The sequence below is a fragment of the Marinilabilia rubra genome (assembly GCF_003121985.1).
GTDB lineage: Bacteria > Bacteroidota > Bacteroidia > Bacteroidales > Marinilabiliaceae > Marinilabilia > Marinilabilia rubra.
Map to the genome: position 1 here is coordinate 1 of NZ_QEWP01000006.1, position 57671 is coordinate 57671.

Genomic DNA, 57671 nt, shown 5'->3' on the forward strand with positions numbered 1-57671 from the left:
CTTAGTTTTTTAAATATGCCGCAAAAAGAATCAAAATTTCTTAACTTCGAAAGTTTCCAGCTTCTAACTTCTAACTTCCAGCCTCCAGCTTCCGGCTTCCGCGCGGCTGGGCTACTTTTATCTAAAAGTCTAACGATCTATTGTACTAAGGTGCAGATTTTCAATATTATACGATATATCTTATGTCTATCCCGAAGCATCGGGACTAACGATCTATTGTAAAAAGGTACAATTATTCAAATGTGACCATAAAATCAAGCTCAAAATCATCATAAATCATCTTATCCCCAAGGTTATCAAAGAATGACCCTGATCCGTAACGTACATCATACTTTGCCCTGTCCACAACCAGCTTCCCTTCAAACGTTTTGTCATCAGCAGTAGCGTCAAACGAAACAGGATTGGTATTTCCTTTAATCATCATTTTTCCGGTAAACTTATACTTATCGGCACCTGTTTTTTCTCCGTTTTCAATGACCAGTGTAGCTGTTGGATATTTGTCAACACCGAAGAAATCGTCAGATTTCAAGTGTCCTACTAGTTTGGCTTTTGTCTCGGCATCATCAATATCCTGGTTGCTGATGGAAGTCATATCCACCACAAACTTACCTGAAACAAAATCTTCACCCGATTTCTCGAGATATCCGGATAGCAATTTTATATGTCCGGTGTGAGATCCGGTTACTTTCTTACCGGTCCAGGTAATTTTACTATCTGTCACACTCATTTCACTTTTCTGAGCGAAAAGCGAAGGACTGGTTGCCAACAAGCCCAATGCAATAATTAATGTTGTCAATTTCTTCATGGTCAAATTCTTTTTATTGATTTTAAATAACAAACAACCTGACCCGGAAAAAGGTTTAAAGTCTGTCTCTTATAACGAAAAAACAGAGATGCATCTTTGACACATCTCTGTTTTAAATATAAAAGGGTAACTGATTGACTTATTATTTCCGGATGAACCCTCCTGCTTAAATCACCTTAAGCTCTTTCCCAATTGTCACAAAAGCATCAATGGCCTTATCCAAATGTTCTCTCTCATGAGCTGCGGAAAGCTGAATACGGATCCGGGCCTGTCCTTTAGGCACTACAGGATAATAAAATCCGGTAACATAGATTCCTTCCTCCAGCAATTTGGCAGCAAATTCCTGCGAAAGCTTGGCATCGTACAACATTAGAGCAACGATGGCTGAATTGGAAGGCTTAATATCAAACCCGGCCTCTGATATTTTAGTTTTAAAGTATTCGGCATTATCCATCAATTTGTCACGAAGGGCCGTAGATTCAGTCATCATATCAAACACCTCGCTTGCAGCACCAACAATGGCTGGTGCCAATGAGTTACTGAAAAGATAGGGACGAGACCGTTGACGAAGCATCTCAATGACTTCTTTTTTTCCGGTGGTATATCCCCCAAGAGCGCCTCCAAGAGCTTTTCCTAATGTGCCGGTAATAATGTCTACACGATCCATCACATCGTGGTATTCGTGGGTTCCACGACCGGTTTTACCAATAAATCCGGCTGAGTGACAATCATCAATCATCACCATGGCATTATACTTATCCGCCAGATCACAAATCTTATTAAGCGGAGCAATATCGCCATCCATCGAGAAAACACCATCCGTAACTACGATACGGAATCGTTGTGCCTGTGCCTCTTGCAATTGCTTTTCAAGATCTTCCATATCAGCATGTTTGTACCTGTACCGGGCAGCTTTGCAAAGCCTCACACCGTCAATAATACTGGCATGGTTCAATGCATCTGATATAATGGCATCTTCACTGGTAAATAATGGCTCAAAAACACCTCCATTGGCATCAAAGCAGGCAGCATAAAGGATGGTGTCCTCCATACCAAAGAATTTGGCAATTTTTTCTTCCAGATTCTTGTGAATATCCTGGGTCCCGCAAATAAATCGAACCGAAGATAAACCATAGCCATGAGAATCCATTGCTTTATGGGCCGCTTCAATAACTCTTGGATGTGAGGATAATCCCAAATAATTATTGGCACAAAAGTTCAGCACTTTATCTCCCGTGGTAAGCTCAATTTCTGCTCCCTGGGGTGTGGTAATAATTCGCTCCTGTTTGTAAAGGCCTGATTCTTTAATATTATCAAGTTCTTTTTGAAGGTGGTCTTTATATTTACCGTACATAGCGATATTGTTTTACATTTTTAGCAAAGTTAAAGATGCAGACAGCTAAAAAAAATGACAAAAGATAGATAGTCTATCCAAATCTTATAAAACATCTATTATGCCGCAATACTCCGTTAAACTATTATAAATGCCGGATTGAAATAAAAAAACGGACAATCTCAGGAGTAATTATCTCCGGGATTGCCCGTTCTAGTATTTGGGAATAATGAACAATCCTAATTCATCATAGCTTTGACTTGTTTATTTATGGTATCCCAGGTCTCATCATCCATCTTGGGTCCAATGACTTCAATTACTTTTCCGGCCAAAAGTGATCCAATCTGACCACACTTCTCGATGGACAATCCATGAATCATTCCAAACAGAAACCCTGAAGCATACAAATCTCCTGCACCTGTAGTATCAAGGCTTTCTACTTCAATAGCCGAAACCTGAACAACTTCATCATGACGTTTTATCATGGAGCCTTTTTTCCCAAGCTTGAGAATTGTCAGATCACAATAATCAGAGATCTTATGCAAAGCCTTCTCATCTTCAAGTCCGGTAAATGCTTTAGCTTCCTCTTCATTGGCAAAAAGAATATCGACATAATTCTCAACCATTTCATGCAGAAAATCCAGATTATCCTCAACCACATTAAAACTGGCCAAATCAAGAGAGACGGTAAGCCCCTTACTTTTTGCCAACTGAAGGGCGTGACGAATCAACTCTCGATTTTGCACCAAATATCCTTCAATATGCAAAATACTATATCCGTTGAAGATGTCCTCATGAACCTCGTGATGTGCAAGTTCAACTGCAGCTCCAAGAAAAGTAGCAAAAGTACGTTCAGAATCCGGACTGATCAGCGCAAAAGCACGCCCCGACTCACTTGGACTCTCCAGCAAAAGTGGTTTAATGTTTCTGTTTTCAAGGTCAGACCTGAAAAATTCGCCCCATTCATCTTTTCCAACCTTTCCGAAAAAAGCGGTTTCTATCCCCAAATTTGCCAATCCATGGATCGTATTGGCAGCGGACCCTCCGGATGCCTGGTTGCGAGGAAAGTCCCTGGTAGCCAACAATACATTGCCTACTTCTTTCACGTCGACCAGCTGCATAGAGCCTTTGGGGTAATTCAAATCAGAAAGAATGGTATCATCCTGCAAACGCGTTAAAATATCTACCAACGCATTCCCCATCCCAATAACCTTACTCATAATCTCTTCTGTTTTTTTTCGACTGCAAAGATGGCCATTTTTTTAGAAAGTTGCAGGAGAAAAGAAATTTTTCCGCCCTCAGCTATTGCATAATTCAAGTAAAGAATATAGTTTTGCATCCGCAATAGGGGAAACAATGGTTCTCCCAATCTTAAAATCTTCCTCAGTAGCTTCCCGATGGTTCGGGATTAGAGCGGTTCCGACGCTTCGGAATTAATCCGTAAGTCAGAGGTGCTCGTGATACTGAAACAAGATATTTCAAATTAGTTATTCCTCAGTAGCTCAGTTGGTTAGAGCGGCGGACTGTTAATCCGTAGGTCGTAGGTTCAAGTCCTACCTGGGGAGCCATTTAAAAAGCCATCTCATTGTGAGGTGGCTTTTTTGTGCCTTGAACCTGGCTTCAACTCTGTTCATCTCTTCGTCCCTCAGTGTTCTCTGTGGTTTAAAATAAACCCGGCAGGTCCGGTATTTTCTACAAAAACCTCTGAAGACAAGGAGAAGCGCAGAGGGGAGCATCTTTTTCATAAGAGGACAAAGGTGATGTCAAGGGTAGGTTCGGCAGAAGTGAAATAAAAAACAGAACGCAGAAAACTCAGGTTTGAGTACCCAGGGCCGAACCCCAAAAAGATTATTCCATTCTTTCGTAAACTTCAGTTATATCATACCCCTCAAAGTTCATTTTCCGGGTAAGCTTCCCTGCTTCTATGGAGTTGGTTTCCAGAGCATCCCTCCCTTCCATTTCCGATTTAGAATGATAAAGAATTTTAAGATTTAAAACCTCACCGTCCAGCTCATACTTCAAAACACCTGTAACTATCTCTCCATTTTCATATTCATAAAAGCTTGCAAGGTTTTGTTTATTGTAAACCCTTACAGCCTCTTTTACTTTAATATCATCTTTAGTCCCGTCAGGTTTCATGTATTCATATGAGATAAGTTTCCAGGTGCCTTCCAGATCGGGAGTTTTAGCCATTTGATGTTTCATCAGTTCTTTAGCCAGGGCAGACTTATTCTGGCTTGCTTCAAAATCGGGGTTTACCGCCAAAGCTTTCTCAAAACTTTTGTAAGCATTTCCATAGTCGCCTGCTGCCATAAAGTAATCTCCTTTTGAATCGTATGGATTAAACTTTTCAGATTCCAGTTCTATGTATTTATTGAACGCTTTTTCTGCGGCCTCAAAATTTTTAAGCCCCAGATTGGCATACCCAATCATATTATACACCGGTCCTTTCCGGTCGGATAATTCCAATAACTTTTCATAATCCTCCAGCGCTTTTTCATATTCCCCCTTTGAATAGTGAAAAAAACCAGAAAGGTCATAAGAAAAGGGGGCATTTGGATATAACTCCACTAGCTCCTTACCATATTTTGCAACATCCGGTTCTTTTTTTTCATCGATAATATCTTCAAGCAATGACTTCAATAGTTTTTCACCTTCGTTCAAATCGGCATCGGATTCAATGGCATTTTTGGCATAAAACATAAAATCAATTTTATCCCCTTCCTGCATCCCCAGTTTAGACAGTTGGTAATAGCCCATAAAGAATTCAGGATCTAACATTACTGCTTTTTCAAGAAGTTCTTTGGATTTTTTGAGATTAAAGTCATACATAGCCTCAACGGCCTCGTAATAAAGTTCAGTAGCCTCGTCGGAGGAAGTGGTGATTGGCATTTTCTCTTGCTGTGCCAATAAGGTGAAAGGTATCATCACCAAAAGGGCAAGCAACAACGGAAGTGAAATTTTTAATTTAAACATGGCCCTAATATTTTGATTATCAAAGGCAATTTACCCCACAAACGGAGAGATGGTCAACCTTTTTCATCAAAATCAGGAAAAAATCATAGACAAAAACAATTTCAATAAGAAGTGGAATCAAAGAAAAATGAAAACTGAATCCCAAAACTGAAATGATTCAATTCTAATTGCTTCTCAGTAGTTAAGCGATTGTGTTCAGAATACACCCAGGGCTTGGATGTTAGCTTGAACGCATACCCTGCATAGGCTCCTAAAGTCAGGTAAGTTGAACTCCAATAATCCGGGGAGTTTACCTTATAGAAAAATCTCACACCGGCATGTCCTGTGGTTTGGTTGATTCTAAGATCCAGATCTCTGTCCCGCAGATATTGCTCTATGGGAATCTTACGCTCTTTAAAACTGTTGATAAGACGGAAGCGGTTCCATTTTAAAGCCACCTCGGGGATAATGTGAAACCGTTTAGCATTACGGATATTATACCCGAAATGAAGTCCGTATTGATTTTTTGTTACTTCAACATTTAGTGAATCATACTCTTCACCCCCATTCCCGCTAAACCCCATACTAAATCCGGCATAGATGTTATTAAAATAAAACCCCAGTTCAAAATTGGCTATCCCCGGGTTTATCCCAAGTTCATCAACATTGAAATCGCCCAGAATAGTTTCAAATTCATCAAAATCAAAGGCCAGAAACCCGACATCAAACATAAGCTCCATGGCCCATAAGCTTCGCGAGTTGTTCCGCCCTTGAAATTGCTCGAAATAATAGGAATATCCCCGAAGTTCCACTATTTCGTCTAATCTCCGGTTAATGGAATCGGCTTCCAACTGTAACCCGGAGTTTAAACCAGAAATTACTTCACCCCCACCTTTAGGGCTACCTGAGAATTGATTATTATTTGCAAGTAATGGACGTGGAATCAACCAAAATAAAAGTCCTAATAAGACACAAGTCAGGGATAAGTTTCTCATCATAAAAAGGGTTTCCGTATTTTACTACCATCCATTATTCCCAAAAGTCAGAGCCAATCTCAATAAGGTTTCCTTCCGGATCAGCCACCATTGAGGATCGCATTTTCCAGGGTTCATCACGGGGAGGATATACCTCTCTGGCACCCGCTCTCACCAAACGATTATAGGTCTCATCAACATTTTCGGGAGCTCCCACATTGATGGCAAGCTCAAAGGTACCGTTAAGTCCCTCTGGATAAGATGGCTCCTGCCCCAGCAATCCGGCCAATTCCCTCCTTTCGTACATGGCAAAGCGAATACCGTCATGCTTAAACTCTGCGTAGGGACCATTTCCGTCCCACTCAATAGGAATCCCTACGACCTGGTTGTAGAAATTTACCATTTTTGAAAGGTCCTGAACAAACAGGCCAATCATATCAAATTTTACTTTCATCGTAAAACAATTTAATTGCCATCTGAATGCTTTATCCCGATATTTTTCGGATGATAAGGGTAGCAACAAACACTTCCAGAAGGCTTAACGGGACTGCATAATAGAGTAAACTTAAAGGTAAAACTCCGAGATTTCCCACTACCAGCCACATCAGGACAAAGCAGGCAAACCATGCAAGAAAAGTGGCTGAAAGCAACGAGAACTTCCGGGATATAACAAAAATGAAAATAGCCATAAACATGGACCAAACTCCCCAGATCACCCCATTTAAAGGCTCTGCTGGATATGTCAATCCCATTACCTGATAATGATTTTCCCAAATGCGCTTAAACAACCATTCGTTTCTGACAAACTCCGAAAAAACAATCCACCCTGATGCCAACAATATGGAAATAAATACGTTAATGACACGTTTCATAAGCCTACTTTTGGTGAAAAATAATTTCCGGGGAAAACTACCCTGCAAGCGCATTTACTTTAGGCTGAACAAACCAAACTCCAATGGGATAAAACCAAAGAAGAAAGAATTCCCCTGCATAATCGGAAAAGGTAACTTCACGTTGAAGTTCAACCGTCCTGATGGTTTTTGACACAAAATAAAGACAGTAAAACATACAGAACATGGCAAAGAAATGTAACGGAACAATTATGGAGAGAAATAGCCAGATTGAGCCCAGCTCAGGTTCTCCCCCACTCATTGCCAATGTCCCTGAGAAATAAATTATTGAAACCACAAGCAAAGGCAAATATATTATCGGAAAAAAGAAAAAATATTGAAACCGCTTTACTTTCATAGTTACTCCGGAGGGCATCTTTTTCTGCAGACCTATAGCCATGGACCACAGCCAGCCCATAAAACTTCCGAGATAAAGAATAACTACCACAGGCATTACAAACAACATAATCCATGGAATTTCAGTCACCAAAAGAACCGGAACTACAGCCATTTGTAAAAAGAAAGGAATGGCAAAGGTGATTAGAAAGATTTGCCAGTGTCTGGCATTCAGGAATTTTTCTCTCATAGCTAATGAATAGGTTTAATAAATACTTAAACAAGAGGGTCGAATACTAAAATAATGGAAATAATCTTATAATCCGCATCAAGGAAAGTAATTGGTTTAATTAAAAAGGAGCCAACCTAATAAAAAAAGCCCACAGACCAAGGCCATCAAAAGCATCCAAAAACGTCGCCAACGCAGATGTTTTTGTTTTGCCAGAAAAGAAGACTTTAACGCCTCTGTTTTTAATTCATTTTGAGTTGCCTCCAGCTGGTTAATTTGAAAAATCTGCTGCTTAAACTCAACCGTTGCATTCAAAATAAACCCGATAAGTACAAATGCCCCGAACACAACAAAGTCTTCCACATCAAGGGGCCGAACAGTTTCATACTTTTGTAAAAACCACCCGGTCATTCCGCTTATAATCAAAAGCGGAGCTGTAAGCCCTTTTGCAAATGCAATGGGATATAAAGAAGTTCGAAGAAAGTTGGTCTTCAAGGCAAGAATATTCTGAAGATCTTTTTGGCCATAATCAATAAGGGGTATTTTCCGAATAAGTCTTAACTCAATTGCCATACCGATGGCAGAAATCACCAGCATAACAAGGCCTAACACCCAATTAATTTCCGATGTGAAAGACTGTAAACCAATCCAATAAATAACAACTACTGACTTCAAAAAAACATCAAAAAAGACATTTCTCTTAAATACCCGGGTTACATCATTAGATTCTTTCATCAGATACCGGTTTATCTGATCCCCTGATAGTTTTCTTCCTGTAAAATCAGCTCCGGATTTCCAGGAATCTTTATATTTTTCTAAGTCGAAAGTTTTCATTTGCTATGAACCCGTTGTAAAAACATTTAAGTAAAAGTAACATAACCCCCTGCTGGAATTCAGTCTACTGATAAATGCGTATAATCTCAGCCAGCCTTGCTTTTATCCGAACCATTTTCACACTCACATTCTTCTCTGTAATGCCAAGAATTTCGGCAATCTCATAATAGGTTTTCTCCTCCAGCCAAAGCATCACAATGGCTTTGTCAACCTTTTTTAAGTGTGCAATGGCTTTGTATAAGATTTTTATTTCCTCGGGATGGTCGTCAGGCATATCTGCAGGTTCTTTTTGAGACGTAAAGAAATCCCCAGAAGAAAAAATTCGCGGCTTACGGCTCATGGAGATAGCCGTATTAAGAGCCACCCGATACATCCACGTTGAAAATGAAGATTTCTGTTTAAAGGATGGGAAAGAGCGCCACAACTGAAGAATTATTTCCTGATACAGGTCCTCTTTGTCTGATTCCCGTTGGCAGTAAAGAAAACAAATCTTGTGGAGGATCCCCTGATGCTCCTCCACTATTTTCAGGAAAATTGCTTCTCTGTCTTTTCCCTTCATTTCGAGTCTGTTCAAAAACCGTTAATGAATCAAGAATACTATAAATCCCAAAAACATAATGCCAACAATAAGCAGAACAAGAAAAACAGACTTATCTGCCGTCTGAGAAGTGTCTGATTGGTTTTGAAGCTTTTTATCCAAAAACATTCCCGAAGGTACAGCAACAGCTCCGGCAATAGCTCCAATCAAGGCTTCAACCCCAGTGATAACGACAAAAATAACAGCCACTAAAGTACCAATCAGAAACCCTAAGAGATAACCGGCACCTTTAAATACTTTTCTCTTTTTTTCAATTGACTTTTCCATGACTTCGTAGTTTTAAATCCATCTTTTGCTTAGTTAGTCGTTTCAGAAGCAAAAAAACTACAAAGTCAAGTCATTTTTTTACACCACATCGTATCCGAAAGGCGTCAAAGCCAATCCGGCAAGTTTAAAATGCTGCCTGGCCCAGGGAAGGCCTATAATCGTAATGGCCAACAAAAGACCAAAGACAAGATGAGTTGCTGCAATCCAGATTCCACCAACTAAAATCCAAAGAATATTCATAAAAGTACTCAGACATCCTCCCTGCGAGGGACTTGGCACCACTTTCTGGCTAAATGGCCAGAGAGCCAGTAGTCCAAGCTTGAGCGTCTGAATACCAAATGGAATACCAACAATGGTTACCATCAGTATTAAACTGGCTACAAAATATTCAATGGCCGTAACCAGTCCTCCAAAAATAAGCCAGATAAGATTTCCTAGTAATGACATAGTCTGATTTTTAAAGATTAAAAGAATCCAAAGTTTGATAAGGATTAAAAATAAACATTTTTACCGATCTTTTTTCAAAAGTCACTGGTCAAGGCTGCTTAGAAACTGTTTAAATTTTGTTTTTGGAAGATGTTTTTGAAGAATTGAGTTCTTAGACAAGAGCTCAAGACCAGAAAACAACACAAAGGATAAAACTTAAACAGTTTCTTAATAAATGAATCTTTTTTACCAAACCCATTCCTTCAAAAAATAATTTTTATATTTACAATTATTATAAGATAATGTAAATGAACCCCTAGTCTAAAATCATGCAAATACTGATCATTGTTCTTTCAGCGATATTACTAATCCTGATCGTTGCTTTAATCTTTAAAAAAGATTTCCGTGCTGATGTTATAAAGCCAGGTGACAACAGCGGCGAAGTAAAAGGACTAAAAGTAAAAGGAACCCTGTTTTGGGTGGTATATGCACTTACTGCAGTCGGAACCTTTTATCTGGCACTTGAATTCGACAAAAACAACCGCAATAACTGCTCTCCCGTACTCAGGGCTGAAGCTGAAAACTGGGTAGCCATGGATCTGGACCGTGCCGAACCTACAGATTTAATTTATGGTTGTGATTCGCTGACCGAACATAAGATTTTCTCTTCCACCCCGAAGCTAAAGCTGGAACTCTCCGTTGACAGTCAGTACGCTGTTTCTGCATTGAACTCCCAATTTCAGCTGGGTAAGATCGAGACCTCTTCGCTCCGAAAACTATTAAACTGCAAAAAACTTTCATTCGAAAGTTACATAGAAGTCTTTTTCAATCTCAACATAGAAGAGCAAAGCATCGATACTGTTAAAAATCAACCCACACTCTATGACTGGTATGCTTACCAGAAACTTCCTTTCACCATCAATCCCAGAATACTGGGAGAAGGAATGGTCGAGGTATTCATCCGGGGAAAGAAGCAGGAGATTAGTGACCTGAAAATCGGCCCGTTATCGCTGGGGGATAAGTGGGAAAAAACAATTTTCTACAAGAACAAAGCATATATAGTTCGATTGAGATCAAGGGACATTTACACCAATAATGATTTTAAAGAGCATGCCAATTTTCAAATATTTAAACTGGGTTTAAAACCCAGATAACAATACTCCGGCTTTTAACCTTTATCTTAGCATTTTTTTTCAAAGAATGACTGACAAAACGTTAAAAGGCCCGTATATAAAGGGAGAAAGAAAATGGACTAACCCCACCTTTCTTTTGATTAACAAACATAAAAAAGCGACAAAAAACATATACTTTTACCCCATTCATTCCCGGCAATGAATTCCTGTAAGCCAACAAGCACTTTTTCTGACAATGTGTTAAACTGGTCTTAATGGAACCCCTTCCTAAAATGGAGAATTATTATTTCGATTTTCATGTTCACCCGCTGATCAAGCCTTTTGGTCATGCCTGTAAGCATTTGCTCAAACATTACAAAAAACTCAAGCCGGAGTTTTTCAGCTTTAACTGGCTCTCAGAAAATCACCCCGGCATTCTAAAAGACTTTTACAATCCGGGCTCAAAGGATTCTCTCTGGAACGACAAGCGTCCTTGCCGCTTTCTGAATAAACTGTTTGGCGAAATGGCTTTTGCCAAGTATTCTCAAAGTAACCTTACCGCTGCCAAAGCCGGAAACAGCAGAGTCGTTTCCATCTCCCTTTATCCCATAGAAAAAGAGTTCCTGACCAGGTCTGCCGATCAAAAAATATTGGGATTTCCTCTTTTCAAAAATATCGTAACCGGTATTAGCAGCGCCCGGATAAAGTACATCCAAGGCCCTGATTATCGCTATTTCGATGACACAGTCGCTCAATACGAATATTTAAAAACCAGCGCAGAGCTCTCCAGTCATTCCGACCGGAAATTAATTCTTGCCAGTAATTTTTCCGATATCGAAACCGCCCTTGAAAAACATCCCGGAGCCGTTATCGGTTTTCTATCCATCGAAGGCGCCAACGTATTTTATCCCACTAAGGAAGTCAGGAAAGCAGACATCGGGCAAGTGCTGAAAAATATTGAGACCGTAAAAAACTGGGAGCATCCGCCTTTAATGATTTCTCCCGCCCACCACTTCTACAATGGTTTTGTCTCGCACGAAGAAAGCCTGGTAAAAATGGTTAAATGCCTCGGAAATATTGATCAGTCTAAAGGATGCAATGAAGAGTTATCAGACATTCAGGGATTTCAGTTTTACACCAAGGAAGGATTGCAGGTAATTGACAAATTGCTGGACACCTCATCAGGCAAAAGAATCCTTGTTGACTTAAAGCATACCGATTACCGGGGACGCAAGGAATACTACGAGTTTATCGAAGACAATTACAACAATGAGGTGCCTGTTGTTTTTTCTCACGCTGCTGTTGGAGTCGCAACAGATGAGGGATGGTTCAATCCATGGACCATCAACCTGAACAATGACGATATCAGAGCCGTATGGAAGACCAGCGGACTCATAGGCCTTGAGCTGGACCAGCGTCTACTGGGTTTTGACCGGTATGTAAAGTATTGCCGGAAAAACAACATCAAAGTCAGAAAAACAGATCCTGGTTTTAATGCCGCAATGGTATGGAATGCTGCACGTTTTATTGCTCAACAATGCGCCCATTTTATTCACGAAGAAGCTGAACCTCCCTCCACCAATGCATGGCATTGCATCAGTATTGGAAGTGACTTTGACGGTCTCATTAATCCCATTAACGGCTATCCAACTCTCAGATATTTCACCCAATTAAAAAATGCTCTGATTAAATATGCCAGTGAGTTTCTGCAAGAACCGAAAGACCTCTTGCACCAATACTCTCCTGGGGATGCCAGGACTTTGGTGGATGGCATAATGAGAGCCAATGGAATAGATTTTTTAAAAAAACACTTCTAAATACCCCCCTATCTGCAACTATATATCATAAACCAAAACCTTTTTGTACCATGAAGAAGTTATTTTTTTTAATGCTGATGAGTCTGGTCTTAACGACAACCGTCTCGGCCCAGATGTCGCAGTTTAAGGCACTATTTCTTTATAATTTTGCCAAAAATGTCAATTGGCCCTCACATTCTGCCGGCAACGATTTTGTCATCACGGTTATCGGGAATGATGAATTGGCCTCGGAATTGAAAAGCCTGGCAAAGTTAAGGAAAATTGGAAACAGCAGCCTTATTGTAAAAGAGAGCAACAATGCCGATGGCATTGAAGATTCTCACATCATTTACGTCTCAGCTTCGCAAAGCAGTTTAATGCCTATCGTTGCCTCTTACCAAAAAGACAATCCCGTTTTGCTGGTCGCCGGCAAGCAAGGTCTCTGCTCTCAAGGAGCAGGCATCAGTTTTTTTACCAGCGGGGGAAAGTTAAATTTTGAAGTCTGCCCGCGGAATGTGGAGTCACACGGACTAAAACTGGCTCAGAAGCTGATTGCTCTTGGCAGCCTTGTTCAATAACAAGAACCTTTTTATTGTAATCTGCCGAAACATTTATCAGAACTTCAGTCTAAGCACTGCCGTGTCCTGTGACATGGTCAAGTATTTGATTACGATTCTCCCTCATTTTTTATTCTCAGGGAGACTCAAACAAAAAAGCAACGAAAACAAGCATGCTCCTGTCACAGGCCAAACAGCATGCAGGTTTCACAAGCCATTAACTTGGAAAAACTTATACTAATGAAAAAGATATTGATCATTTTTCTTTCAGTGTTCTTCGGTCTTGCCGGTTTGGCACAAGAACCACAAACTTCTGATATGACCCGGGAACAAGTATTAAACATGTCAGTTGAGGAGCTATCACTGCTCCCCCTCGAAGAATTAATGAAAGCCATGGAAGTCATGGGCGTTTCCAGCATGGAAGAACTCACCAATATGCTCATTAACAAAAACGTGAGTTCAGCCTCCAAAAGAGTTGAAAATGCTTTCGACTCTCCACTTTCTTCAACGGTTCTTACAAAAAAGGAAATTGAGATGTCGGGCGCCACCACCATTGAAGAAGCACTTCGCCTGGTACCCGGCATCATTGTTCGTGAAAAAACCAATGGTAATTTCGATGTTCACCTGAGAGGGCTGGACAACCTGCCCGACAAAAACATGCTTATTTATTCGGAAAACACCAATACGCTGTTGATGATCGACGGCCGCCCCATGTTTAATTATGTGCACGGAGGCATTGTGTGGGATGCCCTCCCCATTGGCTTTGCAGACATCGACCGCATTGAAGTGGTAAGAGGTCCTTCATCGGCATTGTATGGTCCCAACGCAGTGAATGGCGTTATTAATATTCTCACAGCTGAAACCACAGCCGACTCACCGCTGGTTTCAGGATCTGCTCAAATGGGTAGCCAAAACACCTACACCGGCAATCTGGCATTCAGGAAAGAGTGGAGCAACAAACTAAGCACATCTGTTACAGGCAACTATCAGCACAGAAACCGCGATCGTGAGGAGATTTATCTTTATGGGAAAGAAAACATGTTACTCCCTGATGATCTGGGAGGCGTTGCTACCTATAACCATGGAGGCTTTTTCACTCTCGACCAATATGAAAGGCTGATTGACGGCAACACAGGCCTTTCCATTTCTGACCCGTTGGATGACATGAACGAACTGTTTGAAGACCCTGAATTAGCCCGCGAAAACTACGGCATCAACGGATATGTAAACTATAATCCTGAAGGCATTGCCAGTTTCAACCTGAGTGGTGGATACCAGAACTCATACGTGAATACCTCCACCCTGGGAGATCCTCCGACATCTTTTGGCGGCCGCAAATCCGACACCTGGTATGCCAACCTCGAAGCCGGCATTGGAAGGTTGAAGCTCCAGACCAATTACACCGGCGGAACTCAGGATTTTGCCACCGGTGATCATGGTTTTAAAATTGACAAAAGTCAGTTCAACGCCTCAGCTGAATTTGACTGGCAAATCAAATCATTAAACTTGCGCCCGGGAATCAGCTTCCAGAGTGCTACTTATGATGATTCACCCTATCTGGAAGGCGATGAAAGCGGTTATCTGAACGGGAAAAAAGAACTGAACACCCTGGCCGGAAGCATCAGAGCCGATTATCTGGCCTTTGGCAAGCTTCGCCTGATAGCTGCTTTAAGAGCCGAAAAATATAACAATCCCGATAAACTATACGGATCGTGGCAATTTGCCGGTACCCTTCCCCTGGGCGAAAACCACCGGATAAGAGCAGTTTATTCGCGAGCCAACCGATCATCGTTCATCATTAATTCCCATTCCAACTACACCTGGGACCGTGAAGGCAGAATGCCGCCCAGATACATCCATTTTGCAGGAAATAAGGATTACGACCTTATGACGGTAGACATGATAGAACTGGGATACCGGGTAAAACCTTCATCCAAAATGGTTCTGGATGCCGAGATCTTTGCTTCGGACAGTCGTAACTATGGTGCATTGTTACCTAACTCAACGACATTGAATGTTGCGCCTGAAATATTCCAGTACGCTGACAATCCCATGATGATGTTGATGGCAACACAGCCCTATGTGGATATCGTATATCAGAACATGGGACTGAATGCCCGCCAGATTGGAGCTACATTAAGCATGGACTGGGTTATTACGCCAAAGCTGATTACCAAGATGCATGCTACCCTCCAAAAGACTACTCTCGACGATTACTGGGATTATTCGAGAGATGAAATCATTGAAATGCAAATGATGTCGCTGGCCGGACAAATTGAGCCCAATGCCATGGCAATAATGACCGGACAGTTATCCGAGCTTACAACTTCTGCTAAACCTACTGATACCAAAGACGACGTAGAACACAAAAGTACGCCATCACTTTGGGGAATGGTTAATGTTATATACAAACCTATTGACAAACTGGAACTATCATCGTACGGTTATTACACTTCAAAACAAACTTTTGTGAATCAATACGACGTGGCCGAAATTGATGCCAAGTTCATCCTTAATGCGCAGGCAACATACAAGGTCAACAAGTATGCATCGGTATTTCTGAATGCCCGCAATTTGCTGGACAACGATTCCCGCGAGTTTGCCTTTATGGATAACATAGGAGCCATTTATATGGCAGGAATAAGGTTTAAATATTAAAATTTTCTATTGCCTATAGAAAAGAACCCCGGTTGGACTGCGAAGTCCGGCCGGGGTTTGTTTTTGGACGTTACCTGCTGAATTCCTTACAATTTCACCTTAAATCCAAATGTCCAGTAAGACGGATCGAAACTTACCAGCCACTGGCTGTTTTCGCTGTCACCGTTGATCATGGCATAATGAATGCCTCCCAAGCCGAGACTCAGTCCAAATCCATTGGAAAAGAAATAGTTTAATTGGGGGGTTAGATCGGCTATCAGATAATCATCTTCAGAAGAGTCATTAAGAGTGCCAAAACCAGGTCCGGATACTTCTTCAAGCGGATAGTATCCGGAGCTTAAGAGGTTTGACCTGCTTGCATATTCAGAAGACAGATCACTTTTAAGTTGTCCGTATCCAAGCCTTAAAACAGGGCTTATATACAACTTGTCAACAATAGGATAGTAATGAGTCAAATAAATACTTGGTAAAAAGATCCGGGAGTCAATATCCAACTCTTCAACCTGAAAGCTTTCATTGAACAACAAACGACTTTTACGGAAATCAGTCAATTTTTGGTACTCCAGCCCAAACCCAATCGATGTCTTGTCGGAAATGAAATACTCCAGAGCGGCACCTAATGATAATTGTTTGCTTTCTGAAAAAAGATTATTTGTTGTCACTCCAACCTCATCATTGCTTTTGTGGTAATTTCCACTAAAGGAGAGTATTAAATCGTTTTTGCCAATTTGAGCAGAGACCTTCAGGGTTGCAAACAGGATCAGTATTAAAAGAAAGTGTTTTTGCATGGTTAGTAAGATTAATGATTATTAGAATTCCGTCATTGAAAGTAAATCGTCTTATATCCTCAAAAGTATCAAAAACAACCTCCATTCAAAAATAAATTATGTAAATAGTTTGTTTTTCATTAATACATAGTCACACTGAAAACAAGTCTGGTAAAGGAATCGAAAGGATTGATCCAATTAATCTTAAAAAATAATTGATTTTTTAAGACGAACTTTATAACTTGCAGTTCAATGAACATAGAAAACCCTGACCTCTTCTGTTCATCATCATTCACCGGAATAGTTTTTGGCTTAGGGATTTTTCTGGATTATCCGGGTTACTTCGTTTTTTTCTGATTAAAATTTACTTTTCAAAGGTCTGGTTACCTTTTTATTGGCTGTAAGTACTGTCAAGAAACGTTTTTTATTGATTTGACCAACCGGAAAAGCATATTTCAGAAAAGGTCAGTCTTTTTTTCTGACAGAAAATTGAAATCGTGATCATACTTGTCATTTTCGGACGGTAGAATTGTTTCCTGCATAGATGCAGACACCTTTTTTACGGTTGGTTTGCTTCCTGCATCATGAATTGGACATTTCTGACGGTCAGAAAACCACAATCGCCGGTGCGGGGGCATTTTTGACGGCAGAAAACCCTCAAAAATCTGTGCGAACCTCAGATCAGTGGCAAAATTCTTATCCACCCGGATGCGGGGGACTTTTCTACCGCCGGTTGGGTTTCCGCACCGATGCGGGAAGCTTTTCTGCGGCAGATTTGCGACAGGCATGCATGCAGGGCATCACGAAAGAACAATAAAAAGGAACATAATTTTCCACCCTAATTTTAAATAGTTATGATTAAATCTATTAATTACTCAATCCTGACAGTAGAACAGCTTTACACACTAACCCAAAGCTTGTTAAACATCTGCAACGGCATGCCGGAGCCTCATGAAGTACTGACACCTTTTGTGGCCAAGGCCAAAAAGCATTTCAATGCATTCAGCAATGCATTTGAAGTTAACCACAAAAACCCTTATACGCCTCTGAAAGCTCAGAAGGATAGTGAAAGGGATGAAGCATTTGTGGCTTTCCGGAATTTTGTTGAAGCCTGCTCTCATAGGCGCAATCCCGAAGTGGCCCAGGCTGCCGTGAAAATAATGGGCATTATAAACCGATATGGCTGGACCCTTTGGCGCAGTGGGTATAAAACCGAAACTGCTAAAATTGACAATCTGGTGGCCGATTTGGAGGCCAATCACATCGAAGAATTGTCAGTTATGGGTGCCCGCGACTGGCTGGACGAACTGGAAGCGGCCAATGCAGACTTTAAAGAGGTGGCCATGAAAAGCATTCTCCAGGCTGAGGATGATCCCACCCTTACTGAAACACGGGTGCCGTTGGAAAGTGCCTTACGTTCGCTGCTCTCCATAACCGAATTGCTGAATGAATCGGAACAAACTGCTGAGATGAAAGAATTGATTGAGTCGCTGAATGAAGCCATCACACCAGCTATGGCTACCGCACGCGCTGCACAGACACGTCAGCAGAATCAGGCATCGAATAACATTAATCCAAATTAACCAAACACTTTAAGTTTAACCAACGGTGGAAAATTGTTAAGGCAGGAATCTCCAATAACGGAGTTCCTGCCCTTTTGAATAAAAAATCAATAAATTCAAAAAAAGTATTGACAAAAACCTATTTAATCACTTACTTGCAGTTTCAACATCAAAACCTGAAATCCAATATCTTATGAAAAATCCAACAAAATCTGATTCGCTTACAAATCTCACTGATTTTTTCTATTCCGGAATGACCAATGCCACACAATTAGTTCTTTGCGTTCTAAATTTCCGGAAGCCTGAGTGCAAAAATAAGTTAAAGACCATCATTTACTGACATTCTGACAAACGGGAGCCATTGCTCACCGGGTCAATAAAAAATCACGATATCTCTCGACAGAGAGTTTTGGGTTAGGGATGCATCCGGGGTTCTCAGCCCCGGATGATTAAGAGTGAGGACTTGGGGAAGTCCTCACTTGTTTTTTATAACAACCCTACGCCCCATGCGCCTTCCCCTTTGCACATTCCAACGACACATGCTGTTTTACACTATCCCATACAAAAAAGGAGCTGTCTCAAAAGTCTGTACCTGATGTCATCCTGAGCTTTTAAAGAATCTTATCGCCTGACAAACGGATGTTTCGCTTTCAATCAACATGACACTCTTTGGGTGTTTTAATCTTTTGAGACAGCCTCCTGTTAAACGTAGTTGTGTGTGTTATTGATATTATTCCATTATCTCCAGCACCAGTGGCGAACGGGCCGGAATTTCAATCTGGTCACCGATATCGAATGAATCGCCGCTGAGCACATTACGAGCAGATGATTTGCCGGTGAGCATTTCATGAAAGCGAAGGGTGTCAATATTCACAGCCTCTTCGTTTTTATTCAGCACCACCATCACCATGTCGTCATCGTTGTAGCGGAAATAGACATAAACGCCATCCTGAGGAGCATAATGCATGAGGTCGCCGTGGTGAATGACCGGCTGGTTTTTTCGCCAGTTCAGCAAAGTTTTTACAAAGTTTTGGGCATCCAGACTTTTTTCAGCCATGCCTTCGCCGGTAAAAGCATTGGTTTCATCGCCTTCCCATCCCCCGGGAAAATCGCTGCGGATGATGCCATGATCGGTAGTGCCCTTGTTACTCATGAGGATTTCAGTACCATAAAGAACCTGTGGAATTCCACGAATGGTAAACACATAAGCCATGGCCATTTTAAACAATCCCGGATCCTCATTAAGCTGGGTGTAGATTCGGCTCATATCGTGGTTATCGCCAAATACCACCAGATTGTATGGATCGGCATACAACACATCATTGGCCAGCATTTCATAAAGTTTGATGAACCCGGTTCCCCAGGTTTCGTCTTCACGAAGCGCGCTGCTCATGGCACTTTGAAGCGGGAAATCCATTAAGCTGGGCAGATAAGAAACGTAGTCGTCTTTGTTGTCTTTTCCCCTTTGCCAGTAAGAAACCACCACCGGATTGACACTCCATTCCTCGCCCACAATGTTGAAATTGGGATACTCTTCCATTATTCTTTTTGTCCATTGCGTCAGGAAATGTTTATCGGAATAAGGATACGTATCCATGCGAATGCCCGTAAGACCCGCATACTCGACCCACCAGACGGAGTTTTGAATCAAATAATTGGCCATCAAGGGATTTCTTTGATTTAAATCGGGCATAGTAGCCACAAACCATCCGTCGTTGAAATGCTTCAGGTCCTCTTTTGATGCGTATTCATCCTGTACTGTTGTGCGTTTGTGCGAAGTAGGGCTGAATTCTGCGTCAAAGTTAATCCAGTTGTCCATGGGCATATCATCCATCCACCAGTGTTCCGAGCCGCAGTGGTTCACAATCATGTCCATGATCATTCCAATGCTCTTTTGGCTGGCTGCTTCTGCCAGTTCGAGATATTCTTCGTTACTGCCAAAACGGGCATCCACATTGTAAAAATCGGTGGTGGAATAACCATGGTAAGAGTACTCTTCCATATCGTTTTCGAGCACCGGATTGAGCCAGATGCTGGTGAATCCCATGTCATCAATGTAATCTAAGTGATCAAGAATCCCCTTAATATCGCCCCCATGACGGCCTCCGGGAAAGGAACGGTTGAGGCCTTCGGCCAGATGTTCCACCTCATCGTTACCGGGGTTACCGTTTGCAAAACGATCGGGCGTAATCAGATAAAGCGCATCGGATTGATTGAAACCCTCTCTCATGGCAGATCCTGGTTCTCTCTCTTTCAACTCGTAATTATAGGTGAGAACGGCTTTATCTTTCTTCTTAAATTGGATCTCAAACGATCCGGGCTCAACATCAGAACTAAGATGCAGATCCAGAAACAGATAGTTGGGATTTTGAACCCTGGTAACTTCCCGGAGAGTAACTCCCGGATATTCCAGCTCGGGAGACAGGTCGGAAATGTCTTCTCCGTGAACCAGCAGCTGCAGGTGGGGATTTCTCATATCTGCCCACCAAAAGGGCGGTTCGAGATGGTCAATTTTGTATTTGGCCGCTCCAGCCAGGGAACTCCAAAGAAGGAGGGCGACAATTAGAAATGTTTGTTGGGATCTTTTCATGATTAATTTGAATTTATGTTTGTAATTTATCAAAACGCAGAGACGCAATGACGCAAAGTTTTAAACGTTGAAGATTTGAGGATAAGGGCCATCCCGGCATAAACCGCATTTGATGGCTAAAATCTTTAAACTCTCCCGATTAGTTTTGTAAGATTTTTGGTGCCCAAAAACCAACAAAAACTAATCTCGGGATCAAACAGAAAAGATTTTTAAACGCCATCTTCACTTGTTTTTTTGGCTCACCGGTCAAGGCCGTCCTTTTCGGTGGGGCTGCGTTCAAGTTGGGTATAAGAACGGATACTCATTTTATCTTTTTACAAGGGCTATTTCCGAAACTATCTCGTTGAAATCTATTTATTGGTTAGCTTCTTGTTTTTAAAATAATCAATTAACACTAAAAACACAATGTGTTATACGACACATTCAAAACACACTCTCCCCAAGAACAGGGGCATAGCGTTTTTGCAGATTGGCATAATCCCTGATCAACTCCATATATTCATCAAGGTTGTGAAGCTCGGGTTTCCAGTATGGGTCAGGGATATTAGGCTTCACCTCATCCCATGTATGTCTGTCAAACCAATGCTCATCTATGGTGCATCCCACCTGGTCTTTGACTGGCGCAAGGAAAATATAGCCGTCAAAAAGCTGATCGAGTGTAAAGCCGGGATAACCCATACTGTAGTAACTGTTGTCGGGCAACTTTCCGATGGGTGTATTGATCAGATTGAACCCTGCAGGCTGATTCTGGTTAAGGCTCATGATTTCCTCCAGGCGTCCATTAGCGGGGGTCACCATTGATGGAGAGTGATTCAACCGGTTGCCAAAAGGGTAGTGCAACAAAACGCTAAACACCTTGTCGGGATATTTGCGATAAAGGCGATTGCCGAGATACTGATCCTCATACTCCACAAAATTGTCTTTAATCACATTGAGCGACGGCATCTTGTAGCGGGTAAACCCATGCACGGATCCCACCAGAAAAAGGCCTTTCTCAACTTTGGAGATTAGCTCCTGTTCTATCAGTTTGGCCCTGAAAGCATCAGGCGTCCCCTTGTGAAAAACCCGGCTCATATTCTCCGGCGATTGCACACCTTCCAATTTAGACCAGTGGTATTCGTAGCTGATATTCAAAACCCTGAATGGTCTTTCTCCTTCAGACAAGGACTGATTGAAAGCCCAAGCTGCACGGTATATGTCCATATATTCCTCATAGGCCCATCCCACATTATAGCGAAACATAATTTCCCGGGCCACCTGCTCATCATAAGCTTCAGCGGTGATTAATGAATCCAGGCGCTGCTGGGCTTCCAATGCTCCAAATTCCATACCCAGGGTAAAAACACCCGCTTCGTAAAGAGCTGGTATCAAAGACGCCACAAACTCCAGGTTGTTCTGGATGGCATGATCTTCAGCCAGGAATAAAATGTCGTAATCCTGAAATCTGTCCACCAGATAATCAGAGGGACTAAGGGCATTTTGCTTAACCCATCCGGCCAGTTCGCCATTGGTCCCCGGAGATTGGGATAAGCCCTTCGTAGTACAAAACAATATTGAAATTAGAAGTATTAGAATGTATTTTCTCATAAATGGTCAATTAAAAACAGATTCATAAGCATTGAACTTATTCCCGGGCTCATTTGGGATTCTCCTCCCTTCTGACAGGCAGGCTTTCAGGGACAAAAAAAACGGGTTCCATGAAAATCCTTTATCCGACAACGGCACAGGCGGCCCGATCCATGCTCTCTGCTCTTGGCTCCACGCTCTCTGCGCCATGCTCTCTGCACCATGCCCCATGCTCTCTGCCCTATTTCCTCAGCAAAAACTCCAGCGGGATATGCACCCTTTTGCGCCAGGCATTTTCGGAGTGGTCGGCACCTTTAAACTTTTTCGTCATCCAGTTTTCTCCCTGGATATAGCCCTGATTGGCCACATGTACATCCACCTTCTCCTGAAAGGGTTCATAGAGGGAATCGAGAGTGGCCGTGCCATAGTCGAAGTAGATTTTATGAGTGGCAGGTTCGGGCAAATTCTTTTCAACATATTTTAGAAATACCCCATCCATCGCAGGCCAGTGTGTTGACAAACATGCAGCACCCCCAAAGACCCCGGGATATTCGGAAATGGCATAGCAACTGATAAGGCCCCCCATACTGGAGCCCATAATAAAAGTATTCCCGGGTCCCGGTTGAGTAGCAAAGGTTTCATCGATAAAGGGCTTCAGTTCCTTGGTCAGGAATTTCAGGTAATGATCCGACATCACTTCTCCTTCAAAGCCTTTGGGCCGTTCCATGGTGTCTAATTCCGCCTTTGGGGCATTGGGCATATATTCCAAAGCCCGGTTTTCGGTATTGTAAATGCCCACCACGATAACGGGACGGATTTTTTTCTCTCGAATCAGTTTTGTGATGACCTCATCCATCCCCCACTCTTGCTCGTTCCAGGTGGTGGCAGAGTCGAAAAGCATTTGTCCGTCGTGCATGTATAAAACCGGGTAAGACTGAGCTTCATTATAACCGGGAGGCAACATCACCATCACATCCCTGGCCGGAATGAAATCCGATTCCATCTTCGGAAAATGTTTGAAGGTTACGGATTGGTCGTCACTTTTTGAGCTTTTACAGCTCATCGGCAAAAGCGCCAGCAATAAGATTAGAAGATTTTTCATAGAACTATAAGATTTTAATGAATATATTAATACTTAACCAAGGTTATACAACGAGAGACAGTAAAAAAATCCAGGTTTGAGGTCATTCTGAGCTTGTCGAAGAATCTGTATGTGAAAAAACGGATGTTTCGATTACGCTCAACATGACTCATCCTGGGTGTTTCATTCTTTTTATACAGCGTCATTAACCTCATCTCCTTTTTATCTCTTAGCCAACTGAAATGGTTCAGTCATTTTTTACCAATTAATTAAGTATTGGCATCATTTGCAACAAAATTGGACAGACAACGGATTGGAAGGTACAGACAACAGGAAAAAGTTTATAAATTTTACTGCTAAGAGGAATATTTTTGGGGAAGCCCAATTATTATTACTAATTATGTGCAAGGCGTCTTTTTATTTTCAGGAACATGCAAATTATTCGATCCGGCAAGAGCAGGCTTAAGAAAATTGTAAACAATAAGGTGGTTCAGCACACCCTCTACTGGGTATTTTATCTGGTATTTTTTGCCACCGCCTGGGGCAGTCAGGACCAGCAATTTATCAGGAATTATCTGGCCGAAATGATTCGCCTTCCTGCCAAAATGCTGCTTGTCTACTGGGTCATTTATTTCCTGTTTCCACGTTACTTTTATCACGGAAAAATATGGAAGTTCATTCTCTTTTTCCTGGGATCGGTATTTGCCATTGCCATTGTCCAGCGCTTTGAGGACAATTACATCATCCTCGATAGATTTTATCCCGATTGGGAAATTCAGCCACTTTTTAGTCCGTTGGTAATAATCCGTACAGCAGTTGATTTAGGATCGGTACTGGCCATTCCCGTTATTGTGAAAGTGGTAGAATATCTTTCCCGCATCCAGCAACGGGAGCAAACTCTGGCACGCGAAAAGCTGGAAGCCGAACTAAGGCTTTTGAAAAACCAGGTTCAGCCTCATTTCCTTTTCAACACCCTCAACAGTCTGTACGCCCTCACGCTGAAGAAATCGGACAAAGCACCGGACGTCATCCTCCGGCTCTCTGATTTGTTGCGGTACATGCTTTATGAAACCAATGCCCCACAAGTTGACCTTGAGAAGGAAGTGGAATGCATCAAAAGCTACATTGAGCTGGAAAAAATCCGGTATGGCAGCCGGATAGACCTCAGCTTAAATTTATGGGGGCAAACAGATGGAAAAACCATTGCACCCATGCTGATTCTTCCTTTCATCGAGAACAGCTTCAAACACAGCACCGGAGGTTTTGATGAGGGAGCCTGGATTACCATCGAACTTGGCGTACGCGAAAAAGAGTTGGTATTAAAAGTAGAAAACAGCCTATCCGGTGAGACTGGACTGCAAGATTCGGTACAGGGTGGTATCGGGCTGCAAAACGTCCGGAGGCGCCTTGACTTACTCTACCCTGACCGCCACAAACTGAACATTAACCAGGGGAGCGATACCTACGAAGTCTTTCTAAACCTGAAACTATGAAGACCATTAAATGCTTAATTGTTGATGACGAAGAACTGGCGAGGGATGTCATTGAAGAATACATCAACCGCCTGGATTTTATGGAACTGGAAGGCTCCTGTAAAAGTGCAGTGAAAGCCCTTGCTGTACTCAACGAGAAGTCCGTTGATCTTTTGTTTCTGGATATTCAAATGCCGGGTCTCACAGGCATGCAGCTTATGAGGAATTTATCCAATCCTCCTGAGGTGATTTTCACCACTGCCTTTACGCATTACGCTCTCGAGGGATTTGAGCTGGAAGCCCTGGATTATCTGGTAAAACCCATTTCTTTCGAACGATTTGTCAAGGCCGTAAACCGGTATTTCAAAATACATCCACAGCCCAATCAGCCAGCTGCTGCAAAACCTGAAACGATTGCTGAAGAACCCTTTATTTTTGTGAAATCCGACAAGAAGATGGTAAAGGTGATGCTTAATGAGATGGTAGTTCTGGAAAGTATGCGCAATTATGTGATCATTACCATGACTGAGGGGCGCGAATTAAAAACCCTCAACAGCATCAGCAACATCGAAGATAAACTTCCCGAACGGGATTTTTTGAGAGTACATCGCTCTTTTATCGTGGCTTTGAAGAAAATTGATGCTTATACCCCCACCTTAATTCAGGCGGGGGAGAAATCAATTCCCATCGGTCGCCACTACAAAGAGTCTGTTTTGAATATTTTGGAGAAGAATAATATCATTTAATCAAAAATAAACATGATCCCAACCGAGAATGGGTATAATTCAGGGCCCTCTCCCTCTTTAAACATAGGTTCGGGATAGTAAGTGCCATAAAGTGAAAAGTTGCCATATCCAGCCCTGGCCATAAAGCCATACCGGAAAGTGGGCAGGCCCATATCGCCCCGTTTCTTTTTCTTCTGCTCGCCGTCATCATTGCTGAATACCACTTTGGTGTGAGACTGAACACGCACGCCTCCCACAACACCACCGGAAATGTAAAAAGCATCCGATCCGTAGCGGTCAGGGATCTGAATTTCGGCCAAAAGCGGAACATTCACATGCAGTATCATCAACTTGCTTTTGGAGATGGAAGCATCCGGTTCTATTTCGGGAAACCATATTCTGCCGGGTTCATCAATATCTGAGTATTGCTCCAGGTTGAACCGGTAGTTGTTGTACTGAAGCCCAATTCCGGTAGTCAACCCAAACCAGCTCCCAAGCAACCTTAAACTTTCCTGAACGGGGTATACAGACACTTCCAATGACTTAGTCTGATTCAGTTCCATAAAGCCATAACCCTCAGGCAGCTCCTCCTGAAAGTCGGCATCAAAATAACCGTTCATGCCAATTCCTGCTCCGGCGAGGTGCCCGTTGAAATAACGACGACGCTTTTTCCTTTCTGAAAAACTGATGCCTTCGCCTTCATGCCAAATATCAATATGATCCTTCTTAATGCTGATGCGTGGCAAATCGTCCTGTTCTGCCCCTTTCTCTTCTATTTTACGTACGGGCTCAGGCGCCTCTGCTTCATTTGTGATTTTCCCCTGCCGGTTGACTTTAAAATAATCGCCGTCATTAACCACCAAAGCCTTTCCGTCTTCAAATGGCCAAACCTGGTCGTAGATGGGAGGAACCACTTCATTCCCGGCTTCATCCACATAGCCCATTTTACCGTCACGAATCACTCTGGCGAGGCCATCTTTGTAATCCCATATGTGCTGATAAATAACGGGAACAATAATTTCACCGGAAGTACTCAGATAGCCGGTCAATCCATCCTTAATCACTTTCAACCGCTCGTTTTGGGGTGACCAGATGTGCTGATACTCGGTGGGAATAACCATCAGTCCATCGGAATTGACATAACCGAATTTCCGTCCCTTCATCACTTTAGCCAAACCATTTTTAAATTCCCATATCTGATCGTATTCAGCCGGCAAAATGATCCCTTTCTCCAGGTGATACAATCCGGTCTTCATATTCAGTAGCACCCGGATGTAATTGTCTTTGGTAGGTGTCCAGACCTGGTCGAACCGACAGGGCACTATCTCTCGTCCCTTGCCATCAGCAACTCCGATGTGGCCGTCCTTCATCACCCTGTAAACTCCGGGTTTCATCTCCCAGTGCCGGTCATATTTCTGCAACACAGAATCGACTTTTTGATTTTGAGAAACAGCATCTGAGATAAAAACTGTCAAAATCAAAATTACCGTTGTTATGATTATTTGTCGCATAGCATTCATTAGGTTGTTAGATGTTAGAGGTTAGATGTTAGAGGCTGGAAGATAGAGGTTAGAGGAAAGTCCCCCTTTGGGAGATTTAGGGGGCCCTTAAAACTGAACCAGTGTTACGCCAACAGTCCAGGGATAGACTTCAGGTCCGCGGTCTTTCTCAAACAAGGGGGACAGGTCACATTTGGCATATAGCTTAATCCATTTCAATCCCAACCTCACCATGGTGCCGTATTTAAAGGCATTGATATTTAAATCTTCCCGCCATTTCTCCTTTTCACGGCCACCGGGATCGCTGAACACCACCTTAGTATGCGAACCCACTCTGAAGCTGCCATACATTCCGGCAGAGATAAAGAATCCCCGTTCATTATCCCCCGAGGGCAATTGTAATTCCAAAAGCACAGGAACGGTCAGGTGGCTGGTGACAAGCTTGTTCTTCTCAACGGCACGGTCAGAAACACGATAGGTGGTATTTCCATCTTCCCCCCGAATCAGAATATTTGGGGAATCAAACCTGTAATTATTGATCGTCCATCCCACGCCGGTAACCACTCCAAGGTTGGTTTTGTGTTTTTGCAAACCAATGCTGTACTGCATCAGATTCATACCTACCGCCACCGATTTTCCACCATTCAAATCCAGCCATGATTTTTCATCGGGCATTCCGCTTTCAAAAGGTGATGTAAAAAAGAAATTGGTCAAACCTAAGTCAAATCCGGCCCAGTGACCTTTAAATTCCTCAAGTGGTTTATGCACCATTTGAATCCGGGTGTGCCGGTTATCTTTTTCAATAATGTCAAACCTTCTCCGTCCTATGGTAATCCGGGTAATGGTATCGTTAAGATCATCCACCTCCACTACGGCTCCCGGAACTGTCACCCGGGTGCGATGAGTGTCTTCCTCAACTGTTACGATGTTTTTAATTCCTTCTGTGGTTCGGGTGCTGTCTTGCTGAGCATAAATACCTGGTGGCAATATCAACAAGAAAACTAAAACCCATGCACTGTATTTTACATTCCGTCTCATAATTCAACTTCTTTAATACTTTTGATTTTTCTTTTTTTTTGCAAACCGGGCGCTCTCGTTTGTTCTGATGTTGTGACGCAGGAGTATGACGGAATGTTACAGGGAGGGGAAGATTTTTCAGGAGATTATTATTTGAGACACATGAGGTGATGAACCATATCAGGCACATAATGGCATTTGAGGTAATTGGTGGATGATAGCAAGATTTCATCTTTAATCAAAGCGATTACTTTCCCCGGATTTTCCGATAAATTAAACCCACTTCCTTTATTTCCTCTTTGTTGATGTGGCCGGTAAGGAACATGATCAAAACAAAGAAAATAACGATGGCGAGTTTTAGAAGCCAGCCTGTAATTAATGAAAGTTCAAAAACCTGTATGCCAAGCAAGACCAAAAGGCACCAGGTAACCAGCAAAATCAGATTTCTTAACCATGAAAAGTCAATGGGCTCAACGTCTTTCACTTCGAAAAGAAACCAGATCATAGCAAAGAGCTGAGCTGCCATAGTGGAAACAGAGGCCCCCATTTTCCCAATTAGCGGCACCAAAACAAAGTTTCCTCCAAGGTTAATAACCGCACTTACCACTAATATCAGGGAGATTCGACGAGTTCGTTTATGCTTATTAAGTGGCAGGGCAAACAGCTGACGAAGCCCTGAAAACATCATCGCTAATATCAGCACCGGCACAATTATTACCGATGACTGAAAAAACTGACGGCCCATCGATACCACATAAATAATTTCAGGAGAGAAGAGTACAATGCCAAGGCCTCCCAATGAAAGCAGTACAATAAAATACCGCACAATGCGCTGGTAAAAGGCAGCACTGTCCTTTTCATGCATGGTTTTGAAAAAATAATTGGTATATCCTGTAATGAATGATGCCACCACAACCATCTGAATCAGATTGGAGACTTTAAACCCCATGCTGTAACCGGCTACTTCACTCAGATTCTGGTATTGATTGATGATGTGCCGGTCGCTTAAAGTGAGTACTGTTGTGAGAATATTACTGATGGCCAGAGGAAGTCCGTACTTCAGCATTTTTTTTAGCACAGGACTCCTGAAGGATGGCAGCATATTGCGCCAGATAAGCGGCACCATCGGCAGGAAGGTGAACAAATGGCCCACAAACTGCCCCAGGAAAATGCCCTTAAGGCCCATGTCCATGAACTCCAGAAATACAAATGTAAAGCCGAGCACCAAGAATATATTCAGAGAAAACCACCTGGTTTGTTTCGCAGCTTTCTGTTCCAGCTTAAGCAAGTAAAAAGGAATATCAAACAGCAGACGAAACAATGTACCGCCACAAAATAAAAAAATGATTGACCAGTCAATGTCTGTTTTGAATATTTCCCGACTGAAAAGAACCAACAATCCCCCGGTTAACATTACTGAAAGCACACTGGCTATCAAATTAAAAGAATAGGTAGTGTAAAAAAGTGCCTTCTTGTCGTCACCCGACTTAAACTCATGATACCAGCGTGAAAGACCAGCTTTAACACCTAATCCGGATAGTATAAGAATGAACTGAAAAATGGTCTCAAACAGTGAAACAACGCCAAAAGCTTCTTCCGAAATGTATTCCAGATACAACATCAATACTAACACTCCACTCAACTTGGAGAGGATATTACCTACACTGTAAATGGCCGATTGCCGGAATACAAACCGGGTTTGATTTTGCATGACTCAAATTTAACGGATGCTGTTGAGATAGCGTGCTATTTTTATTTTATTTATGGTTTGCCTGAACAATGAGGGTAAATAAAACCTTCGAAAGGCCTGACTGATAAGGTTATCGGTGGTTGCAGGTGCCGGATTTAGATTTTTCTCACTCAGGCTCACAGCATACTTACCCGATTTATCCATATGCGTACCCGATCCGTCGATACCAATATTTCTCACGAACGATTTAACGGGATAAATATTGGATTTACTGGCTTCAAAACAAGCCTGATTGAACCGTACAGCCCAGGAACCTATTTCCCCCTGGTGCTGTTTTAGTAACATAACCGGCAAGTCTCTCCCCTGCTTTTCCAATTCTTTTATTTTATCCGGACTACTGATAAAGCTGTTGAAATTCTTCACTTCCCAGTCCACTAACTGCCATCGATCTCGCCAGGTCCCCCAGCCCCAGGAATTGATTCTTGGAAAACGGAAAGCTTCGTATGGATAATTTGCCGGAATAGAAATCGGTGGACAATACCCGGAAATGGAGAATATTTCCTTGTCCGAGGCATATTCTTCCAGTCCTTTATTCATGAAATTCAGGAAAAAAGGTGAGGTCTCCAAATCGTCCTCAAGCACAATACAGGCGTCATGCGATTCCAAAACTTTAGTTACTCCGTTAATGATAGATGCTGCCAGTCCCCGGTTCTCTTCACTTTCCTGAACGATCACTTTCTTAAACCCGGAAACATTATTAATCACCTTACGGACTTGTTCTACAGCGGGTTTATCCTGTTCCCCCCGGCATCCATCCGAAAAGATGTATATATCCGTCTCGCCAGCTCCTTCATTCTTTAAAAGGGCCTCGATGGTTTTCTGCAGATGAACAGGACGGTTGTAACAGAAAATGACAACTGGGAAAAAACAACTCATAAATTATCAAATATTTGGGAAGCAATTGTAATAGAACATAAGATGCAGATTAGGTATCATCTGATCCTTCGGCTTTCATTTGTAAAGTTCGTTGGGTAACATATCGGTTGGTCTCATTTCGAACAAGGTGCAAAAGCAAGAGTTCCCTTGAGCGCTTTCTGTGGTTCTTAAAAAACAGCTGAACCAGTATTTTTTTTATCCTTTTGGGCAGGCTGTCTCCTGACGCAGGAACCTGAAAAACGGAATGAAAATATTTCAACGACATTGATTCATATGCTTTAGGATACAATTCCTTTACCAGCTTATTATATGTTTCTTCTTTCAATAATCCATTAAGCCGGTCAACCGAAATAGTTGATTCCTCTTCAGTAATCCGCTTTAACCAACCGTTTTCAATACGGTGATAGATAAATTCTCCACTTATTTTCTTTTTCTCATCTATTTTCAATAATAATGAAAGTCCATCCTCAGTGTGGTTCTTAACAGTTTTTGGGAAAAAGAAATTCCCCAAACTGTAAAAAATGGGTTTCCCATTATAATATTCATATCCCTGTGGTACATGGGGATGTGCTGCAACAACACAGTCGGCCCCCAAATCGCATAACTCTTTATACCGGTCCCGCCATTCAATCAATGGCACATCATAATTTTCAAGACCAGCATGGGCAAGAAAAATAAGAACGTCAACTTCTTTTTTCAAACTGGTTACGATCTCATTAATTCGCCGGTGATTTATCCAGGCATAGCCTCCCCTGTCTTCATGATCGGAGGCTATTTGTCCAAATTGAGCTTCAGAGGCATTGATATACCCGATTTTTAATCCTCCGATATTCCTTATCATTGGCATATAAGCCTCCTCCGATGAAAGCCCTGCCCCAATAGGATGTAACCCCTGGAAGTGAATCTCATCAAGTGTTGCTTTCAACCCTTCATAGCCGTAATCACAGATATGGTTATTGGCCAATAACAACATATCAAATCCGTTTTCTTTCAGGATTTTTACAGTCTGAAGTTTTTGGCTTTTCCATGAACCGGCTTTCGGAATAACCTGTCCATCAGAATCTACAGGTGCTTCAAAGTTACAGATGGAGAAATCAGATTTTCTGATAATCTCCTTCATCGACTTATCCAAAAAATCTTCTGTTGTTAAAGCATTCAACAAATCTCCTGCAATAAATAGTTCTGCCATAAAGGTATTTTTAAAACAACGACAATGGGTAATATTCTAAAAAGTGACTCTACTGATGTTTTCGCAATGTTTCCTCCAGCGCTTTAAATGCCAGGTAGGAAGGGAGATAAGTATTAAGCCTGTTTTTTATACCCAGAGGTTTTAGAAGCTCTTTTACCACCCTCTGAGAAGTAAAAAAAGCATTGGCTTTCTCTGCAAAAGATCCAACATTATTCAAATTCCTGTTCACCTGCTTTACCAACTCATCCGGAATGGGAGAACTCTTCAGAAGATTTTCATTAAGAGGCTCAAACTTAAAATTACTGAATAATTGCCTGTTAAGGGTATTTCTGGTATCACCATAGAGGGAACGGTTACCTACATAAAGGTCTTTCTTTTTGAAAAAATCATTCACCCATTTTCGTTGGTCCCTTCGTTCTCCGGGCAATGACAACATTTTTGTTACAATGTCAAAATTATGATAGGGCGAAGTGGAAGAAATCCCCATAACTGCAGGAAGTTTATATAGGTAGTGCAGCAGGCTCATCTTTATTCGCATGGTTAATATGGGATACCATTTCAGGTTGGAAAAAAGTGGTTTATTTTGTTCAAAAAACCTGGCTTCAGCTTCCGTTTCCCGATACTCCATCCAATGATAACTATTGATTCCGTGCGTAAGAGCCAACCCATAAAGATCGGAAGGGCTTGTTACGGATTTTTCGGGAGGATGCCCTCCCTGGAATGCACTTCCTGATATGCCACTCAATAAAAGAGGGGAATCTGCCAAATCAATCTCCTGCAATATTTTTTGGTAAAATTCAATGTGCATCATTCCATGCAGATGAGTGCCAAACCCAAATGCATCGTGCCATAAATCCATGTATTTATAGGCATCCTTTAAAAAAATCTGATCCCATTTCAAATTCAGTCTTTCAGCAATATTTTTGGCAATGCGCGACTCAAAGCTTTTCCTTTGATCCGGAGAAATTCCATAAGAATAAGTTCTAACCCGGGATTTATAGTGACAGGGGATTAAAGCATTAATAATTCGTGAGTCAAAACCTCCTGAAAGAGGACTCACCACAGTCCCGGAAGTTTGATCTAATACATTGATTATGTCTTTTTCTAATAAATCCCAGATTTCATTTTCTTTTGCAGGAACAGAAAGATCGACCGATAATGCAGGATCTTCTTTTTCGCGGCAGGTCAATCCTTCTTCACTGAATTTAATCGAGGAATAATACCTCATCATGGAAACATCTGCAAAAGGAGTTTTCCCAAAAGCAGAAAATCCATATTTCATAAAGAGGTAAACGCCTTCATCATCGAATCGGGGAGAATTGCCAATACAGACTTCAGGAAATGTTGAAATGATTTTTTCTTCTGAGTTAAAATATACAGGTATGCCGCCAATCCAATCGTTATCTATTAGAACATTATCGTGCTCAATTGTAAGTAAAAGGTTATGGTGAAGAAGGCTCTTATGAGGGGGAAACCCAAGTGACCATACTCCTGGCTCGATGGGGGCAATATTTTTGTCCATGGAATAAAGGTAAAGGTATCCCCATTTACCACTAATGGTTTTTACACTCAGGTCAGGATTTAGCTTTGGAAGATATTTCAAAGGGCTTTGAGACAATACAAAACCGGCAATTTTTGATGTCATTTTATCTTGGGTTTTAATATTCAGAGAACAGTTCAACAAAGATAATGATAAAAGTTCCCCTGATCACCGTTTTCAATAATCAGCGACTGATCTGATATCGAAATAACGATACACAGAAATAATTTAAAAAGATTTTAAAAATCTATTCAGGTCAGGCACCACTTTAAAAATTTTCAGCCAGAAAACATATAACAAAGAAATGGTAAGACTTTTTGCTATCAAAACCAGAATCCAGTGCCATTCCGGATTCAAAAATGAAACCGGGATATAACTGGCCACCCCGGCAACTATTATGGTGAAATGCTGAAGGCTCAAAGATTTAATCCCCAAACGGAAGTACAAAAAGGCCAAATTCAAAATCACAAATGCCAATTTAGACAGCGCTGAAGCCATTGCAGCTCCTCCAATTCCCCAGATGGGAATAAAGGCAATGTTGGTTAAAACTACCAATATCCCTAAAACAAAGGTGAAATAGGTAGTATAACGGTAATACTTTGAAGTAGAGATTATCAGTCCGCCTAACCCTAAAAAGCAATGAAAGACATTTGAAAGGCCAATAAAAAAGATCACCCAAACCCCTTCTTCAAAATTTTGGGGAATGATTTTAAAAACTCCATCTATATTTACCCATATTCCTATAAATATATACACTCCCAAAGCCAATTGAGAAACCACACTTCTATCATATATCCTCTGAAGTTGAGCTGTATCATTATTGGACCAGAGATTTGCCAGATGAGGTGTAGCAATTTTCCCCATCGCACGACGAGGAATTTGCACCAAAGTCCCAACATAGTTGGTCACTGAATATATTCCGGTTAATCCTAAGCCTAAAAAGAAATTGATCATATACCGATCGATATATGTAATAAGCATGTTTCCAAAGCCGGATAAGATATAAAAACCTCCAACGCTGAACATTTTGGAACGGTGCCGGGCTGTAAGCTGTTTATCCGGCCGCTTTATAAAAAGATGCCCTTTTCTCCATAGCTCAAGAATAATAACAACCGGAGGCAGGGCAAGTCCAATGGTATACCAAAAAAGAAACTGGGAAAAATTCAAAAGATCAAAGTAAAAAGCAACGATCAGAATAAGATTCAGTATACGAAAGACAAAATCTTTAAGAAAGGTTCCGATTACTGATTTTTCTAAAACAGCTGCATAAATGTCAAAAACAATAAATGTAAGAGTAAAGAAGGTAAGCGGAATAATATATACACCATACTTATTTAAAAGGACAGAATCCTCAACTTTTGACTGAAGTATCTCATCGCTAAAGAATCCATAGAAAACAAGGAAGCCGGAAAATCCAGCAAGAACCACTAGCGAAAGGATATTAAAAAAACCATTGTGTTTCTGTGATTTATCCTTAAAATAGTGGAAGAAATAATTGGTGACCCCGTTTATGCCAAGTGATGAAAACTGAGCAAAGATGGCAGAAAGAGCCAATAAAATGTTTATAAGACCAATCTCTTCTTCGGTAAATATCCGAGGGTATAAAACAGCTACATTTATTCCTCCGAGAACAACTCCCAGATAGGCAAATACAGAGCTTTTTATGGTTTGTCTTGCTATAATTCCCAATGCAACGGTATTATAATTATCAATTCAAGGTAATCGGGACTTGCTTAATATGCAATTTTATTGCTATACTCCACCAGGCTTTTACAAAAAATTCGCAATGGCTATTATCGGACACATCCTTGTTTAAGGTAATACACCTATTATCAGTATTATAAAAAATTTCCATATGACTCAAGTTGCTTTATTTCGGGATAATAATACATCAATAGATCGTTAGTCCCGATGCTTCGGGATAGATATTAGATTTAAGATAAATCATAACAAAATGATAATCCGAGCGTTAACCCAGAAATCTATTGATCTATAAACAATTGATTCAATGCTCATTGCAATCCCGAACCATCCGGATAACGGACTATTAATACATGTGAGTTAGATCTTTTCCTGTCAGGCAAAACTTTCTTTTGAAGGTTGGAAGATGGTCTTTGGGGTCAATATTTTTTCTTCTGCCTTCTGGCTGCCAAACTTGTGTCTGTTGTTTACTTACATCTAAAAATCTAACGAACTATTGCTAACTCTATTAATAATCTCTTCTCCAGGCACCCCCTCCCCGCCGTTTTCAACAATCTCCCCAAGTAAACTTTCATAAAACTCTGTCACTCCTTCATATTCAATATTGCTGAGGCGACAGTTGTGCCACAACAAACTAAAGATGCCACCAAATTTCCGGGCCTCTGAAGCATAATGCAGAGCCAGGTTTCGCAATTCCGGAAACCCCGCTTTTCTGTATTGAAGCACCGAAACTTCCATCATAACCAATGGTATCTCCCAAATATCCATCATCTGGTCGCTTTCAAAATCATAAGGATGAAACGGGAAACAGTAACCATTTCGATAACCGTCCTGTTCGGCAAAAGCCAGACTGGTATCGTAGGTTAATCCTGTATCTTGCTGGATCATGAAAGTTTGCGGATGAAAAAAGCGTAAGTAGTGTTGCCGGATTCCCTTTGGCTGATTCCCCAAAACCATGTAAAGATCCTTTTTTTGCCGCAGCAGATTTTCAAGGTCATAAGCCGAACGCATGGTTCCATGAAGCCCTACTTCAAATCCCTGATTTTTCAGATTATATATCAAGGACTTGATCTTATTAAAGTGAAACTTATACAGCGAGTTATCGAAACGATCTTCCTGCTTAAGAAAGAAAAAGGTTGACCGGATTCCCAAGCGGATTTCAAGGTCTGTTATCCAACCGAAATTCCACCAGGGATCCTGCTTTTGAAAAGGATTTAAATTAAACAGGATGCCTTTTAAAAACAGTTTAAATGTTTTAGTATAACTGTACCCCAAGGGTGCTAAGCCCATGAGCTGCTTAATCTTATTTAAGACCCGGAATGGATGATGGAAGGCAACCCGATCCACATCATGACTCAAAAAGAAACCAAAATCATCGAACAACCGCTTCCTTTTTATGCTCAACCCTTGTTTCTTGGAAAAAATCTCCAGCCCCTTGATTATCATTTCAAAATAGTAATTGACCAGAGGTAAATGAACACAGTCAAGTTTTTGCTGAATGGAAAAAGCATAAGGAAATCTTCCGTAACGATCCTTCTGGGTTGTTTCCACTTCCTGAGCACCTGATAGTAAATAAAAGATGGACGATAAGAAATCAAAATTAAAAATCAGATTGCTTTGTGCATCCTCATAAAACAGTTTCTTCTTAATATTTTTTAAACCAAACAGTACCGGTATTTTTTTCCCATGAAAGTCAACCTCAACCGGATTTGGATTTTCTATTTCAGAAAAATAAAAAACCACTTTTCCGGAAATTTTTTCGGGTATGGGTTCTCCTTCCTTAAGAACAATAACCCTATTCCGTTCTAATACCTCTCCGGTGACGTGTTGTCGAAGATGAAAAAAAACATACTGAATTTTGTTTTCAGATAAATACATCTAACCGATATAACTTTGATTTAACAATAACCCAACAGACCAACCTTAAAAGCAAAGATAGCACACTTGGCAGACTTAGTGGCTTTGTGATAGTCATATTTACAAATTGCCCCTCACAATAATATTTTTTACCTTTCGAATACTCATGAACCTGATTAATATAATTTAACGTCGTCTCACCAAATGGCACAGCCTTTTCCCGTAACTTTGCAAGTCAAATCTAACACTAAAATCCTATGGAAGTTTTTACATCCCAGTACTTCGGACTATTTGTAATCATCTGCCTTGGCTTCATCCTTGGAAGCATAAAATTCAAAGGAATATCTCTTGATATTTCAGCCATCATTTTTGTAGCCTTGGTTTTTGGTCATTTTGGAATGACCATGCCTCCCATTATCGGGAAACTCGGACTGATTCTTTTTATTTACACCATCGGAATGCAAGCCGGCCCCGGTTTCTTTGAGTCGTTTCGGCAACAGGGGAAGACTCTTTTTATTCTGGCTACCATTATTGTTGCCTCAGCATCAATCATCACTTTTGCAGCCTTCTGGTGGACGGGTGTCGACATGCCCATTGCCATCGGACTGCTGACCGGTGCATTGACCAGTACCCCCGGTTTGGCTGCTGCTATTGATGCTACAGGTTCTCCCCTGGTATCCATCGGTTACGGAATCGCTTATCCCTTTGGTGTAATAGGAGTTATCCTTTTTGTACGCTTATATCCCAAACTAATCAAAGCCGATATCAAAAAAGCGGAAAAAGAATATGAGATAATGAATGAATCTGGTTTCCCCGAGATCAAACATAAAACATTCAGGGTAGAGAATGAAAATGTTGATGGCAAATCAATTTCAAAATTGCGTATCCGGTCAATGACGCAAGCTGTAATATCTCGTATTTTACACAAAGGAGAAGCTGTGGTTCCTTCTCCGGACACAGTTCTTAACAAAGGCGATCTGGTAAGAGCTGTGGGAACGGAGGATGCGCTAAGAAAAATCAAACTGCTGATAGGAGACGAATCCAAGGAGGAAATTCCCCTTCATAAATCCTATGAAGTTCAGTCTGTACTGGTCACCAAGAAAGATGTCATCAACCAGCCACTTGGAGCCTTTAACCTTTGGAGCAATTACCAGGCAACAGTGACACGCGTTCGCCGTAGTGGAATTGACATAACCCCGTCACCCAGCCTAAAGCTTCATATGGGAGATAAACTGACTGTAGCCTGCAGCCATGAAAATATGAAACAGGTGGTTCGCATTTTTGGCAATAACGATAAAAAGCTGTCAGACACAGACTTCTTCCCTATTGCAGCAGGTATTGTGCTGGGAATTTTGGTTGGTGAAGTTTCTCTATCTTATGGTTCCGGAATGACCTTTAATTTGGGCTTAACCGGAGGTATTCTTGCCGTTGCGATGATATTGAGCCGCATTGGACGAACCGGCCCCATCATATGGAGTATGTCAGGAGCTGCCACCCAGTTGTTGAGACAGGTTGGATTGATGTTTTTCCTGGTACAGGTAGGAACCAATGCCGGCGCTCAATTAGTGGATACCTACTCGCAATATGGTTCTCAGTTATTCCTGATTGGTGGCGTCATTACCCTGACCCCGATGATTCTGGCTGTCATTGCGGCTAAATTCATGAAAAATATGAATGTCCTTTCATTACTGGGTGCCATTACCGGATCAATGACCAGTACTCCAGGGCTGGCAGCTGTTGACCCCATGACAGAGACCAATGCCCCGGCCATCGCTTATGCAACAGTATATCCGGTAGCTATGGTATTATTGATTATCTTTACCCAGCTGCTTGGGTTTTTTTAGACAAGTTTTTTTGAAACACAGAAGGAACGTAAGGGTTTTTGAACCCACAAGAGAAAGCCTGCTTCGTCGCTCGTCAAAGACGAGAAATTAAAAGAGGCTGTCTCAAAAGTATAAAATATCAAATGAATGTCATGTTGATCTGAGTCTAAACATCTGTTTTTCAAATAAAAAGATCCTTCGACAAGCTCAGGATGACATCAAAATCGGACTTTTGAGACAGCCTCTAGAAAGTAGTCCTGTTCAATCTAAAAATGACCAAGCTAAAAATAAAACTTATGCCCCCCAAAAGAGGAAAGACCATCCGTTGGGTTTCCATTTTTTTGGGGTTGTTTTTGCTTTTTCTTCTGGTGCCCGTTCCCCGTTTCAATCGTCCGTTTTCAACGGTGGTAACAGCTGCTGACGGTTCTTTACTGGGTGCTCACATTGCAGAAGACGGTCAGTGGCGCTTCCCCGCACCCGACAGTTTACCAACAAAATACAAAGCAGCACTTCTCTCTTTTGAAGATGAATACTTCTATTATCACCCGGGTGTTAATCCGTGGTCAATTATTCGTGCTTTTGGGCAAAATATTTCCAGGGGACACATCGTAAGCGGAGGCAGCACCATCTCTATGCAGGTGGCACGCATGGCAGGCAATGCGCCACGAACTCTTGGGAATAAAATATGGGAGATATTCCGGGCCCTCAGACTGGAACTTAGCTCTGGTAAAGAAGATATACTAATCACCTATGCAGCCAATGCTCCCTTTGGTGGCAACATTGTGGGTTTTGAAACGGCCTCGTGGCACTATTTTGAAAGACCACCCCGTCATCTCACCTGGGCCGAATCGGCATTGCTGGCCGTTTTGCCCAATGCCCCGGGAATGCTGAGACCGGGAACCAACAGCTCTCAACTCAAAGCCAAGCGAGATCGTTTATTGAAGAAACTTTTTGAAAAGGGACACATTGATCAAACCGAACTTTCGCTTTCGATAAAGGAACCATTACCTGAGGGAGCCAGACAGTTGCCCTCCCTGGCACCTCACCTGGTAGATTATTACCTGAAAACAGCCAAAGGGCAAAACATCATCACCACTATTGACCCGATTCTTCAGTCACGGGCTGCAAAAGCTCTTCAGCGCCACTCCAGCCGGATGGCAAAAAACCACATCCGCCATGCAGGCGCCCTCATTGCCGAAATTGAAACGGGACATGTACTGGCCTATATTGGCAACAGTGCACCCCGTGACGGCGAGGCCGGTCACGCCGTTGACATGATCCGTGCCAGGCGCAGTTCGGGCAGTATACTGAAACCATTTCTTTACAGCGCAGCCCTTCAGGACGGCAGTATTTTGCCGCACACCTTATTGGCAGATGTTCCCACTCAATACCAAAATTATGCTCCGCAAAATTTCCATCGTCGCTTCGATGGAGCTGTTCCGGCAAACGAAGCTCTTTCACGGTCTTTAAATGTTCCTTTTGTTAGGTTACTTCACCAATACGGAGGTGAGCGTTTTCTCAAAAAAATATCTGAAACCGGTATTACCACCCTCAACAAAGGCTATGATCATTATGGCTTGAGCCTGATTCTGGGAGGCGGAGAGGTAACGCTTTGGGAATTAGCAGGCAGTTATGCCTCCATGGCGCGTATCCTTCGGCACTACAGACTTGACAACAGCAGGTATCGAACCAATGATGTCCGTCCGGTAACATTAACACCTCAATCTGACAGTAACTCTGAATTAAGTCCATATCCCCCGGTATTTTCGGCTGGCGCTGCCTGGTGGACTCTCGAAGCCATGAAAAGTGTTGTAAGGCCACCCGAGGAAGCGGGTTGGGAAAATTTCACTTCACAACAGAATATTGCCTGGAAAACCGGAACCAGCTTTGGTTACCGGGATGCCTGGAGCGTAGGAGTAAACGGAAGATATGTGGTGGCAGTTTGGATGGGAAACGCTTCCGGTGAAGGTCGGTCAGGGTTGCTTGGCGGCACAACAGCTGGCCCATTAATGTTCAGGTTATTTGATCTGTTGCCCAATAGTGATTGGTTTGACCTGCCCCACGATGACATGAAAGAAGTACAGATTTGTTCAAAATCGGGATACCGGGCAGGCCCTGATTGCCCGGAAAAAGAATCACAACTCATTCCCTCCTCAGTCAAAAACAATCTTGTTTGTCCTTATCACAAAATTATTCATCTCACCCCCGATCATCGCTTTCAAACCCGGCAATCATGCGAGCCGGACGGAGACATCGTATCTGAGCCCTGGTTTGTATTGCCCCCTCTCATGGCCTGGTATTACAGCCGCCAACATTCCGACTATCGATTTCTGCCTCCCAGGAAACCGGGATGTTTTATCACCGGGGAAAAGCCCCTGGACTTTATCTATCCCAATCCGGGAGCCACCATTATGCAACCTGTAGATCTGGATGGAGAAAAACAAAAACTGGTATTTAAGGTAGTCCATGCAAACCCGGAGGCCAAAATATACTGGCACCTTGACAACAGCTACCTGGGTCAAACCCAAAATCCTCATGAAATAGAATTGGATCCCGATGAAGGACTTCATAGAATTACTGTAGTGGATGAAGACGGGAACCGATTGATTCGACGGTTTCGGGTGGTGGAAGAGTGATTTTATTTATAAACAGTACTATCATATTCTGGCCAATCATTTTTATTTTCACTTAAATTACATCTCACCTCAACACCCTTTACAGATACCTGAAAACAAATAAATTAACACTCAGCAAACACTCCAATGTTGAGGTTTTATATAGGTGAAATATTGTTTGGGTTGAGACTCTGTAGGGTCATTTTATTTCTTCATGAATTGTGTGCCAATAAATTTGTTGACAGGATAATTTAATCCAAACCTCATGTCAATTAATTCACACAATTAATAAAAACAAAAGCTATCTGAAATGAAAAAACAAATGATCAACATTGGCTTTTTTGCGATTCTGCTTTTTACGACTGTAAGTGCATTTTCCCAGTCGGGAGTAAAAGTTGAGCGCATTAAAGAAGTAGAATCTCTTTTGGAGAAAATGACCCTTGAAGAGAAAGTGGGACAAATGGCCCAAATTACGCTGGACAAATTCAGAGAAAGTGCAGACCCGGTAAAACTGGATGAAGAAAAGCTTAGAGAAGGACTTGTTAAGTACAAGATTGGGTCTATCCTTAATACAATGAAGAATCGGGCCCGGACTCCCGAAGAATGGCATTATATTATCAGTACTATCCAGGAAGTTGCAACCGAGGAAACACGCCTGGGAATACCTGTTGTATATGGTATTGATGCCATTCATGGAACCACTTATACTGCGGGCGCCACACTTTTCCCTCAGCAAATAGGAATGGCTGCTACCTGGAACCGTGAATTGGTCCGTAACGGTGCCGAAATATCGGCTTATGAAACCCGTGCTTCTTCCATTCCATGGAATTTCTCACCTGTTCTCGACATGGGTCGTGACCCTCGCTGGCCCCGCATTTGGGAAACATTCGGAGAAGATGTTTACCTCACCTCCGAAATGGGAATGCAGATGGTAAAAGGGTATGAAGGTAAAGACAACGATGTGGATGACCCCACCCATGTGGCCTCCTGTCTTAAGCACTTTCTGGGTTACGGCGTTCCCTTCTCCGGAAAAGACCGTACCCCGGCCTGGATCCCTGAGATGGAGCTCAGGGAGCGTCACCTGCCATCTTTTGAAGCAGCAATTGATGCAGGAGCCCATTCCATTATGGTCAACTCGGGACTTATCAATGGCATCCCAACACATGCGGATCATTATCTGCTGACTGAAGTTTTAAAAGGTGAGTTAGGCTTTCAGGGTGTTGTGGTTACCGACTGGGCAGACATTGGCAACCTTCACGGACGTGACCATGTTGCACGTACGCAAAAAGAAGCCGTAAAACTGGCCGTTAATGCAGGTATAGATATGTCCATGATTCCTTACACCTTTGAATTTTGTGACCGCCTGGTTGAGCTGGTTAACGAAGGAGAAGTTCCCATGTCACGCATAAACGATGCCGTTCGCCGCATCTTAAACATGAAGTACAAATTGGGGCTGTTTGATACGCCAGTGACCGACTACAAAGACTATCCTAAATTTGGAAGTGACGAATTTGAGCAGGTAGCTTACAACAGCGCCAAAGAGTCCATTACCCTTCTAAAGAATAAAGACAAAGTGTTACCGCTTTCAAAAGAGGTAAAAGTACTGGTAACGGGGCCCAACGCCAACACTATGCGCCCGCTTAACGGGGGCTGGTCATATTCATGGCAGGGCGAGCTCGTGGACGAGTTTACAGAGGAATACTCCACTATCCTGGAAGCCATCCAGTCAAAAATCGGAAAAGAGAATGTAACATATGTACCCGGGGTGGAATATGACCTCAGCACGAAAAAATACAATGTCGAAATCCCGGGAGACCTGGAACAAGTGACAGCTGCAGCCGCTGATGTGGATTACATCATTTTGGCCATTGGCGAAAACTCCTACACCGAAAAACCTGGTGATTTGCACAGTTTGAGGCTTTCTGAAAATCAAATTGAGCTGGCCAAAACAGCCATCGCAACCGGAAAACCTGTTATTGCAGTTTTAAATGAGGGACGTCCCCGGGTTATCGGCGAATTTGTTTCAGATCTTGATGGTCTGTTGCAAGCTTACCTTCCGGGAAATATGGGAGGACTGGCAGTAGCCGATGTGCTGTTCGGCGATGTTAACCCCAGCGGTAAACTGCCATATACATACCCCATGCATGTCAACACCCTGATGACCTATGATTACAAACCTTCGGAGCATCAGAAAAAGATGGCAGGCATGTATGATTACGAATCAGATTTTGCCATACAGTTTCCATTTGGCTATGGTTTGAGTTACACCGAATTTGAATACAGCGATTTGCAACTTAGTACAAACAATTTGTCCGGAGATGAGACATTGAAAATCTCTGTAAAAGTGACTAATTCGGGAGACCGAAAAGGAAAAGAAGTGGTCCAACTCTATACATCTGATCTTTATGCTTCGATCACGCCCGATGTAAAACGTTTGAGAAGATTTGAAAAAATTGAAATTGAACCCGGCGAAAGCCAAACAGTTTCTTTCGAGCTTACTGCAAAAGATCTGGCTTTTGTAAACAGAAAACTAAACAAAGTAACAGAACCGGGAGAATTTGAAGTTACGGTAGGCGGATTAAAAGAGAAGTTTGAATATACAAAATAAAGAAGTGCCTTTTAGCACAGGAGAGGTTGTCTCAAAACTATAAAACACCAAAGGAATATGTCATACTGAGCGCAGTCGAAACATCGGTTTATCAATCAAAAAAGATTCTTCGACAAGCTCAGAATGACATTCAACATGGAAGGCAGCCTCTTTTTTTTCCATTTGGATCAAAGGAAATGATGAAAATGAAGCAAACTTCAGTTTAAAATCCGCCACCTATCGTTTTGAAATCTTATTGTTGCTGATGATCTTTTGTCTGCTACTTTTGAACCGTGTCACAGAGTTAGGCCTTTTTGCAAGATGTTTTAAACTTGTACCTGAATTTACTCTCTTGCGCCACAACCTGAAGCTCGATGCCTTCAATTCACTTCTCATGAGACGGATGACATCCTTCTCTGCCAGTCCAAATTGAACTTCAATGGCCTCAAAAGGCGTCCTGTCCTCCCATGCCATTTCTATGATTCGATCCATTTCAATATCAGTCATAATTACAATCAAGCTTTTTGATTCTTTAAAGCCTCAATTTTCTTAACTACCTCTTCTGCTTCTGCATATTTTTCATCCGAAAGGCGACGGTTAACTGTGGAAAGCTTATATGCTTCCTGCATGAGCTTTTCATATTGTTTGGCCAATTTCTTTTTGGGATCTTTCTTGAATAAATTCATGATATCGTTTTTCGTTTAAGTGTTTTATTTAGTCTTTGCAAGAAAACACCAACTACTGCGATATTCTCGTTTTTGAAACAGTCATTTACGAAAAGTAAACTCCTTGATTCCATCCCGATGCATCGGGACGAAAGCCTTGTATTTGGCGCTTTCTTATCAAAGACTGGAAAATCCATAGTTTTCTTGCTTTCACTATTTAAAGAAACAACCATTTATGCTTTTTGTTTAATTTTTATCAAGGTTTTGTTAGACATTATTGAATGCAAAAAAATCCCCGGTCATATTGAAATAACCGGGGAAAAGACCAATCAATGGAGATCTTAAGCCTCAGGAACAAATTACGGTTTAAATTCTAAATCGCTTAAACGGATGGTAACTTTTCCCTTTTTTTCATTATTGATATTTATAATGGTATAAGACACCTCAGGATCATCTTTTTGCGTATCGAAATCCAACAACCCGAAATGTGGCAATTCATTGTAGCCAAAGAGATACCGACTTCCTTCGGCCTCCTCTACCAACATATAACCTTTTGAGTTGGTTAACCTGGAGTTAAGGAACTCAGGAATATCATATAATCCATCATTTTGAATCATTCTGGCATCAGCACGGTGGCGATCACCTGCAGCAAAAATAACCCCTTCAATCTGGTTAGATTTGATGAATGTGAATATCTCATCCCTTTCTCCGGGAAACCCATCCCATGAATCACACGAAAGTTCTTTCCCCGACACATCTGGTGCAACAGGTACAGAGGTGAAAACCACTTTAAATTTAGCTGTTGAATTTTTAAGCAGATCAAAAAACCATTGCTTCTGTTCCTGCCCAAGCATAGAGGGAGCCTCAGCCGTAAGCGGGTTGTCCCTAAAATACCGGCAGTCCAGGATAAAGAAATCAACCTCTCCTATGGAAAAATGTGTATAGGCACCTCCATTTTTTTTACCATTTCCGTAGTAGGGCGCCGGGAAATTCTCTTTGAAGATCTTAAGCACTTTCACCTTCCACTCCGGAAGATCGGGATCAGGACTGCTGACGCAATCATTCAGTGAAAAGTCGTGATCGTCGTAAATGGCATAGTTGGAAGTGGCACTCATGAGTTCGCGATAGTGCGGATTGGAGTGTCTGCGGTAAAAGCTTGACCTCTGATATTCATATCCTGTTGGGTCATCGATGTAGGTATTGTCTCCCAGCTGTACAAAAGCCAAAGGAGAAGTGTTTCTTATTACACTCCACATTCTTTCATTATCCGGGTTTTTGTTCAGATTGGAACACCCACCAAAAGCAATACGAAAAGCAGAGGCTTCTTTTTCCTCCGGATAGGTTTTAAAAGTATACACTTCCTCCCGGATTTCTCCATCCAAAACCAACTTATAATAATAGCGCGTATCAGGCTTCAACCCATTCACCCCGGATGTCCCGGTAAAATCAAAATCCGAATTGGTGCGACTTATCCGGGAATAAACCGGATTTGAGAATTCTTTGGAATCCGACAACATCACTTTAAAAGCAATTTCTCTCCAGGTTCGTGCCCAAAAGTTGGCTCCGGAAGAAGTTACCGCACCTACCATGGGACCATGAATCAACTGTCTGCCTCTGAGTGCATCGCGGAATCGCGGGTAATGATAAATATTTTGTAACATAGATCTGGGTCCGGCCATAAACGTTTCAAAAGGAATACCGTTCTCCATGGCTTTCTGCATGGTTTGCCACGCTTCATCCAAACGGTTATTGTAGATTAGAAAAACACTCTTATAGTAATCCTGATAAGCATTGGATCCGGAGCCACGCCGCCTTCGGCGCTTACCCTTACTTTCTCCATATTTTTCTATCCGGGCCCGGGCCTCTTCATTTTTTCCCTCCAAAATAAGTCTGAATATATTCTTTCGAATGTTTGAATGACCGTGGTATAACCCTTGAGCAATGGAGTCGTTTAACTCAGTGGTTTCGATATTAAAGGTTACCGGATCCAGCTTCTGGGCCGTAACATGGATGAATCCTGTAATCGACAAGACCACCAATAAAGCTGATAATAGTCTGTACATTTTGGAATAATTGGTCTCCGGGATAAGTTTTAAGATTCTTCGGAGAGTAGAAATCAAAAACAACTATTTATTTGATGTTGTCCTTTCAGTAATAAAAAACCTCGTCACAGACGAGAGAAGTTAACCTCCTCGTTACAAACGAGGGGGAGGGAGAAATACTATTCTCGCAGAAGACGCAGAAAACAATTCCTAGCGTCTTTGCGAGATTCTATTTTTCTTGATCTTTGGGGACAGTTATAGTAAATTAACCTGTCATCAGTTATTTCCTCTAATCACGGATGGCTATAACTGTTGACTATTTTTGTTGGTTTTCGATCCATTGCATGATCATACCAGCAATTTCAGCATTATTGGTATCCTGCATCATAAGGTGGGTATTACCGTAGATACTCATGGCAGGCAAATCAATCATTTCTGCTGATCCTCCGTTTTCTTTTATCAAACGGATGGTTTCTTCAACAGCTTGTTTACGACGACCCTGTCTCCTGTTATCAATATTGTCGCCATAAACACCCAGAAAAGGAATATCAGCAAAATGTTTTTTCACATCTCCCTCTTTAACAGGAGAACCAACTGGTTCCAATACTATCAGGGCTTCTGCGTTATCTCCATTCTGACGAATGGCTTCAAATCCGGTTGATCCTGAGGCCGAATGAACCATAAGGATACAATCCCCAACCTGGTCCATTAATGTCAACAAGTTTTCGACCTGTATCTGAGCGCCGAAGCCACCGCCACCGCCGCCTCTTCGACGACCACCGCGGGCTTCAGCCTGTTGGTTATCTGTATGCCCTTCAGATTGTTTAGCATTTTTGGCCAGTTTTGAAGCTCCGGAGGTAGCCATAGAGTCTTTCTTTACTTCAATAAACCCAAAATTTCCATAGTCAGGGAAAGAAGCCACCAGACTGTCAAATTGTTGGACCGGGTATTTTACCTCTTCGTAGGGTTTAGGGTATTCAGGTCCCATTCCCCAGGTACTCCAGGTTCTTGTGGTATTCCATTTACGTCCTTTCATTCCGGTTTTCTCATAATCAACCCCTTCATGCACCATAATGGACGGATCTTCATAAACATAAACCGGATGTCCGTTTTCGGAGAAGATATCTGCCCAGGCTTTTCTTTCGTCGGGTGTATCCGTGAAGATATAAGCACTCAGGCCCATCCCCGGCACCATGATAATCGGCGTTTTTTCAGTTTTTCGGGCAGGCTCGTAAAAATAAGCCGTACCACTTTTTGCTGCCAAAGGAAGCTCTATTATTCCATTGGGCACTTTCAAACTGTCCTTTGGAGTGATTACACTTATTTTTGTAACCTTACTCTCGTTATTATTGCTACTGCATCCCGATTGTGCTAACCCAAGGCCAAGCAAAACGGCAGCAGAAAATAAAGCAACTGTTTTCTTCATGTTTTTAGAATTAATTTGTGGTTTGTTTTTACTCAAAAAATTTAACAGTGACGCAACCCGCTATCTGGCTCTTCCTCTGCCTCTTCCTGATGATGGTGGCTCCATGGAGGTTTTGAGGCGATAAATAAAGGACACCATAAAAAAGCGTGGTATAACCTGGGTTCTGCTGGTTTGTATAAAGGACTCAGTAACCCTGCGCGAAAAACTCTTGTTTTGGTCGAGAATATCAAATACGCTTAACTTCAGTTCTCCTTGTCCGCTTTTGAAAAACTTCTTCGAAATGGAAGCATTCCAATAAAACGAATCATCATTTACCAGGTCTTCATCTCCATTGTACATTTTCCCCGAAAAGGTAGTGCTCAAAAGAACACGTTTCAGTGGTTCAAATGTTGCTTTTACATCAATGTCGTGATCATAATACTTTCCGCTTATTTCGGGTTGCAACTCGTTAGAGACCCAGTGGTGTGTTGACCGGGCAGAGACTAGGAAGTCAACCCGTTCACTGATATTGCTGCTCAGCTTTAGTTCCTGTCCCGCGCTGTTATCGTAAGTTACACTCTTAACATTATTGGTCAATCCAGTGTTTCTCACCACTTTTCCTCTTGTATTGAGGGTAATATTGGTCGCAATAGCATCCCAGGGAAAAGAATAAACAAAGTTAAAATTGGCCGACCGGTAACCATCTATGTTAATCGGAGATCTGTAACGTGCCCCACTTCTGAGATTTATTCCATCAATAACGGTGTCCCGGGGAACAACGAGCGTATGGTTGCTTATTTTATTGTTGGTCATATCAGCCGACAGGCTTACGAAAAACGTATGCTGTGTTTCATAGTTAAAAGAGCGATAATTCAGTTTTATGGCATGCTCCTTCTCCGGTTCAAGATATGGGTTACCTGTAGAAACATTCATCGGGTCACTGTTGTCAACCACAGATTGAAGTTTATCAACCGATGGATTTTTGAGTTTCTTCTGGTAAGAAAAACGGAGCCGCTTGCTTCTTTCAAAGCTATAGCTGAAGTTAACCTCCGGCAACCAATCATCAAAGTCATATCTGATTTCATCGCTATAGGGATAAGTCGATTCGTTTTGAATGTCGGTTAACTGGTAACTCACGCCTCCAAACAGGTTATATTTTTCCTTATTCAGGAGCAGACCGGCAGAAGTACGATAGTCCTGCTTGGTAGTAACAAAAGAGTTGGACAGATCTTCCTGCAAAAGCTGATTGTCCATACCGGTACTTACATCGTAAACTCTTTTATCGGCATCTTCTTGCTCCCATCCCTGATAGTACCCCAGCTTTATTTGAAGTTCTGGTAGCAGGCTCTCAGTAAAGACAAGGTTCCCCGAAGTTCGGTATCTGTAGGTTTTGGCATCATTAAACTGCGCTGTGGAATCAACCTCATCCACCTCCTCATCGGTATATTCAATTACCGACTCGGTGGTATTGGTTTTATCGGTTTCGTAATACCCTACTTTCCAGTCTAATGACAGAGTTCGTCCGGGTTTATTGAACCGGCGACGATAAAGCAGGCTGTTTGAGAAATCCAAACCACTCCCGGAGCCATCTTCCAAAACTTTTGAGTTACTCAGTGGAGTATTGTCAAGTAAATAACTTTCTGAAGTAGATTCCGAATAGCTATCCGAATTTTCGATGCTCAAACCGGGCCGAATGAGGAACGAGTTCATAGAATCCAAAGTATAATCCATCTTCATATCGAAGGCATGGTTGAATTTTTGGGATTCTCCGAAAGCCTCTTCATCGATAAACTGGTTATTGCCGTCTTCCATGAAATACTCGGTAAGAGATGTTTCCTCGGTGTCATTATCGCGGACATTGTAGCCGTAGCTACCTGTAACGTCCCATTTATCGGTCCATTCGTCAATATAGTTGAGGGCAAGGGAGTGAACAGTGTTGATGCCGGAGGATTTTCCTCCGCCGCCTCCACCACCGGAGCCGCCGCCCGAGGAGCTACCACCGCCGCCGGAGCCGCCGGAACCGCCTTTTCCTCCGCGGCCACCGCCGCCTCCACCACCACCGCGGCGTCCTCCCCCTCCACGGGAAACCGAACCGCTGGTGCCGGTAAGATCTTCTGTACTGAAGTTCTGGGCATTGATATTATTACTTAGTCCGACCAACGAAAATCGCTGGTCTTTCTTAAATAAGTTAAAATTTCCGGATACCCCGTACAGGTCATCCGTTCCTACGCCACCATCTACTTTTCCAAAGTAGGAATATTTACTGCTGTTTTTGGTGACAATATTAATGGCTTTTGACCGCTCACCACTGTCAAACCCGGTAAATTCGGCCTGATCGCTTTTTTTGTCAATCACTTCAATGGATTCTACAATATCAACCGGCAGATTATTCAGGGCCGTTTGCGGGTCTCTGCCAAAAAACTCTTTGCCATCAACATAAATCCGCTTTACGGTTTCCCCCTCAGCGGTAACAGTCCCATCGGCATCAAGCGTTACACCGGGCAGTTTTGATATCAAATCTCTCACCTCGGCATCGTTACGGGTTTTAAATGAGTTGACTGAGTATTGCAGCGTATCTTCTTTTACTGTTACCGGTATACTACTGACGATCTGCACCTCATCAAGTTCAAAAGCCGATGCCTCCAAATTCACTACCGGTAACTCCCGCGCTTCATAAGAGTCAATTTTAATCTCTTCTTGAGTTGTTTCATAACCAACATACTGCACATAAAGATTAAAATCTCCCAGGTTATTGACGTATAAAACAAAATCCCCCTGATCATCGGTAATTGTCTGGTAAGTAAGTTGATCTTCATCTTGCAAGGTAACATGGGCAGAAAACAACCCCTCCCGGGTTTCGGCATCAACAACCCTTCCACTTATTCTGGCCTCCTGTGCTGTGGTATTGGCCACCAGCAAAAAGAAAAAACCAAGAAACAGTAACCCTCTCAGCAGATTCTTTGATGACTTATGTTTTTTTAACATGTTTGTATTTTTATTCATTTCTTTGAAAATTAAGGCGTAAGTATCCTGAATGCCCCTCACAAGCAAGGACACAAAACCCTCATCAATTGACTTTTATAACCGGGTGGGAAATCCGTAATAACACTCCCCTTTTGGGGGTTATCTGAAGAAGACAAGTCTGAAAAAACAGACTCAAAACTGATTAAAGAATGAAAAGAAAGCCAGGCAAAAAACACCAACACATCGATTAGATCACAGAACACATTAATACTTTTAAACGGCTAATGTCTCCTGCCTGGCGATATCAAGAACACTTAAAATAGAAAGAACCTTTCCTACTCTCAAAAAAGGCAGCAATCAGTTCTTTCGGGCTCAGAAGATAAGATTACTGGTTCCCTCCACGTCGGCCACTTCCACGACTACGACGCTTTTGAGAAGCCTCTTTAAACAGTTTGTACTGCTCATCATCCAACACTTCTTTCACTTTTTCATTCATGTTGTTTCTTACTTCTTCCATTTTTTCCATCATATTGTCAGAATCATCCTTATAATCCTGACGTACCTTTTTCTGAGCATTCAGAAATTCAACATAGATGGCCTTAACTTTCTCTTCCTGATCGGGCGTCATACCCACCACTTTATCCAGATTTTTGGTTCTGTTAGCGGCTACTTCTTCAACAGGTAAATCACTTGATGCACGATTTCCGCGTCCACCCTCCTGTGCCTGAAGAGATCCTGCAACCAGCAGGAAAAGGACTAATACAAAACTTAATTTCATAATTTAATTTTTTTATGGTTTTTAATAATCAGGGAATAACCACATTCCCTATTCGTCGTCAAATCTTTGGCGCCCACGCTCCTGGCGCTTATCAGAATATTCTTTAAACTCTTTGTACTGTTCATCGGTCAGTATCTCCTCCATTTTCTCGTCCATTTTTTCACGTGCCTTTTCCAGTTTCCGGTTGGCTCTTTCGATAAGCTTTTTATGCCGAACGTGAACCCTTCTCTGTGTGGTCAGAAACTGTTCATACACATCCTTAACCTCTTCTTTTTGTTCCAGGGTTATGTCAATTACTTTTTCGACATTATTGGCTCTGTTAGAGGCGACCGAATCAACGGGTAAACTGTGCACTTTCTTTGGGGTCCTGCTTTCTTCCTGGGCGCTCACTCCCATTGAAAGAAACAATAACCCAAGCATTACAAATAGCTTCATAACTGTTGTTTTATTGACAGATCCTGGTTTCAAATTATGCATCTGCCGGTTATTTAATCGGTTTTTCGCACTTAAAGGCGAAAGGCTCATTTAAAGTGATCCCGGAGTATTGAAGACCGCAATCACCTCAAACAGATCACTATGGGAGATTGAATCCGGGATGTAAATCATCATCCGGGCATCAATCTGAGGGCACTACTTACAGTACCATAGGCTTTATTAGTGTTGAAGGTTTGAATTCCCCTGCAAAGACATCCGGTCTTATTTGATGTGTGCTTGTATGTTTTACTAAAAAATCAGTTTTGCCATTTGCAAAAAAATCCTAAACCCTTCAGCCACTAATCGTATCTTTACTCTTCTGCTGTTCAGCTCCCTTTTAAAAATCAGGATGCTGATAAACTCTTACATAGTCAATCACATATTCCTGGGGGAAGCTACGGTCATCAACCCCTTCTTTGCCACCCCACGTGCCTCCAATGGCCAGGTTTAACAACAAGAAGGCTGGTTGATCATAAGGCCAGGTTTCATTGTTTTTTACCTCAGGCTGGTAAGTGTAATGGATATTCTCGGGATCATCCACATAAAATTTCATGGAATGTTTATCCCAAATAACCCCATAGGTATGATATTCATTTTCCACATCGTCCAGTGTAACAGATCCTTTGTTCCGGGTATTTCCAAAGCTTGAAGGGGTGTGCATGGCTGAGTGTACAACTCCGGTCTCGTAACCTACATGTTCCATGATATCGATTTCACCACAATGTGGCCACATCACTTCAGGGAAGTTGGCACCAAGCATCCAGAAAGCAGCCCAGGTTCCACGACCTGTAGGGAGTTTGGCCCTCATTTCGAAGCGCCCGTACATAAACTCCTTTTTATCCTTAGTAATCATTCGGGTCGAAGTGTACTCACCCCTGATTCCACGTTCACCAATTTTTTTAGCTACGATGGTCAATGTTCCATCTTCAACTTCAGCATTTTCGCCATCGGTATAATCCTGTAACTCCTGGTTACCCCAACCTGTAGCTCCGGTTTCAAAAGTCCAGAATTCCCGGTTCACCTCATCTCCGTTAAATTCATCACTCCAGACAAGCTCCTGTTTGGTAGCGTAATACTCATCATCTTCCTTTACAGAAACATCATGGTGTACGCGACATTCTTCATTGTCCTTTTTGGAAATCAGCGTAACGGTATAATCCCCCTTAAAAGGGTAATAAACAACCATCTCATCCCCATCAAAGGATTTTACTCTTCCGTCGCCCAGATCCAATTGATAAGATGAATAACCTAAATCATCTGTCATTTCGATCTGAAAATAATTGTCTTTCTCATTGGTGATCTTAAACTCGGCACATTCATCTTGTGCAACGGCCGTAAAAGAAGCCGTTAAGGCGAGTCCCACCAATAAACTAAATCCTCGTTTCAACATTTAATTCTGCTTTTAAAAATCTAAAGAATGGTCATTTTTGGGTAGAATAAGGCACAGTTATAGCAGGATCAGCCAGAAATCCCGGGGAACTCCCGGCTGATCACCTGTATTTGAAAACAATCCTTTAAGAATTGAAATCCCAATAAATCAGGACAAACAATAAAGTAAACCAGCTTTCTCTTAATTGCTCCAATTAGGATTGTCTTCCAAATTTGGATTCAAGGTCAACTGTTGAGAAGGTAATGGTAACAGATAGTTTTTGTCCGGATCGAAGAAGCGAACATCAGCGCTCTGAGCAATTACAAATCCATCTCCATCCAATTGAACATCAGTTCCAACTACCAATTCGGGATAAACATCCTGATGGAATAAAAATCCTTTAATGGCTTGTGGTAATTGATCCTCAGCTGTTTTTCTGCGAATGATGTCGTCGTATCGCAGACCTTCAGCTGCCAGTTCTACCCGGCGTTCGCGGCGAATCTCGTTCAACATTGATAAGCCATTGGCTGACACAAAGCTGTTGGTGAGTTCAACCGACATGCCAACACGGGCCCGTAAAGCATTCACAGTCTTATCAAGATCGGCATCAGAAATAGAACCGTTCAGCTCGTAAGTCGCTTCTGCATAATTGAGCAACACTTCTGCGTAACGCATTTTTATCTCATCGGTAAATACTTCATTTTGGTAAGCATTGTAGTCTGCTGCTTTTTTAAAGTAATATCCGGTTGGAGATACAGACAAAACAGGCTCACCCTGGCTTTCGCCTTCTTGGGGGTGGTTGTCAGACGCTGGTTCCCAAATGGTCATTTTCATCCGGGGGTCACGATTTTCAAATTCACTGGTAAGTGATCCGTAACCCTGGAAGAGAGGCGACTGATCGATGGGAAGACCATCGGAACAAAGAAATGCATCAGCCAAATATTTGGTGGGCATAAAACGGTTTACCTCCACAGTCTGAGTTGGTCTTCTGCTGGGTTCATCAATCTCTTTGGAATAGCGATAGGAAAAAATCACCTCTTCATTATCCTCACCCTGGGGCAGGAACAAATTCTCAAAGTTGGATGCCAATTGATATTCACCACTGTTGATGACCTCGTTGGAAGCATCAATGGCTGTTTGCAGATACTTATCGTATCCCGACATGCCATGGTATTTTTCAAAAGTACCTTCGTAAAGAGCCACCCGTGACAGAAATGTCAATGCAGCACCTTTGGTAATGCGTCCAACCTCGTTCGGACGGTTGGTCTCAATCCATGACCGGGCAGGCAGATTATCAGCAGCCCACTGAAGATCTTCGATGATCTGATCCATTACTTCTGACCTTGGATCACGTGTCCCGAAAACTTCCTCATCTCCCGCATTCAACAGGCGCGTAACAATGGGCACATCCCCAAAATGTCTCAACAATTGATAATGGAAATAAGCTCTGAAGAAAAGTGCTTCGCCCCGGTACCGGTTTTTTACTTCCTCTGTTTCATTCGCCCGGTTGTAATAATCCAGAAATTCATGAACAGCTCTGATTTGCTGATAGCTTAAATTCCAGATATTTTCGGATTCATTATCATTGGGGGTCAGACTCCCTGAAGAAATTATATTTCCTCCACTGGGGAAACAATCTGCTGTTCGAACATCTTCATCCCAGGCCCTCATGTTCAGATACTGGTACATGTTATTCAGTCCGCTCTGAAGGTCCTGCTCAGTTTTCCAGAATGAATCAGGACTGATTTCATCCAAGGGGTAGCGATCCAGATAGTCTTCGCAGGAAAAATGCGAAACTGCCATCACTACCAGAAATGCTATTATTGATATCTTTCTCATTACTTTAACTTTTAATTCTCTTAACTTCTAAAAAATAACGCTTTGTTGATATGTCCCTTAGAAAGTTACATTCAATCCAAGTGAGTACCCTCTCAAAGCCGGGTACCGATCATATCTTCCGGTAGAAGGATCGAGAAAATCGGGTACATCCGATATGGTAAACAAGTTCTGACCACTCACTGTTAATCTGGCATCCTGAATGTTTATTCTTTCCAGCACCGACTGCGGAATGTTATACCCAAGAGTCAGGTCGGTCATTTTAAGATAAGCGCCATCAATCATCCAGTAATCAGTGTACACATAGTTGTGTCTTGCACCACGATAAGGACGGGGGTACCGTGCATCCGGGTTATCGGGGGTCCAGAAATCCATCTGAGTTTCAAACGCTGAGTTAGCATCGCCATAAAAGGGTGCAACAGCATTTCGATCCATGTAATAGTTCTGTTTACCTACTCCGCTGAAGATGGCTTTTACATCAAAGTTTTTGTATCCCAAACGAATGGTGGCACCATAAGTGTAATGTGGTTCAAAATCTCCAAGGTAAACGGCATCCTCATCATTAATCTCTCCGTCGTCATTGCGATCTACATACTTAATGTCACCAGGGCCGGTGGCATTATCCTGAGTAGCCCAGGCATCCACTTCTTCCTGTGTTTGAAACAACCCGGCTGATTCGAACCCAAAGTAATTCCATCCTGCAGGATAACCAACGATGTTGTCGAACCGCTCATGGTATCTGCCTTCTCCTATTTCAAACTCTGCATCGGAGTCCAAACTGGTGATTTCGCTGTTTCTGTCGGCAATATTGAAACTAAATTCATAATTGAAACCTGACTCAAATCTGTCTCTCCATCCAAGTGTCAGTTCCCATCCTTCAACCTCATAGGCTCCGTAGTTTCCAACCGGATTATTTCTGGAATCCCCAAGGTTTCCGATTACAGAAGGAAGAACTTTAGGAATCAACATATTCTCGGTATCATTTTTATAGGTTTCTGCAGTCATGTAGAACCTGTTGTTAAAAAGAGAAACATCCAGTCCATAGTTGATCATGGTAATGCGCTCCCACTCCTTATCCCTGGTTGTAATACCCTGTGTGGTAATACCCTGAACAGGACCTCCTGCAAAAGCATAAGGAGTGCTGATGGCATAGGTAGGAAGGTAATCAAAACGGCCAATACCACTGCTGTTTCCGGTTTGCCCCCAGGAAACTCTCAATTTCAATTGGTTCACAAAATCAAAATCGTCCATAAAATCTTCCTGAGCAATACGCCAACCTCCTGACAATGCAGGGAAGGTACCCCATCGGTTCTCGGAGGGGAAGCGGTAGTTGGCTTCAGCCCCAACTGATGCTTCAAGAAGATAGCGACTGTCATAGTTATAGCTAAGGCGGCCAATGGCAGAAAGACTGGCACCTTCCTGCATAGCTCCCCGGATGCGGTCAGTACTTTGATCCCCAAGAAGAAACGAAGGCACCTCGTTACCGGCAATGTCCTCTACATTGACACGAACCTGGCGACGGCCATCGTCTTCGGCCACCCAAACTCCGGTAAGGTTGAAGTCGTGCTTAGCACCCACAGTGAAATCATAGTTGGCCATGAATTGCCCTTTGTTACTGTATTGATATTGCATATACTCATCAATAGAGTTCGCACGCCTGCGGTGAGAGAAACTAATTAGTCCCTCAGGGCCATAATATCCATAGGCTTTATTAAACCCGGTATAACGACCAGTTGTGTAGCCAAAACTTCCAATTGCCTTTAGCGTCAAATTAGGAATGGGAGTCCAGGATATGGTTCCGTCCATCTGCAACTTATCGTCTTTGTTTTCACGAAAACCTCCTTCTGCCATTGCCTGAATGGGATTTGGAGATCTTTCATCATAAGCTGCGTAGTTGCCATTGGGGTCTCTTACAGGCAGGAATCCACCAACACCATACACGTCGCGATCGGGAAAAAGACTGGCTCTGTTTAGGTGACTTTTGGTATAATTCAACCGGATGTCAACATTAATTTTGTCAGTGATTTCCGAGTTCAGATTCAAGGTACCATTCAATCGCTCATAATTGTCGGGGCCATACTCCGAGAAAAATCCATCCTGATCCAAATATCCTACAGACAGGCGGTATTTGGTTTTTTGGCCCCCACCCGA

General features: G+C 42.2%; 45 protein-coding genes and 1 tRNA gene (1 of these 46 running past the window's edge). 12 read left to right on the plus strand and 34 right to left on the minus strand.

All coding sequences use genetic code 11. The features are described 5' to 3' along the window. Positions 1–232 precede the first annotated feature (232 nt). The 3 genes from DDZ16_RS08735 to DDZ16_RS08745 all read right to left on the minus strand — a co-directional run bounded on the left by DDZ16_RS08735 (position 233) and on the right by DDZ16_RS08745 (position 3358). Complete coding sequence (locus DDZ16_RS08735; protein ID WP_109264076.1) at positions 233–805, minus strand: YceI family protein; 573 nt, start codon at positions 803–805, stop codon at positions 233–235. A 166-nt stretch (positions 806–971) separates the two neighbouring features. Beyond that, on the minus strand, positions 972–2159 hold the full coding sequence (kbl, locus tag DDZ16_RS08740; protein WP_109264077.1) for a glycine C-acetyltransferase: 1188 nt from the start codon (positions 2157–2159) through the stop codon (positions 972–974). A 218-nt stretch (positions 2160–2377) separates the two neighbouring features. Next, on the minus strand, positions 2378–3358 hold the full coding sequence (locus DDZ16_RS08745) for an adenosine kinase (RefSeq protein ID WP_109264078.1): 981 nt from the start codon (positions 3356–3358) through the stop codon (positions 2378–2380). 271 nt (positions 3359–3629) lie between these two features. On the opposite strand from DDZ16_RS08745, the gene DDZ16_RS08750 reads away from it, so the two are divergent. Further along, positions 3630–3706, plus strand: a tRNA-Asn gene (locus tag DDZ16_RS08750). 280 nt (positions 3707–3986) lie between these two features. Here DDZ16_RS08750 and DDZ16_RS08755 read toward each other — a convergent pair. From DDZ16_RS08755 to DDZ16_RS08795, 9 genes are all read right to left on the minus strand, one after another. Further along, positions 3987–5114 carry a tetratricopeptide repeat protein gene (locus tag DDZ16_RS08755; RefSeq protein ID WP_109264079.1) on the minus strand — a complete coding sequence of 376 codons (1128 nt, stop codon included), beginning with the start codon at positions 5112–5114 and terminating at the stop codon, positions 3987–3989. Between the two features lie 101 nt (positions 5115–5215). Then, on the minus strand, positions 5216–6091 hold the full coding sequence (locus tag DDZ16_RS08760) for a hypothetical protein (RefSeq protein ID WP_109264080.1): 876 nt from the start codon (positions 6089–6091) through the stop codon (positions 5216–5218). A 31-nt stretch (positions 6092–6122) separates the two neighbouring features. Further along, positions 6123–6521: a VOC family protein gene (locus tag DDZ16_RS08765; protein WP_109264081.1), complete on the minus strand. Its 399-nt coding sequence runs from the start codon at positions 6519–6521 to the stop codon at positions 6123–6125. 31 nt (positions 6522–6552) lie between these two features. Beyond that, a complete protein-coding gene (locus DDZ16_RS08770; protein WP_109264082.1) occupies positions 6553–6939 on the minus strand; it encodes a hypothetical protein in 387 nt (128 codons plus the stop codon). 37 nt (positions 6940–6976) lie between these two features. Further along, complete coding sequence (locus DDZ16_RS08775; protein ID WP_109264083.1) at positions 6977–7543, minus strand: hypothetical protein; 567 nt, start codon at positions 7541–7543, stop codon at positions 6977–6979. Between the two features lie 96 nt (positions 7544–7639). Further along, positions 7640–8356: a hypothetical protein gene (locus DDZ16_RS08780; protein WP_109264084.1), complete on the minus strand. Its 717-nt coding sequence runs from the start codon at positions 8354–8356 to the stop codon at positions 7640–7642. 64 nt (positions 8357–8420) lie between these two features. Then, positions 8421–8915, minus strand: coding sequence for an RNA polymerase sigma factor (locus tag DDZ16_RS08785; protein ID WP_109264085.1), 495 nt, complete (start codon positions 8913–8915; stop codon positions 8421–8423). 21 nt (positions 8916–8936) lie between these two features. After that, complete coding sequence (locus DDZ16_RS08790) at positions 8937–9221, minus strand: hypothetical protein (RefSeq protein WP_109264086.1); 285 nt, start codon at positions 9219–9221, stop codon at positions 8937–8939. A 78-nt stretch (positions 9222–9299) separates the two neighbouring features. Continuing rightward, positions 9300–9668 (minus strand): YccF domain-containing protein, encoded by a 369-nt coding sequence (locus DDZ16_RS08795; RefSeq protein ID WP_109264087.1) that lies wholly within the window; start codon positions 9666–9668, stop codon positions 9300–9302. Positions 9669–9976: 308 nt separating this feature from the next. On the opposite strand from DDZ16_RS08795, the gene DDZ16_RS08800 reads away from it, so the two are divergent. From DDZ16_RS08800 to DDZ16_RS20970, 4 genes are all read left to right on the plus strand, one after another. Next, on the plus strand, positions 9977–10801 hold the full coding sequence (locus DDZ16_RS08800) for a hypothetical protein (RefSeq protein ID WP_109264088.1): 825 nt from the start codon (positions 9977–9979) through the stop codon (positions 10799–10801). Positions 10802–11034: 233 nt separating this feature from the next. Beyond that, positions 11035–12576 (plus strand): hypothetical protein, encoded by a 1542-nt coding sequence (locus DDZ16_RS08805; RefSeq protein WP_109264089.1) that lies wholly within the window; start codon positions 11035–11037, stop codon positions 12574–12576. A 50-nt stretch (positions 12577–12626) separates the two neighbouring features. Continuing rightward, the gene (locus DDZ16_RS08810) at positions 12627–13133 is read left to right on the plus strand and encodes a YfiR family protein (protein WP_109264090.1); all 507 of its coding nucleotides are present in this window, start codon (positions 12627–12629) and stop codon (positions 13131–13133) included. A 219-nt stretch (positions 13134–13352) separates the two neighbouring features. Further along, entirely contained in the window at positions 13353–15770 is a 2418-nt protein-coding gene (locus DDZ16_RS20970; protein ID WP_158275635.1) for a TonB-dependent receptor plug domain-containing protein, read from the plus strand. Between the two features lie 86 nt (positions 15771–15856). Here the strand turns inward: DDZ16_RS20970 and DDZ16_RS08820 are convergent, their stop codons facing one another. After that, on the minus strand, positions 15857–16558 hold the full coding sequence (locus DDZ16_RS08820) for a porin family protein (protein ID WP_109264092.1): 702 nt from the start codon (positions 16556–16558) through the stop codon (positions 15857–15859). Between the two features lie 523 nt (positions 16559–17081). Between DDZ16_RS08820 and DDZ16_RS08825 the strand changes: the two genes are divergently transcribed. Continuing rightward, positions 17082–17354, plus strand: coding sequence for a hypothetical protein (locus DDZ16_RS08825; protein WP_109264093.1), 273 nt, complete (start codon positions 17082–17084; stop codon positions 17352–17354). A 37-nt stretch (positions 17355–17391) separates the two neighbouring features. Continuing rightward, positions 17392–18120 (plus strand): DUF6261 family protein, encoded by a 729-nt coding sequence (locus DDZ16_RS08830; protein WP_146192217.1) that lies wholly within the window; start codon positions 17392–17394, stop codon positions 18118–18120. A gap of 709 nt (positions 18121–18829) precedes the next feature. Here the strand turns inward: DDZ16_RS08830 and DDZ16_RS08835 are convergent. The 3 genes from DDZ16_RS08835 to DDZ16_RS08850 all read right to left on the minus strand — a co-directional run bounded on the left by DDZ16_RS08835 (position 18830) and on the right by DDZ16_RS08850 (position 23357). Next, positions 18830–20689 (minus strand): glycoside hydrolase family 13 protein, encoded by a 1860-nt coding sequence (locus tag DDZ16_RS08835; RefSeq protein WP_109264095.1) that lies wholly within the window; start codon positions 20687–20689, stop codon positions 18830–18832. A gap of 423 nt (positions 20690–21112) precedes the next feature. Beyond that, entirely contained in the window at positions 21113–22276 is a 1164-nt protein-coding gene (locus DDZ16_RS08840; RefSeq protein WP_146192218.1) for a ChaN family lipoprotein, read from the minus strand. A 220-nt stretch (positions 22277–22496) separates the two neighbouring features. Beyond that, positions 22497–23357: an alpha/beta hydrolase gene (locus DDZ16_RS08850; protein ID WP_109264098.1), complete on the minus strand. Its 861-nt coding sequence runs from the start codon at positions 23355–23357 to the stop codon at positions 22497–22499. 410 nt (positions 23358–23767) lie between these two features. Here DDZ16_RS08850 and DDZ16_RS08855 point away from each other — a divergent pair, with 410 nt between their 5' ends. Together DDZ16_RS08855 and DDZ16_RS08860 are read left to right on the plus strand one after the other, a co-directional pair. After that, positions 23768–24829 carry a sensor histidine kinase gene (locus DDZ16_RS08855; RefSeq protein WP_109264099.1) on the plus strand — a complete coding sequence of 354 codons (1062 nt, stop codon included), beginning with the start codon at positions 23768–23770 and terminating at the stop codon, positions 24827–24829. Then, positions 24826–25554: a LytR/AlgR family response regulator transcription factor gene (locus DDZ16_RS08860; protein ID WP_109264100.1), complete on the plus strand. Its 729-nt coding sequence runs from the start codon at positions 24826–24828 to the stop codon at positions 25552–25554. Before DDZ16_RS08855 ends, DDZ16_RS08860 begins: the two co-directional genes overlap by 4 nt. On the opposite strand, the gene DDZ16_RS08865 is transcribed toward DDZ16_RS08860, so the two are convergent. From DDZ16_RS08865 to DDZ16_RS08900, 8 genes are all read right to left on the minus strand, one after another. Further along, positions 25551–27044, minus strand: a complete 1494-nt coding sequence (locus tag DDZ16_RS08865) for a WG repeat-containing protein (RefSeq protein ID WP_109264290.1) — start codon at positions 27042–27044, stop codon at positions 25551–25553. The two genes, DDZ16_RS08860 and DDZ16_RS08865, sit on opposite strands and share 4 nt — an antisense overlap. 96 nt (positions 27045–27140) lie before the next feature. Beyond that, positions 27141–28070, minus strand: coding sequence for an outer membrane beta-barrel protein (locus DDZ16_RS08870; protein ID WP_109264101.1), 930 nt, complete (start codon positions 28068–28070; stop codon positions 27141–27143). 226 nt (positions 28071–28296) lie between these two features. After that, the gene (locus tag DDZ16_RS08875) at positions 28297–29760 is read right to left on the minus strand and encodes a lipopolysaccharide biosynthesis protein (protein ID WP_109264102.1); all 1464 of its coding nucleotides are present in this window, start codon (positions 29758–29760) and stop codon (positions 28297–28299) included. Between the two features lie 9 nt (positions 29761–29769). Continuing rightward, positions 29770–30675 (minus strand): glycosyltransferase, encoded by a 906-nt coding sequence (locus tag DDZ16_RS08880; protein WP_109264103.1) that lies wholly within the window; start codon positions 30673–30675, stop codon positions 29770–29772. 49 nt (positions 30676–30724) lie between these two features. After that, complete coding sequence (locus tag DDZ16_RS08885; RefSeq protein WP_109264104.1) at positions 30725–31864, minus strand: CapA family protein; 1140 nt, start codon at positions 31862–31864, stop codon at positions 30725–30727. A 49-nt stretch (positions 31865–31913) separates the two neighbouring features. Beyond that, the gene (locus DDZ16_RS08890) at positions 31914–33509 is read right to left on the minus strand and encodes an asparagine synthase-related protein (RefSeq protein ID WP_109264105.1); all 1596 of its coding nucleotides are present in this window, start codon (positions 33507–33509) and stop codon (positions 31914–31916) included. Between the two features lie 123 nt (positions 33510–33632). Then, positions 33633–35093, minus strand: coding sequence for a lipopolysaccharide biosynthesis protein (locus DDZ16_RS08895; protein WP_109264106.1), 1461 nt, complete (start codon positions 35091–35093; stop codon positions 33633–33635). A 489-nt stretch (positions 35094–35582) separates the two neighbouring features. Further along, positions 35583–36983: a polysaccharide deacetylase family protein gene (locus DDZ16_RS08900; RefSeq protein ID WP_109264107.1), complete on the minus strand. Its 1401-nt coding sequence runs from the start codon at positions 36981–36983 to the stop codon at positions 35583–35585. A gap of 236 nt (positions 36984–37219) precedes the next feature. Between DDZ16_RS08900 and DDZ16_RS08905 the strand changes: the two genes are divergently transcribed. From DDZ16_RS08905 to DDZ16_RS08915, 3 genes are all read left to right on the plus strand, one after another. Continuing rightward, a complete protein-coding gene (locus DDZ16_RS08905) occupies positions 37220–38806 on the plus strand; it encodes an aspartate:alanine exchanger family transporter (RefSeq protein ID WP_109264108.1) in 1587 nt (528 codons plus the stop codon). A 251-nt stretch (positions 38807–39057) separates the two neighbouring features. Next, positions 39058–41421 carry a penicillin-binding protein 1C gene (gene pbpC, locus DDZ16_RS08910; protein ID WP_232526594.1) on the plus strand — a complete coding sequence of 788 codons (2364 nt, stop codon included), beginning with the start codon at positions 39058–39060 and terminating at the stop codon, positions 41419–41421. A 289-nt stretch (positions 41422–41710) separates the two neighbouring features. Continuing rightward, entirely contained in the window at positions 41711–44008 is a 2298-nt protein-coding gene (locus DDZ16_RS08915) for a glycoside hydrolase family 3 N-terminal domain-containing protein (protein ID WP_109264109.1), read from the plus strand. 216 nt (positions 44009–44224) lie between these two features. Here the strand turns inward: DDZ16_RS08915 and DDZ16_RS08920 are convergent, their stop codons facing one another. From DDZ16_RS08920 to DDZ16_RS08970, 10 genes are all read right to left on the minus strand, one after another. Further along, the gene (locus DDZ16_RS08920) at positions 44225–44494 is read right to left on the minus strand and encodes a TIGR03643 family protein (protein ID WP_109264110.1); all 270 of its coding nucleotides are present in this window, start codon (positions 44492–44494) and stop codon (positions 44225–44227) included. Positions 44495–44502: 8 nt separating this feature from the next. Further along, positions 44503–44673, minus strand: a complete 171-nt coding sequence (locus DDZ16_RS08925) for a Lacal_2735 family protein (RefSeq protein WP_232526595.1) — start codon at positions 44671–44673, stop codon at positions 44503–44505. Between the two features lie 338 nt (positions 44674–45011). Beyond that, complete coding sequence (locus DDZ16_RS08935; RefSeq protein WP_109264113.1) at positions 45012–46715, minus strand: alkaline phosphatase D family protein; 1704 nt, start codon at positions 46713–46715, stop codon at positions 45012–45014. Between the two features lie 295 nt (positions 46716–47010). Then, the gene (locus DDZ16_RS08940; protein WP_109264114.1) at positions 47011–48120 is read right to left on the minus strand and encodes an alpha/beta hydrolase family protein; all 1110 of its coding nucleotides are present in this window, start codon (positions 48118–48120) and stop codon (positions 47011–47013) included. 60 nt (positions 48121–48180) lie between these two features. Next, complete coding sequence (locus DDZ16_RS08945; RefSeq protein WP_158275636.1) at positions 48181–51084, minus strand: outer membrane beta-barrel protein; 2904 nt, start codon at positions 51082–51084, stop codon at positions 48181–48183. Between the two features lie 364 nt (positions 51085–51448). Next, positions 51449–51841 (minus strand): hypothetical protein, encoded by a 393-nt coding sequence (locus DDZ16_RS08950; protein ID WP_109264116.1) that lies wholly within the window; start codon positions 51839–51841, stop codon positions 51449–51451. A gap of 48 nt (positions 51842–51889) precedes the next feature. Next, the gene (locus tag DDZ16_RS08955) at positions 51890–52276 is read right to left on the minus strand and encodes a hypothetical protein (RefSeq protein ID WP_146192220.1); all 387 of its coding nucleotides are present in this window, start codon (positions 52274–52276) and stop codon (positions 51890–51892) included. Between the two features lie 376 nt (positions 52277–52652). Continuing rightward, on the minus strand, positions 52653–53705 hold the full coding sequence (locus DDZ16_RS08960) for a glycoside hydrolase family 16 protein (RefSeq protein WP_198416692.1): 1053 nt from the start codon (positions 53703–53705) through the stop codon (positions 52653–52655). A 180-nt stretch (positions 53706–53885) separates the two neighbouring features. Further along, complete coding sequence (locus DDZ16_RS08965; RefSeq protein ID WP_198416693.1) at positions 53886–55523, minus strand: RagB/SusD family nutrient uptake outer membrane protein; 1638 nt, start codon at positions 55521–55523, stop codon at positions 53886–53888. A 57-nt stretch (positions 55524–55580) separates the two neighbouring features. Then, a protein-coding gene (locus DDZ16_RS08970; RefSeq protein WP_109264118.1) for a SusC/RagA family TonB-linked outer membrane protein crosses the window boundary here: on the minus strand, positions 55581–57671 show its 3' portion. 1002 nt of this gene lie beyond the right edge of the window; only the last 2091 of its 3093 coding nucleotides appear in the window; its start codon lies off the right edge, out of view; its stop codon occupies positions 55581–55583.

Coding starts and splice junctions, on each gene's coding strand:
- DDZ16_RS08735 (WP_109264076.1), bottom strand. CDS start 805: ATGAAGAAATTGACAACATTAATTATTGCATTGGGCTTGTTGGCAACC.
- kbl (WP_109264077.1), bottom strand. CDS start 2,159: ATGTACGGTAAATATAAAGACCACCTTCAAAAAGAACTTGATAATATT.
- DDZ16_RS08745 (WP_109264078.1), bottom strand. CDS start 3,358: ATGAGTAAGGTTATTGGGATGGGGAATGCGTTGGTAGATATTTTAACG.
- DDZ16_RS08755 (WP_109264079.1), bottom strand. CDS start 5,114: ATGTTTAAATTAAAAATTTCACTTCCGTTGTTGCTTGCCCTTTTGGTG.
- DDZ16_RS08760 (WP_109264080.1), bottom strand. CDS start 6,091: ATGATGAGAAACTTATCCCTGACTTGTGTCTTATTAGGACTTTTATTT.
- DDZ16_RS08765 (WP_109264081.1), bottom strand. CDS start 6,521: ATGAAAGTAAAATTTGATATGATTGGCCTGTTTGTTCAGGACCTTTCA.
- DDZ16_RS08770 (WP_109264082.1), bottom strand. CDS start 6,939: ATGAAACGTGTCATTAACGTATTTATTTCCATATTGTTGGCATCAGGG.
- DDZ16_RS08775 (WP_109264083.1), bottom strand. CDS start 7,543: ATGAGAGAAAAATTCCTGAATGCCAGACACTGGCAAATCTTTCTAATC.
- DDZ16_RS08780 (WP_109264084.1), bottom strand. CDS start 8,356: ATGAAAACTTTCGACTTAGAAAAATATAAAGATTCCTGGAAATCCGGA.
- DDZ16_RS08785 (WP_109264085.1), bottom strand. CDS start 8,915: ATGAAGGGAAAAGACAGAGAAGCAATTTTCCTGAAAATAGTGGAGGAG.
- DDZ16_RS08790 (WP_109264086.1), bottom strand. CDS start 9,221: ATGGAAAAGTCAATTGAAAAAAAGAGAAAAGTATTTAAAGGTGCCGGT.
- DDZ16_RS08795 (WP_109264087.1), bottom strand. CDS start 9,668: ATGTCATTACTAGGAAATCTTATCTGGCTTATTTTTGGAGGACTGGTT.
- DDZ16_RS08800 (WP_109264088.1), top strand. CDS start 9,977: ATGCAAATACTGATCATTGTTCTTTCAGCGATATTACTAATCCTGATC.
- DDZ16_RS08805 (WP_109264089.1), top strand. CDS start 11,035: ATGGAACCCCTTCCTAAAATGGAGAATTATTATTTCGATTTTCATGTT.
- DDZ16_RS08810 (WP_109264090.1), top strand. CDS start 12,627: ATGAAGAAGTTATTTTTTTTAATGCTGATGAGTCTGGTCTTAACGACA.
- DDZ16_RS20970 (WP_158275635.1), top strand. CDS start 13,353: ATGAAAAAGATATTGATCATTTTTCTTTCAGTGTTCTTCGGTCTTGCC.
- DDZ16_RS08820 (WP_109264092.1), bottom strand. CDS start 16,558: ATGCAAAAACACTTTCTTTTAATACTGATCCTGTTTGCAACCCTGAAG.
- DDZ16_RS08825 (WP_109264093.1), top strand. CDS start 17,082: ATGCAGACACCTTTTTTACGGTTGGTTTGCTTCCTGCATCATGAATTG.
- DDZ16_RS08830 (WP_146192217.1), top strand. CDS start 17,392: ATGATTAAATCTATTAATTACTCAATCCTGACAGTAGAACAGCTTTAC.
- DDZ16_RS08835 (WP_109264095.1), bottom strand. CDS start 20,689: ATGAAAAGATCCCAACAAACATTTCTAATTGTCGCCCTCCTTCTTTGG.
- DDZ16_RS08840 (WP_146192218.1), bottom strand. CDS start 22,276: ATGAGAAAATACATTCTAATACTTCTAATTTCAATATTGTTTTGTACT.
- DDZ16_RS08850 (WP_109264098.1), bottom strand. CDS start 23,357: ATGAAAAATCTTCTAATCTTATTGCTGGCGCTTTTGCCGATGAGCTGT.
- DDZ16_RS08855 (WP_109264099.1), top strand. CDS start 23,768: ATGCAAATTATTCGATCCGGCAAGAGCAGGCTTAAGAAAATTGTAAAC.
- DDZ16_RS08860 (WP_109264100.1), top strand. CDS start 24,826: ATGAAGACCATTAAATGCTTAATTGTTGATGACGAAGAACTGGCGAGG.
- DDZ16_RS08865 (WP_109264290.1), bottom strand. CDS start 27,044: ATGCGACAAATAATCATAACAACGGTAATTTTGATTTTGACAGTTTTT.
- DDZ16_RS08870 (WP_109264101.1), bottom strand. CDS start 28,070: ATGAGACGGAATGTAAAATACAGTGCATGGGTTTTAGTTTTCTTGTTG.
- DDZ16_RS08875 (WP_109264102.1), bottom strand. CDS start 29,760: ATGCAAAATCAAACCCGGTTTGTATTCCGGCAATCGGCCATTTACAGT.
- DDZ16_RS08880 (WP_109264103.1), bottom strand. CDS start 30,675: ATGAGTTGTTTTTTCCCAGTTGTCATTTTCTGTTACAACCGTCCTGTT.
- DDZ16_RS08885 (WP_109264104.1), bottom strand. CDS start 31,864: ATGGCAGAACTATTTATTGCAGGAGATTTGTTGAATGCTTTAACAACA.
- DDZ16_RS08890 (WP_109264105.1), bottom strand. CDS start 33,509: ATGACATCAAAAATTGCCGGTTTTGTATTGTCTCAAAGCCCTTTGAAA.
- DDZ16_RS08900 (WP_109264107.1), bottom strand. CDS start 36,983: ATGTATTTATCTGAAAACAAAATTCAGTATGTTTTTTTTCATCTTCGA.
- DDZ16_RS08905 (WP_109264108.1), top strand. CDS start 37,220: ATGGAAGTTTTTACATCCCAGTACTTCGGACTATTTGTAATCATCTGC.
- pbpC (WP_232526594.1), top strand. CDS start 39,058: ATGACCAAGCTAAAAATAAAACTTATGCCCCCCAAAAGAGGAAAGACC.
- DDZ16_RS08915 (WP_109264109.1), top strand. CDS start 41,711: ATGAAAAAACAAATGATCAACATTGGCTTTTTTGCGATTCTGCTTTTT.
- DDZ16_RS08920 (WP_109264110.1), bottom strand. CDS start 44,494: ATGACTGATATTGAAATGGATCGAATCATAGAAATGGCATGGGAGGAC.
- DDZ16_RS08925 (WP_232526595.1), bottom strand. CDS start 44,673: ATGAATTTATTCAAGAAAGATCCCAAAAAGAAATTGGCCAAACAATAT.
- DDZ16_RS08935 (WP_109264113.1), bottom strand. CDS start 46,715: ATGTACAGACTATTATCAGCTTTATTGGTGGTCTTGTCGATTACAGGA.
- DDZ16_RS08940 (WP_109264114.1), bottom strand. CDS start 48,120: ATGAAGAAAACAGTTGCTTTATTTTCTGCTGCCGTTTTGCTTGGCCTT.
- DDZ16_RS08945 (WP_158275636.1), bottom strand. CDS start 51,084: ATGTTAAAAAAACATAAGTCATCAAAGAATCTGCTGAGAGGGTTACTG.
- DDZ16_RS08950 (WP_109264116.1), bottom strand. CDS start 51,841: ATGAAATTAAGTTTTGTATTAGTCCTTTTCCTGCTGGTTGCAGGATCT.
- DDZ16_RS08955 (WP_146192220.1), bottom strand. CDS start 52,276: ATGAAGCTATTTGTAATGCTTGGGTTATTGTTTCTTTCAATGGGAGTG.
- DDZ16_RS08960 (WP_198416692.1), bottom strand. CDS start 53,705: ATGTTGAAACGAGGATTTAGTTTATTGGTGGGACTCGCCTTAACGGCT.
- DDZ16_RS08965 (WP_198416693.1), bottom strand. CDS start 55,523: ATGAGAAAGATATCAATAATAGCATTTCTGGTAGTGATGGCAGTTTCG.